This is a genomic window from Paenibacillus sp. L3-i20, from assembly GCF_022180385.2.
Classification (GTDB): domain Bacteria; phylum Bacillota; class Bacilli; order Paenibacillales; family Paenibacillaceae; genus Pristimantibacillus.
The window spans coordinates 1,557,130-1,610,618 of the sequence record NZ_BQME02000002.1 but is presented as its reverse complement, the minus strand read 5'-3'; the positions used below and the strand labels follow the sequence as shown (position 1 = coordinate 1,610,618).

Below are 53,489 nucleotides of genomic sequence, written 5' to 3'. Positions count from 1 at the left end.
CTAGCGCAGTCGTTTGACACCGTGACCGAGGATAATCGATTGATTTATAAACCGTACAGGAAGCAGCTATCCTTTAATGATCGTGACATACATGCTGCCCGAAATAAGATAGGGGATCAGGAAGCGCAAAACTTTATCGCTCTGGCCGGGCGTGAAATGCTCGAGCGATATAACTTTATTGATCGAGTAGAAACACATGAGACAGAAATACCAGATGATCTTAAGCAAGGGGTTATGTGTATAGGGGATAACGTCTATCGGGGTCACTCGCAGCAAGCTTTTTTATCGGATGATCGAGAATACAAAAACCTTACTTTGGTACTTATCGGTCCTACCCGTGCCGGCAAATCTACTTTAATAGGTAATCTGAGCAAAGATGCAATTGAAGCCGGTGAGTGTGTCATTATGTTTGATTTTGTTGGACAGTGTGAGTTAAGCAGAGAGGTGTCTGCAGCAATCCCACATGATAAGACGCTCGTTATTGCCTGCAATGATCTACGTAATTTACAAGGCCTTGGTTATAACGAGGTTGGAGTAAGTGTTGATCCATTTGAAGCATATGACAACGCCAAGAAGCAGACCACACAGCTCATGACACTGGTTAATGCGATCAATGAGGACGAAACAAAGCTATCAGCTAAGATGCAACGTTACCTTATTAGCGCTTCACTGGTGACCTTTATAAGTGGCGGTAGCATTCGTAATGTGTTTGATTGCTTGCAAGACCATGAGGTTCGCGATCGGTTAATCAAGGCAATACCTAAGACTCAATCGGGGAACTTGAAAAAATATGTGGGATGGCTCGGTGAGATTGATGACTATGACAAAAAAGGAGTCTTGATTGGGACAAAAGAAACGTACATTGTGGGTATTATTGATCGTTTGAACCAGCTAGAACAAAACGCATACGTGGAAAGGATGCTTGATAAAGATACCCGCGGGAATGTGGATTTGGTCAAAGAGATGCAAAAGAACCAGCTTATCTGTATACGTATGCCGTCAGACATGTTCGGTACTGATTCGGAGCGTGATGTTTATACAACATACTGGAGCACTAAGATATGGCTTGCTTTGCAGATGCGTTCTAAAGGACTATGTGGGGATCGTAGTAAGATGGTTAAGGTCAACTTGATCGTCGATGAGTTATATCAGGTCCAGCATACCGAGCAATACATGCGTTCTAAACTGAGTCAATATGCCAAGTTTGGACTTAAGCCGATTATCTCCGCTCACTATCTCAATCAAATCAAACATATTCGCGATGAGCTCCGCTCTGCAAATGCAAGTTACATGTTAATAAGTGGTTGTGATAAAAAGAATTTTGAGGAATTGAAGTCTGAATTATATCCATACTCAGAGGAAGATTTATTACGGCTACCACGCTTTAACTCATTAAATCTTATTAAGAATAAGGACGGTTATGCAAGGTTTATCACTAGACTTCCTGCCCCGGTAAGGTAGGAAGTCTTTTATTTAATAGTAATTATTGACAGTTCGAATTACTACATGATATATTGTAAATGTCTCGATTGAGACATTATTTTATCCCCAAAAATGTCTCAATCGAGACATTTTTTAAAAAGTAGTAATGTCTCGATTGAGACAAAAACAATCGGGGAGGAAAACAAGTGGACAACAATCCACTCTTTGAAGTTTATACAACGACAGAGGCGGCGGAGCGACTTGAGACATCAAGTAGACAAGTGGCAAGGTACTGTGACAATGGTCTTCTTGTTTACAGAGAGGCAAAAGGAGGACATCTAATTCTAAAAGAAAGTGTAGAAAATTTAAGGATAAAAAGACTTACAAAAAAAGGCAAAATGTAGAGTGAGGACTGGTGAGCGTGTGGGATTTTATAATGTCAATGTTAATCGGGTCTGTTGAAGGACTTGCTATTTTTGGGCTTACACTTTACATATTCAGATTTGATCTTAAAGAATATCTATTGCCATCCTTATTATTTATTCTTTTGATGGGATTACAGGTGCACTTTATCTATGAGACAGAGTATGGTCTTTTCATACCTTTGCTAATTTTGTTTTTTTTGATGATATTTATGTTTGGTGTGACCAAATTACCGTTTGTCGGAGCGGTGTTTACATCCATCGTGGGTTACGGAATATACATGCTTATTCAATTAATTGTAGTAATGTTTATGTTTGGTGGATTGGAAGCAGCGAGTGAATCAGAAAGTAATAGGGCGCTTGGTCAAGTGGTTTCTGGCATAGTAGGCATTGGACTTGGTAAGTTGCTCTATACATTTGGCTTCGGATTCACAAAGGAATACGATAAGTTTAAATTTAAGTGGGAAAAGTGGATTGTACTTGCAGTTGCAATTGGATTTACCATTTTTTTAATAGAAATTGTTTATTTGCGTAATATTGATCTTGCAGTCATATTCTTAATAATTTCTCTTGCAGTTTTTTTGTACTATGCGATTAAAAAGGAGCAAGAGGATGATCATTAAGAAGCTTTCTGTAGCTATCGCAAATCATGTAGTCAAAGAAGCGCCTGAGCATGAGGACAGAGTAGAAAGTATCAGATACGCAATAGCTTACTATCTTAATGTTGTACCTACTATTGCACTTATAGTAACAATAGGTCTAATTACCGACGAATTACCAAATATGATAATTGCTTTAACTACTTTTGCTATTATGCGTCAATTCACTGGCGGTTATCACCTCAAATCGACAGAAATGTGCATTGTAATAACGGTTATTGTAGTAACAGCAATCAGTTTTTCAGATTATCCGAAATTAATAATCAACATTCTTACACTTGCAAGCGTATTATTAATAATACTATTTGCTCCTTCTAGATTAGAAGGTAAGACGCGGTTCCCAAAAAAATACTTTAATCATCTTAGAATAACTGCGATTCTCCTTGCAGCAACTAACTTCATTATCCTATCACCAATCATTTCAAGCGCATTATTACTCCAGTCTCTTACCTTAATTCGTCGTCTAGAGAAGGGAGGTGAGGCTGGATGATCAGAAGTGCAATTTATTCAAGTATAGGCTATGTATTGGTCTTGCAGGCAGTAGTAGTAGCTAACTGGAATTGTTGGGCTTTTTTATATCAAGAAGACCTTCCAGAAGAGTTAGCATAACAATAAATGGGGGATGGTTTTGTGATCGCATTAACTCACGATGAAAGAGGTACAAAGGGTCTAATTGTTCAGAACATCCAAGATATTGACTACATTAAGGCTTACAAGCTTAAAAAAGGTGTTAAGTTCTATATAAAAGATAGGGTGCTATTTATGCCAGGCACATTAACCTATTGGTGTGATGTTCTCAATAACTCGGGATACAACTTTCGAGAGTGTGATCGAAGTGCGATCGCAAATCTAGACAACATCATCAAGATTGATTTTTTTTATTACAAAGTATATTTCGAAAGTGGAAATACCATTATTTTATCAAGGAAGAAGCGAGAATGGCTTATTGAGGAATACTCAAAAAGAGCACTCTTATTAAATTAGAATAAACAAAAATATACAGATATCCCGCCTTTTTATCGAAGGTGGGATTTTTTAATCGAATTTAGTCGAATTATGGCGACCAATTAGCGCTCCATCTAAGTATTGTAAAATCAAACCATTGGGTGTTTAATGGATATATGGAAGTTTTAGACTATTGACGGGGGGTTTATACAACTGCACTAGTTGTGAATCGAAGTGTGGAGGAGTCTATTAACTCTCTCCTGCCTGCTGTTCAAGATTGGGGGGCCATTCATAGAATGCTTCCATAGGATATCCCAAAACTAGCGAGCAGCCTCGCCAAATCAAACGGGACATTGGTTTGTTCCCTTGCTCGATTTGTGAGACAAGCTGCTGGGAAGCATTGACTCCACGTGATTTAAGTTGCTTAGATAGTTCAATTTGACTTAAACCGCGCTTGGTCCTTAATTCTCGAAGCAGGCACTCTACACGTTCGAGCGCCATTCCACAACCTCCATCTAAAATTTGAAAGGGGAATCAATTATGGATAAAGAACAAGATGATAAAAAAGAAGTTGTAGACCTAAAAGAAATTTTAGCAAAATTAAAGGCTTCGGAGAAGTTAAAAATACTCCGAAACCTTATTCAGAAGATTTTTTCAAGGTGCGCAGGAATGCAACTGCCATCTTGAATTGCTCTTTATCAAGTACTTCGCCATCTAAAATAAGATCGAATTTAGTAAGTAGTTGACTATCAGAAAGGTCAAGTTGATCAACGAATCTATCTTCTGCATCTGCAGGCTGTGAACTTAGTGAAACACCCATAAGGTAATCAGTAGAAGTTTTCAGTATACTAGCCAAGTGCGAAAGAGTTTCACTTGGAGGTACATTATTATCAAGTTCGTATTGTGTGAAGGCTGGCCGAGTCTTACCTAGCATTGCTGCAATTTCTTCTTGCGTTAGTCCAGATTTTTTACGTAAACGTCTTATCCGAGATCCTAATGTATCCGCCATGAAATATCCCATCCTTGAAAAAATGTAATTTAAAATAACAAAATGTATTGACGTAATTTTTGTAAACATGTTATTATCTTCACACAGAACCGAAAGGAGGTATCAAATCCAAGTAATACCAAACAAAACCCCACTACACTCATTAAAAAGACGGAGCGTGAGAAGTATAAGTTCTAAACCAACTATTTCCACTTTTTCGAGAAGCGGAAGTAGTGTAAAAAAATGTATGTCTGACAACCTAATTATAATACGTTACTCTAAATCACACAAGCGACGGTATGTTCGTTTTAGTGACTTTTTTACCACTAAAATGTTATTTTAAATTACATTTTATAATTAAGTTATTCAAAACCCGCAGTAAATATACCTATAACGATTAAAGGGGCTAATTGAAATGAAGGATCAAATGAAATCAACAGGTATTATTCGCAAGACAGATGACCTAGGTAGAGTTGTTATTCCGAAGGAATTGAGAACTAGCTTTGGTATTGGTGAGAATGACGGACTTGAGATTTTTACGCAAGGGAATACCATCGTATTGAAAAAATATGAACCTGGTTGCACATTCTGTGGTGATCTTAATGTATCCCGAATTCTGAAAGGTAAACATGTGTGCATGGCATGTGTAGGTCAACTCAAATGAGTAAGTTAACTCCTGTGGAACATCAAGGTCAGCGAGTGTTGACGACATCGCAGCTTGCAGAATCATTCGGTACGGACGGTCGCAGGGTATCAGAAAACTTTAACGCTAACAAAGATCGTTATGTTCCTGGTAAACATTATTTCGTAATCGAAGGCGATGAATTAAAACAGTTCGGAAACCAATACGCAAATTCCGTATCGGTTAGCAGAGTGAGTAAACTCTACCTCTGGTCCGAAAAAGGAGCATGGATGCATGCTAAGTCACTAAATACCGATCAAGCATGGGAAGCTTATGAAATGTTGATTGATGATTACTATTCGGTTAAACAGAAATCTCTTCCACCTATGACGGGAGCTGAGATGCTTGCGGCAATAGCGACACAGGCACTCGAACAAGATCGTAGGCTTTCGGCAGTAGAGGACAAGCAGGAACATATCACAGAAGTATTGAGCCTTAATCCAACCGAATGGCGCAGTAAGGTGAACGCACTTATTAATAAAATTGCAATACAGCGTGGAGGACACGAAGCATACCAGGATGTTCGCAACGAAAGTTACGACCAACTGGAAGAACGAGCGAAATGTAAACTCTCGATCCGTGTTACCAACATTCAAAAAGGAATGGCATTTGAAGGGGTATCAAAATCGAAAGTGGACAAGGTTACAAAAATGGATGCAATTGCTCAAGATGCTAGGTTAACAGAAATTTATCTAGCAATTGTTAAAGAAATGGCTATCCGTTATAAGATTGATCCCAAATAGAGAGGAGATATTCTACTGACTAAACTCCAACTACTAAACAAATGTATGTACTTTAGCCAACTAGAGGAGAGAGCAAAAGCAGATTGTATGCCAAAGTTAGGTGCTCATGCATATAAACAATACTGCCGTTACAAGATGCGATTAAATGCATGGAGGGTTTTAGATGTCGGATGAACTTTTAAATTATCTTGGCAACTACTTTGTAAACCGAGATATCAGGTTGACACTTGGAATCACATTTGAGCAATTTTTGCAGCACTACAAGGTGGGGACTTGGCGAGATATTATCAAATTAAAATTGAAAGGAGAATAACCCTATGAGGCGTGGTGAGATTTGGTATTCAACGTTCGGAGCTGGAGAAGGAGCAGAACAGTCGGGTAGTAGACCGGTACTGATTATCCAAAATGATGTTGGCAATGAGTTTTCACCTACTGTAATTGTGGCAGCTCTTACAGACTCAATTAAAAAGCATCTTCCAACTCACGTCTATCTTGGTCAGGAGTTTGGATTAAAAAAGTCGTCGGTAGTTATGCTAGAGCAGCTTCGCACACTTGATAAAAAGCGCTTGGAGTCACTTGTTGGTGTAGCTCCTGATTACATCATGAAGCGTATCGATAGAGCTATTAAAGTAAGCCTAGCTTTAGTGCCAGTAGAACGATCGAAGTAGCATTAGCTTATTATTTTTTTGCCAAAATCGGCTATTTGAGCCCAAAAAGGAGATGAAAGCAGTGGAAAAAGAAACGATTATTCATGCAGTTACGATCTTTTTACCAACAACAATGCTTAAGTTCGAGGTAGGAAAAGAAGCTTACGGCCGTGCAATTATTGAAATTGAGCCGGTAGTTAATGAGTCAAAATATGAGTTGCGGATCATCGGCGAGGACGAGGAATTGATTTGTAGCATCGATGGAATTGAAGATACACCAGTAGTCTATCAATACAAAACAATCGTGGTAGATGGTCCCATTGGAGACTAAAAAGACCCATAGCGATGTCGGAGTCGCTTAGGGCCACATAACAAACAAATCACAGCCAGTATACACGGTAACTGGCAAGAAGGGAAGAGTTGAGTTGGAAATTATCAATATTCTGTTTGTCATTGTTTGTTTCAGTTGTAGCTTATATTTCTTCATTCAGTTAATTAGATTTGCCGCAGGATCTTACAACCCAACACGTTCTATGATTGCATCGAATCTTCTTTTGCTTGGTTTGTACTTCATGATTATCGCACTAAGGTATGTGTATTTATGAATTTTGACCGTTTTGCATATGGACTACCCGATTCTCAAGAAAAGCCTGCAGCACTCGTAGGTAAATGCGAGAAGTGTAGAGCTGAAATATTCCTTGGTGATGAAGTTGTTGTTTTAGAAGATGAACTATTTTGCGATACACGCTGCCTAATGCAACGAATAGGTGCAGAAGAAAAAAGCGCAGGGATGGAGGACTGAAATGAACGCCTTAAGACTCGCTGACACAAGGAACATGTCTATGGACGATTGGCTCGACTGGCGGCGAAAAGGGATCGGTGGAAGTGATGTTGCGGCATTATGTCGCCTTAGTCGGTATAAGTCCCCTATGGCTGTTTATTTAGACAAAATCGGTGAGTTACCGCCACTTGAAGATAACCCAAAAATGCTTGCAGGACGCAAGCTAGAGTCTCTGATTGCCGATTGGTTTGTAGAAGATACCGGCATGAAAGCGTGGAAGCAGAACGCAATCTTCCAGCATCGTGAACACTCCTTTATGCTTGCGAACATTGATCGTTGGCTACCTGGTCAAAACGCAGGGCTTGAGTGTAAAAACACAAGCGAATACGCAAAAGGTGACTGGGAAGGAACGCAGGCACCTACAGAATATATCCTCCAATGCAATCATTATATGGCTGTCACTGGTGCGGATCGGTGGTATATCGCCGTTTTGATAGGTGGCTGGGACTTTCAATGGCGAGTGATCGAAAGAGATGAGGAACTAATTAAGAACCTCATTGATGTTGAACATGGTTTTTGGAAAAACAACGTTTTAGCAAAGGAACCTCCAGCTTTTTCACACCAAGATACTGAATACCTCAAAGATATGTACCCACAATCTCAAGACGACAAAAGTGTTGATTTGCCTGTAGAAGCGTTTGAAATTATTAGGAATCTTGACTTAGCTAGGGCAGCTAAGAAGAACGCAGAAATGATTGAAGATACAGCAAAGAATCAAATTAAAGGAATGATGGGCGATGCTGAAAAGGCCTATTGGCAAGGTGATTTAAGGTTCACTTGGAAGACTGGCAAAAAGAGCCGTGCATTTCGAGTTATTGGAGGAGATGAATAAATGGCTGGTGCAGTAGATCAAACAATTATAAAAAACCAACTTGCTCAAGCAACGGGGAATGTACCTGAAAAGAAGGAAAAGACGGTCTTTGATCTTATCAAAACGTTAGAAGGTGAATTTGCACGTGCGCTTCCTGAACAGGTAGGCGTACAGCGATTCGTCCGCATAGCTACAACAATTGTTCGCACTAATCCTAAACTCATGCAATGTGATCAAATGAGCATTATAGCCGCTCTTATGCAATCAGCTCAGTTAGGTCTTGAGCCGAATACACCACTTGGACAAGCCTATCTTATTCCATCAAAAAACAAGCGTGTGATTGATGGAAAAGAGAAATGGATTGACGAAGCGCGGTTCGAAATTGGTTATAAAGGGCTCATAGAACTCGCATTACGAACTGATAAGTACAAGGCTATTTACGCCCATGAGGTTTACATTAATGACAAATTTGATTTTAAGTACGGGTTGTTTAAAGACCTCATACACGTTCCAGCAGATGAACCCGAAGGAGACCCAATTAAATACTATGCTGTCTATCATCTTCATAATGGAGGAAGTGATTTCGTTGTATGGTCAACAGATCGCATAGAAAAACACTCACAGCAGTATTCCCAAGCAGTAAAAAAGGGTCATAGCTCACCGTGGAAAACAGACTTCCCAGGCATGGCAAAAAAGACAGTTTTGAAAGAAGCCTTGAAGTACGCTCCGAAATCAACAGAGTTCGCCCGTCAACTTAGTGCAGATGGCACGATCAAGCGGGAAGTGCCTGAAAACGTCGATATGTCGGAAGTTATTGACGTTACAGATTGGAGCGCTGAGTACGTAGATGTGGCAGAGGATGGTCAGGAATGAGCCTCCCCTTTCGTCCTTACTCTAAAGAGGAACAGGTTCGAAAGGTACGAACAAAGCCAACTCAACGCCAGATGGGCGATATCTCCAACAAAGTAGACAAGCATCTTAAACAACGTTCAGGTGGATTATGTGAGGTCAGACATCTTTGTAAGGGAGCACAAGCAACTGAAAGGGCGCACACCATCGGCAGACGCATAATACCTCATAAAACTACAGTTGATGATTTGTTCCATGCTTGCAATGCATGCCACTTATGGCTTGATAGAGAGCCGGCAGGGATACGCTTCAAACGGTCGGTACTCGAGATTGGAACAACTACTTATCTAAAGGGCTTATCACGATGATAGATAACAATAAGCCATTGGCACAATCAGGTGTGGGGGAGCGCATATGGGCGCTCTACCATACTGATCGGGAAGAGTTTAGGCGTGAGGTTGCTGTTTACTTCCAGCGTGGGAATCCAGGCTTTACACCTGTAAAAGTAAACTATGAGCGGCGCATTATATGGCTGCGGGATGACAGGTAAGAGGGGGAGGGAAGGTTGGCAAAAGAAGCTTATTATTTTTCGCATGATAGCAATGCTAGGCATGATCCAAAAATTACAGCCATGCGTGGTGTCTACGGCTCTGAGGGTTATGGTTGGTATTGGATTTTAGTTGAAATGATGCGTGATGCTGATGAGTATAAATTGGACATGCATAGTAAATACGCATTCAATGCGTATGCAATGCAAATGCATTCGAATTCACATGCAATTGCATCATTTGTGGACGACTGTATTAATGAATTTAATTTATTTTCATCTGATGGCAAATATTTTTGGAGTAATTCATTGCTAATCAGAATGGAATTGAAGAACGAACGTTCTGAAAAAGCTAAAAAAGCAGCCGATGCTAGATGGAATAAAGGACCGAAAAATGCGAATGCATCAAAAAAAGATGCAGACGCTGTGGATAACGATGCCTTAAAGGAAAGGAAAGGAAAAGAAATTAAAGGAAAGGAAAATAAAGAAAGAGAGTATACACCGCCCGTACTTTCGTTTAATGAAATTGAATCTTTTAAAGATAAAATCCACGCTCTCGTTAAGCAATGTGAGATTAAAAAGTACACTTTATACGAACTTGAAGAGATATTCTCTTTTATCGGAGTAGTGGATATTGAAGTAATTGAAGCAGCTATAAAAAAAGGTTCGGATAAATCGATCAAGTACGCCATTAATACTTTAAAGGGATTTATTTCGGAGGGCAAAACCAAGAAAGAACATATCTATGAAAAGCCGGTGCAAGGAACGAGTTATCAAGGACGTTCAGGTAAACAACATATTCCTATTGTCTCTGAAAATTCAACTTCTGAAAAAGTAAGTGACGAAGAGATGGAGGAACTTATCAAGTTGGCTCGTAAGCTTGACGGGAAAAAGTAAATGGAGGAATCGGCATGAGCGAAACAATAACACTTAATCAGATCGATGAAATGAAACATTGCATAGGATACGACAAGAAGCATGTAAAGCGAGGTAAGTACAGAGCATACAGGAATTATTTTAACAATGGTGACGAACAGTGCCCGAGTTGGGAAGAGTTAGTTTCAAAAGGTTACGCAAAACAGTTTAAACAGTTTGATGCGATTATCTATTGTCTTACCGATGCTGGAAAGCTACTTCTTGAGAAAATCTTGGATGTGAAGATAACAGAAATGGATTAGTCGAGGAGGAATCAACGTGAGTCATACAGTTACCGTGAAATATAAAACCGTGAAGAATCTATGTTCTTGTTGTTGGCAAAAGCTACCTATTCCTAAAGAGAGCAAAGAATTGGAATTTGAGATCAGCAAAGAAGTAGCCTCGCATTGGGCGGATTGGGAAGAAATTGTAGAGTATCCCGAAGATATAGAGAAACTAGTCCCTGAGTATGTACATGACACCATAAGTTTTCATGCAACACATTCCGAAGAAAAGATTCTTATACAAGATAGTGAAATTGCAAAGGTTAAAGAGTTTATTTTACGAGAGTTTGGATCCGCATAATCAATTAGGAGGTAACGATATGAACGGGGATATCCAGCAAGTCATGAGCGAAGCAAGATACCGTATTGAGCATCTGAAGGAATATGCAATGGATACTACTGCTAAAGCGTTTGAGTCTCTTATTTCCATTACGGAGGAAGCTCATAAGGAGATAGCAGACAAGGATGGGGAGATAGAGAGACTGCGGAAAGCATTACGCATCTACGCTGACGAAAATCACTATGCATCCTCTATCGGGCCAATGAAAATCACACCTACAATAATGATTGATAAAGGACGAATTGCATGTATGGCGCTATCCCCCAAAGAGGAGGTAAGCCAAGATGAATGACATCAGCAAAGACTGGAAAGGTAGTACGAAAGATGAACGCAAAGCTATAGAGATAATTTTAAAGTATGAAGGTACTCCCACTGCTATTTTTTCATTCGATAAATGCAAAGAAGTATTTAGTAATTACTGGTATTGGTTTGTACTCTCTACACTTTGGGTTAGCTATTCAGGTCATAGTGATTTAAATCAGTGGAAGCGACTGTTTAGCGACGACAAAAGGGAAAGCCGTTTAACCTCGATCATGAAACCATCGGAGTTAACAGCATTTAATTTATTACCTAATCAAATCGTTGCTTATAGGGCACACCGTCAAAATGAAACTGACTGGATAAGCTACACCCTTGATAAAGCACTAGCTGAACGTTGGGTGAGACAGCGTGGCGGCTACTTGAGATCTTATGAGCTATCAAAAGAGGATTGTATAGCCTTATTCCTTCGACGAGGGGAAAGTGAAATCTTAATGCTTGATCCAAAAAAAGCGAGTCAAAATGTGGGGGTTGATGGTGATGGTAATGACCAAGATGAGTCTTGATAACCAAAGGTTGCTTAATGTAATGTCCAGACCGCAGAAGATAGCTGTGATTAATGGTGTGGGTTTCCACAACCAAGAAGAGTTTGAACGTTGGGTTGACGCTGGTCTATATTCTGATGCAGATGTACTTGATATGTTTGAGCAGTTACTGAAACTACAAAACATAAAAGTTCCTCCAAAACCACTTTTAAAGGGGTTAAGGAAACTTAGTAGTAAACAAGCTACTGTACTTGAAGTCATTGACACATGCAATAAACAGAATGGCTACTCACCAACCGTAAGGGAGATAGCCAAATTACTTGAGTTATCCCCCTCGGTTGTACAAGGGCATATTAATCAGCTTTATAAAAAAAGTTACATCGAGCGCATTGGACCTAGAGCGATCAAGGTAATCGGAATGGTGGAGGGAAGCGAATGAGGTTCATTGGATTAGATCCGTCGACTCGAACTGGTTTTGTGGCATTAGACGTAGACGGGAATGTAATTGTAGCAAAGGAAATCGAGGGCGAAGGCAAGACAGATCCTAAACGTATGGCAACACAGATTGATTCAATCATTTCCCATATCAAGCATGATGACATCATTTGCATAGAGGGATTTGGCTTTGCATCTCAGCAAGCCATTCAACTTGGCGGTATCGGTTGGGGAATCAGAATGGCTTTATTTCGTTGCAACATCCCTTTTATTGAGGCATCGCCTTCACAACTCAAGAAATTTGCAACAGGCAAGGGAAACACCCCGAAAGATGGTATGGCAGTACCGATTTACAAACGATGGGGATTTGAAAATAAGAGTAATAACGTAACAGATGCATTTGTTTTAGCGCAGATTGCCTTTACGCTAAAGTCGAATATGGCAATACAAATCAATCAAACGCAACAAGAAGTGGTGCAAGCGATAAAAAATCCACCTGAGAAAAAGAAGAAAGCGAAATAAACACTTAAGCATTAATTTAATGGAACCTTGCTGTCATAAAACCGAACATACGATCTTAAAATGGGGTGTTTGGAATGGATTGGGATAAAGCTACAAACGTCCAACTGGCAATTATTCGATTTGATGATCCAATGGCTACTCAAGCAGATAAGACCAACGCTGAAAACGAAATGATTCGTCGAGATAAAAAGAGATCAGGGAAGCCGCAACGGTACACGAATAGACCAGCGGGATTCAGACGATGAAGGATGCCAAACCACGTAGAAACAGGCCGTTTGCGAGACCAACTTTGGAAGTAGATCGACCAGCTAATAGCGAGGTTACTTTAAGAATGTTGACGGAAGAGGAACGGCAGAGGTTAGGAGAGCCAGAGGAACGAGGAAAGCCGTTGCAGAATTGAAATTGGCCCACACCAAAGCAAAGAAAGGAGAAAGCAGATGTCTCGCAGACAGTGGACAAAAGAAGAAGTTGAATTTTTAGAGAATCGTTGGGGCGTGGTGAGTCTTAAGGCAATCGCCCAAAAACTTGATAGAAATATGAGCTCAGTCAAACAAAAGGCTGAACATATTGGCTTAGGTGATGCTCGAATGAACTTTGATGGAATAACCATTTGCCAATTGGCTAAAGCATTAGGTCGTGAGTACAGCATCTTAAAAGGCTGGATCAATCGCTATAAGATGCCAGCCAAAAAGAAGATTTTTGTGTCAGAAGCAAGAGTTTGGATAATCGGTTACAAGGAATTTTGGAAATGGGCTGAACAACATAAAGAACTCTTGAATCTAGCGAAGATGGAAGAGAACATGTTGGGGCCTGAACCAAATTGGGTGAAAGTAAAACGAAACGCTGACCTACTGAGATCGCAACGTACATGGCAATCAACAGCATGGGAAGCAAAAGAAGATCAAAAGCTGCTTCAACTCGTGAGGCTGCCTAACATAACTTATCCCGAATTAGCTAAACAGTTAAACCGTACAGAGACTTCTATCCGTCGACGGTTGTACGACCTTAATTCTAAATTTCATCCGGTTAGGTTAAATAACCACGTTAAATACACATCAGAGCAAGTTGCTAAGCTTAAGGAAATGGCTCAGGCAGGATACGGATATGAAACAATCGCAACCGCACTAGGACCGGATAAGAGCGCTAGCGGTGTGCGAGGAAAACTTGAACGAATGAATTTTGATTTTAAGAGAAGGTGCTTTAAGGAGGCGGCGCCATCTAATGGTTGATTCTTACTTTAACGACATCCCATGGGACATCATTTATGACGATCAAGGTCGTGTAATCGGTGATGTGTTTTTGAATCTCCATGGACGACCACTAAAGAGTCGTGAGAATAGGAGGGTCCATGAAAACACCACGTATATTACATTATCCTGGCAGTAAGTGGAGTATGGCAGAGTGGATAATAAGCCATATGCCACCACATGAAGTTTATCTTGAGCCGTTTTTCGGGTCGGGTGCAGTTTTATTCAATAAGCAACCAAGTGGGTTAGAGACCATCAATGACATTGATTGTGACGTTATTAATCTTTTTAAAGTGATTCGGGATTCACCAGAACAATTATCCGACTTAGTTCACTGGACTCCGTATTCGCGACAAGAATACTTGGACTCTCATAAGCCATCGGAGAATGAAGTTGAAAAGGCAAGGCGTTTTCTGGTTCGGTGCTGGCAGTCAATTAGAGTGAAGACAGGTTCTATCTCAGGTTGGAAGTGCAGAGGTACGGCAGACGATTCCTACCGAGTGAAGCAGTGGAATGATCTACCGAACAAAATAATAGAAGTTGCAGAAAGATTAAAGGGTGTTCAGATCGAGAATAGGCCAGCGTTACAAGTCATTCAAAGATACAACCGTCCAGATGTTTTTATTTACGCAGATCCGCCTTACCTATTAGATACTCGAAACGGGAAGATTTACGAAAATGAAATGTCCGATAACGACCATTTGGAACTCATTCATGCGTTGCTGCAGCACACAGGCGCAGTCATTTTATCAGGCTACTCGCATCCAATGTATGACTCGCTCCTATCTGGATGGCAACGAGAAGAACAAAAACAGATTATCGAGAATGGTACAGCTCGCACCGAAGTCCTTTGGATCAATCCAGTAGCAGCAGAGTATAGCAAGCAATTAACACTATTTTGAGGAGGTGCGCTAAGAATGGAGGTTCTAAGTATTTTCGCTAAGCTGACTCACGCAACGGCTATCCTTCAATTATTGCTTGCCATCTATAACGGAATCACTGGCGACCTCGCGGGAATGTGGACGAGCATTACATTCGCTTACATGAATAAGGCAATGCTGATCTTCGTTTATGGTGAGATGGAGTAAAAGAATAGGGTGAAAACATGACAAGTAAAGCTTCTGAAAAAAGTTGCAAAGAACGGATGGAATTAAAAATTTATGGTCGTATCTACTTTGTAACAAAATTGAATACGGAAGAACATGGAGGGATAAACGTGCTCGATAAATTAAAACTGCTCCACGAAATCGATCTATTACTCATTGAATGTACAGGGAAACAAGAAAAGCATCATGTCGATTCTTCAAAGTGGCACAGAGCAGGAGGGCAGATAAGTGTACTTAATAACCTCAAGGGTAAGATCGAAAGAGGACGTTTCAATATGAACACCGACTGAATATTATGTTGCATCAATAGCCAAATGACTATTTCAAGGGTCAACTGCTGCCTGAAAATAGAACATATGATCGATTTATTGAGTCAGGAGGGAATAAATGGTCGTTGTTACAGAAAGACAACAGGGTGTTTTAAAGCTTATTGAGGCTAACGAAGGAATCTCAATCAAAGAATTGTTGCAGTTAGTCTACAACAGCCAAAGCAGCTTAAGTGGAATCATGACTAACTTAGTCAACAAGGGGCTTATCCGTAAAGCAGGAAGCAAAAGAGAATGCCGCTATTATCCTACAGGCGTTGATTATTCAGTAAAAAGTGATATTACCCCAAGGGGAGTACTCAATGACGAACTATTAAACAATTTATCAAATATAGAAATGACAGAAGAAAAATTGAAAGACCTACATGCCAATTTACATTTACCACGTCGACAGCTTGCAGCACTTCTTGGCATTAGTAAGTTGGTGCTTAATCAATACATGGACAAGCATGAGATTACAAGTAAGAAAGGATGTGTCTCGATTGAGACGTTGGCTTAAGCAATGGAGATGGGGATTTATCGGTGCATGGATTGTATTAATTGCTTTTTCATTGACCTTTTATTTTGCGATTAGTTGGTTAATCATCATCATTTTTAAGTAGGGGTGAGCGAGGTGGGCAAAGCGTTTAAACCAGAGCTAGATGATCGGGGGTTTATGGTCCACCTAGCGGACCTGAAAAAAGATTATCAGAATACCTTGAAGGTGTGGCAGGAGAAGCGTGACGCACTTAGGGCTGAACTCCAATCGAAAACGAAAATCGTGCTCGAAGATCTCGCCAAAAAAGAACATAAGGCAGAACGGAATCGATTAAAGAGTGAGTTTCCTGCTCTGATTGAGCGAATTAATGAAATATCTGAAATAACCGCGGATTTGAACTTTACGATTAATTTTCTGCATACAGGACGATTACCAGGCTCCAAGAGGGGCATTGATAGGCGGAGCATTTATCAACGGACGGTGTTAGTAGATCCAACGATCATGGGGCGATACATCCAGCCGACAAACAGCCGTAGCGCATCAACGTTGACTGAGGACGAGCAACACAAGCTAAAAGAGGTATTGGACATCTTGAGTCCTAGAGAGCGAGAGGTCTTTATTCTGGCAAAAGGGCAGGGTTTCCCGCATGAGTACATTGCCAACATGCTAAACATGCAAAAGGGTAGTGTTGATGTGATGGTCAAGCGGGCACATAAAAAAATGTCAGCAGGATGGCAGGGGACTTTATTTTGAAAAGAGGCGGATTAGGAAAAGCACTACTGAATATATTGTATGGATCAACTTTCTCAAGCTACTGGGAGGGGATGCGATGAGTATTCCTGAGAGTAATCAAATATCGTTTATAGGTAAAGATGATGGTGAAGAAAAACAGATTGCGTTTGTAATAGAAGGAAAACATGGACAAATCGGTATTATAAGATCCAATAAACCAGCAACAATTAATGATAAGAAAGTTTTTTTGGAAACACTTGCTGAGGTAGCTATAAGAGGGGTAGTTAATGAAAAAAAAGAGGAAGCCATTTGAAAATGAGGCTTCCTTTTTTTATGTTTATTCATTTGGTGGTATCAGTAACTATTTGTCGATACGAGAAGTGCGAGTCCTATCGTGGAATCACTCGCTCCAAGTTGACGCATTGTAACTGCTAGAAAGCTCTCATACATACGATGAGCGATTGAAATGAGCAGAATTAGAAAGAAAAAGAGTAGAACATTTTTTTTGCCTAACAGTTTGAAAAAACCTGAAAACTCCATCTTTCGAGCTTGTCCTTGATAGTCTTTAATAACGAAAGCTAATATAATGGAAGTTAGTATCGTAAATAAAATGACAACTAACGTCCATTCTGATCCTATAACTTTGAGTAAAAGGCCAAATCCATAAGCGCTAAGAGCAAAACCAAGTGAGCCAAATATACGAATGAGTGCATAAGGTGTACCGGTATGCTGGCTTGAGAGTAGAATGAGACTATCGCTTAGCGGATTTATTGGTGTCTGAAAGAAATAAAAGGCTGTCATAACGGCGCATATGATAATAAAATTGTTAGACGGCATGAGCAAGGAAATCATAGCTAGCTGTCCGAATAGCAAGATGATAAGTATTTTGCGAATGGTTCTATATTTATCGCTAGCTAATCCTGTAATTATGTTTGCGAAGATGGAAACAAATAGCCCCGATGAATACAAGATGCCAATTTGGCTCTCAGAGAAACCTTTTGACATAAAAAATAGAGGTAAAAATGATAAAACTAACGCATGAGTAGAAAAAGCAGAGAAACTAAACGAGCGAAGTGCCCATGTTTCTTTTTTGGCGGTAGAAGATAGTATGACTCCTGTGTTGTCTGGTGCATTCATAGCTGAAGGTTCACTCCATCCCACTAATTGTTATCCAATGTTAATTAGTATATCATGGTTGCATTTGTATTTGTGGCTGGATTATTGACCTCTGAAATGGTACATTTAATGTGGAGGTTTACTACGGTGAGTGACCATTTTGTTTGGAGTGAAAGGCTTGGCATATATATTCCTTATTTGACAATGGGATGGGAGCAATATAATTATTGCGATCAGATTGGTATAATCGAGGAATGGGAATTTGTTCGCGGTTCCATTCCAGATCGAATAATGGTATTCGAACATGTCATTAATGAGAAGCAAGCTGAGCTAAATGATGAAGAAAACTTTGAGCGATCATGCCTATTAACCTATGAGATAGCAGAATATGCAAGCCGAATAAATGAACTGCAAATCTGGTATCGGATGAATCAGGAATTGGAATCGCGCCAACATTCATGAATGGATTATTGCACAAGGAGGTGCGAGGGTGAGACTAACAACATTATCGGGTAAAACAATGCCGAAAGGTCCTATTAAACTCATGCATCGCGTATACAAATACGTGCTTCCTGAAGTTGAGAAGGAATTGAGTAAGCTCCGTAAAATAGCAGATCGTATTCCTGATCCTGAACTACGAACACAAGCGCTCAATAGTATGAGTGACAAAAAGTTTCATTGTCAAGGCGGCGGCGTATATGCTGCGGCAAATTTGGAGTATCTTCATGTACTTATCCCACTCATTGTTGCTTTGCAGACGATAAGTGATTATTTGGATAACTTATGTGATAGAAGCACATCACTTGATCCTGAAGATTTCCGGCTCCTGCATCAATCAATGCTTGACGCCGTTAATCCCGATGCAGAGATTAAAGATTATTACAAATATCGTGATGAAAAAAATGATGGGGGTTATCTTCATCATCTAGTAAAAACTTGCCAAATTAATGTCGCACAGCTGCCCTCTTATCGTAATGTCCAAATTCATGTTACAGAACTTGTGGCGCTTTACGGTGACTTGCAGGTGTACAAGCATATTCATAAGGACTTGAGAGAATCTCAGCTGTTATCATGGTGGGAACGTCACCAAAACAACTATCCAGAGCTACAATGGAATGAGTTCGCTGCTGCAACAGGTTCAACATTAGGAATGTTTATGTTGTTTTTGGCAGCTAGTGAAGAGGAATTATCGCTTAAGGATGCAGAGAGTATTCGCCACATTTATTTCCCGCATGTGTGTGGTCTACATATATTGCTTGATTACTTGATCGATCAAGAAGAAGATCAAGTAGGCGGCGATCTTAACTTTTGTAATTACTATGACAACCAAAGTCTGCTTGTTGAACGCATAGGAACGATTGTAAACAGGGCAAGGGAAGACGTTAAGCATTTACCTGGTTCGAAGTTCCATCGATTGATTATTGAAGGACTGTTGGCTCTTTATTTGTCTGATCCAAAAGTTCGTCATCAATCCGATGTACGTAAAGTATCTAAGCAATTGATGAAGAATAGTCCACTTACGAGACTGTTTTTCCTCGTTAATAGCATGTGGATACGAAAACAACAAGCTTAACACTACTCAATGGTATGGAGGAATTAATGATGACTTCAGTTAAATCAATCGCAGTATTGACAAGTGGTGGAGATTCACAAGGTATGAACGCTGCACTAAGGGCAGTTGTTCGTAGTGGATTATTTCATGGATTAGAAGTTTATGGAGTTCAACGCGGTTACCAAGGTTTATTAAATGATGATTTACGTCCTATGGACTTACGAAGTGTTGGCGACATTATTCAGCGTGGAGGAACAATTCTTCAAACGGCTCGATGCAAAGAGTTTATGACTCCTGAAGGTCAACAGCGCGGTGCCGATGTACTTAGAGCAAGAGGTATTGATGGTCTAGTTGTTATTGGTGGAGATGGTTCGTATCAAGGTGCGAATAAGCTTAGTAAGCTAGGAATTAAAACAATGGGATTGCCTGGCACAATCGATAATGATATTCCGTTTACGGATGTAACGATTGGTTTTGATACAGCAGTAAGTATCGTTGTCGATGCAATTAACAAAATTCGTGACACGATGTCATCACACGAACGTTCATCCATTGTAGAAGTAATGGGAAGACATTGTGGTGATATTGCTCTGTATGCGGGTCTTGCAAGTGGAGCTGAAACGATTCTTGTACCTGAAGTGCAGTTTGATTTGAACGAAGTGGCAGAACGTATGAAAACGAACTTCGCAAATGGCAAACGCCATAGTATCATCGTAGTAGCTGAGGGAGCTGCAAAAGGTGATGACGTTTCAAAACAGATAACTGAAATTAGCGGTATCGAGGCTAGAGTTACAGTTCTTGGACATATTCAGCGCGGTGGTACGCCAACAGCAGCTGATCGTATTTTAGCGGGCAGACTAGGAGACTTTGCAGTGAGACAGCTGATTGCAGGTAATTCTGGAAAAGCATGCGGTGTTATAAAGGGAGAACTTACGACAACAGATATAGATGTAGTAACAAATACGAAAAAAGCATTTGATACAGACATGTATGATTTAGCCCTTCGTCTTTCTCAATAATAATAAGTTAAGCACAAAAAAACTGACGGTGAGTAACTAGCCGTCAGTTTTTTTGTGCTTATTTGTAATCAACATCAGGAGTATATTTGTTGCCAGCATTCCATAGAAGATATTCATTAACACCACTATCAAGCAATGCTTGGATCTGAGCTTCAACTTCAACTTTACCGTACTTGACGTAATTACCTTTACCAAGCCAACTTGCAGTGAAGTCCTGAATCCATGGACGAATAATTGGTTTTAATTCACCTGTGTCCTTAAGTTTAATATGTGTATCGTCCATTGCACCTTTTATTGTTTCGTAAGGATTCCGGTCAGGCGTCTTCTGCTTGAACCAGCCTGTGCTGTAATGGCTTGGATAGATCATTGGAGAAATGACATGAACATCATTGGATATTTTCACAAAATCTTGACCAATTCCTTCAGCAGCAGGAACGGAAGCTGCAAATCCAAATATATCGACAGAAACGCGTACGCCCAGCGGTTCAAGCTGCTCACGGGCATATTTAACAAACCCGGCAACGGCATCAACACGGCTTATTTCGGTTTTGTTGAATGTAAGCGAATCAGCCCTATTTTCGAAGCCTTCAGGAAATCTAACATAATCAAATTGTATTTCTTTAAAACCAAGCCGAGCTGCTTCCTTCGCAAGTGCAATATTGTAATCCCATACTTCTTGGCGATAGGGGTTGACGAAGCTTTCCCCACGACCATTTTTCCAGATGGTTCCATCTGCTTGAAGGAATGAAAGTTCTGGCTTTTTCACGGAAAGAACGGTGTCTTTGAAGACAACAATACGTGCAATTGGATAAATGTTATGACGCTTCAACTTTTCCATTAATTCTTCTATGTTGCCAATAAACTTTTTGGCTGTTCCGATTTCAAGAAGTTCCGGAGTTGTCGTTGGATAAGTAATATAACCGTTGTCATCTTTAATGTCGATGACCATACTATTAAGTTCTGTTTCATCAAGTAAGTTAAGTAATGAATCCATACGCTCACCACCGGCACTGTGTGCCGTTACATAAATACCTTTGATTGGCTGGGTCTCCGGCTGCGGATCATTTTTGACTGTGGCTGGAAGACCGCCTGGTTCGTTGGGAGTTAAGTTCTGTGTGTCGGGTTGCACAATGGTTTCGCCTGCGGCAGCGTTAAGGTAAGCGACAGCTAATTGCTTTGCAGTGGCGCTATCCTCGCCATTACCCGTGAGCAGACTATACAATAACATAAAAGTAGAAATGATGATGTCCATTTTGCCCTCTCTCCCGTCAGCTGTTCTATTTGAATTATAAAACATACAAGTTGTTCGGGTCATTCTTTTTTTGTTGTTACATACAAAAAGCCAGCCGATAAGGTATCGACTGGCGCATTGGTAATAGGTATTTCCCGAACTGTCATTGTAATAAAGCCTGTCTTTGCCCATTGCAAATGCTGTGTTGTACAATTTCCATGGCATCGGCAGGTTCGAGCAAAGCTATTCCATCTCGCAGTACAATAGGGATATCGAGTTCACGAGAGGTGAGAAATGAACTGAGCTCTGGGGCAAGTCTTTCTACAATTTGTGACAATTTGACCGTTTCCATATCCATCTTAGCCTCACCCTTTCATACTAATAGTTAGAAACTATAGAGCAATAGGGAAAAACATATGGCATGAAACAATAAGCTATGGGATATACACATTATAACAGGAACATTTTCAAAAACATAGCGATTACTGGCAAAATCCATTCCTGCGTAGTTATGTAGGATCTTGCTTTCTGAAATCACCGACTATGCCGACGGTTTCCACAATGTTGATGAAAGCATGCGGGTCAATTGTTATGATGGCCTTACATAATTCATTAAGTTCATACTTCGTTCTTACGGTCATGAGCATATCTTTTTCACTGGATGAAAATGCTCCGCGCGTCTTTATTATTGTTATGCCGCGAGGGTGTGTAAGAAGTTTTGCAAGCAGCACCTCTGTTTTTGTGGTAATGATAAAAGCTGTAACTTTAATATGCTTCACATGAATGATATCTACCACTTTTCCTGCAGAAAAGATGGCTACAAGTGAATATAGCGCTAAATTCCAATCTTGTGTAAAAAAGATGAGAATGGCAATTACAGATCCGTTCAAAAGGAATATTATCATGCCCACTGGCAGATCACGCCTTCTCGTTACGATGGAAGCTATAATGTCAAAGCCCCCAGAAGAGCCGCCGTATCGAAGCGCTAAGCCGCTTCCAAAACCTATAATTATTCCGCCAAACACTGCCCCGAGCACGATATCATTTGCAATTTTTGCGACAGGAATGATCTGAAGAAATAGCGTTGCACTAAGTACTGAGTACATGCTCCATAGAATGAACCTTCTGCCAAGCGCAAACCAACCCCACAACAAAACAGGTAAGTTGAGGATCATATATAACCATGCAATATTTCCTCCAGTTAAATATCCGATCATCATGGAAATACCTGACAAACCGCCACTTAGAAGTTGATGTGGAATAAGGAAAAGATTAAAACCTACGGCTACAAGCAGCGAACCGAGAGTCATCATCGGTAAAGTTAATAAATATCGGCGTTTATGATGGTTCAAGTCGATCGCTCCAATGCATTATGTCGTCACTAACAATTGTTTTAGTATGGCTTTCTATCGTTAACTGGTATTCACAGTGTTATCTGTGCTATAATGATTTGGATATTCTTAAGTAGGCTGTAGATAGAAGGAGTTTGAGAAAAGTTTGAAAACATTTGCTGAATTTGGCTTGGAACCGAAAGTGTTGCAAGCAATCACGGAACTTGGATTCGAGGAATCAACCCCGATTCAAGACAAATCGATTCCGGTGGCACTGACTGGCAGAGATCTTATCGGCCAAGCCCAAACCGGTACTGGAAAAACAGCGGCATTCGGAATCCCGCTAATTAACAAGATTCCAACTAGCGAGGAACGCATCGTTGCACTAATTATGACGCCAACCCGTGAACTCGCTATTCAAGTGGCTGAAGAGATCGGGAAGCTTACTCGATACAAAGGCCTTCGCTCGTTGCCGATTTATGGAGGTCAAGAAATTGGCCGTCAGATTCGCGCGCTGAAGAAGAAGCCGCAAATCATTATCGGAACACCTGGACGTTTGCTTGACCATATTAACCGTAAGACAATCCGTCTTGAAGATGTACAAACTGTTGTACTTGATGAAGCGGATGAAATGCTTGATATGGGCTTCATGGAAGACATTCAGTCCATTCTGAAGCTTGTACCAGCTGAACGTCAAACGATGTTGTTCTCGGCGACAATGCCAGCGAACATTCAGAAGCTCGCACAACAATTTTTGAAGGACCCAGAACACGTTTCTGTTATCCCTAAACAAATTACTGCGCCTTCGATCGAGCAATCGTATATCGAAGTTAATGAGCGTCAGAAGTTCGAAGCACTTAGCAGATTGCTTGATATGGAATCACCTGATCTTGCAATCATCTTTGGTCGTACGAAACGTCGTGTTGATGAGTTAAGCGAAGGACTACAAAAACGTGGATACTCTGCTGACGGTTTGCATGGCGATTTGTCACAGAATCAACGTGACAGCGTAATGCGCAAGTTCCGCGATGGAAGCATTGATGTTCTAGTTGCAACAGACGTTGCAGCACGTGGTCTTGACGTTTCAGGCGTAACACACGTTATTAACTTTGATTTGCCGCAAGATCCTGAGAGCTACGTTCACCGTATCGGTCGTACAGGCCGTGCAGGTAAAGAAGGTACAGCTTGGTCGTTCGTTACACCTCGTGAAACGGATCACTTGCATTTCATCGAGCGCGTAACGCGTCAACGTATGACTCGCAAACCATTGCCAAGCATTGCTGAAGCAATTGAGGGCAAACAACGTATTACAGCTGAGCGACTGATTGAAGTTGTTCAGAACGAAGAGTTCTCCGAGTACAAAGCGATTGGTATTCAGTTGCTTGAGCAATACGATTCCGTTCATCTTCTTGCAGCAGCGATTAAGCTTCTAACAGGCGAGAAGAAAAACGTTGAAGTTGAATTGACTCCGGAAGAACCGCTACGTGCTAAAAAACGTAGACCGGATATCCGTTCCAATGGTCGTCCATTTAACCGTAGCAGCTCGTCATCTTCCTCCTCTTATGGTGGCGGATCACGTAGTGGCGGAAGCGGTGGCGGAGGTTATCGTGGACGTGATGACAGACGTAGCAGTGGAAGCAGCAACGGTGGCGGTAGCTCCCGTGGCGGTTATGAAGGTCGCGGCGGAAGCGGCGGTTACGGTGGCAAGCGCAGCAGCGAAGGCCGCAGTAGCAGTGAAGGTCGTAGCAGCGAAGCTCGTCGTCCTAAAAGCACATCAGAAGATAACTAATATGTAACAAAAACCGGTGAAGTCCGTGATGCCTTGCGGGCATCCGTATTTCACCGGTTTTCTTTGTTTACTATCATTCCACTGGAGTGGATCAGAATAGAATTGTTTTAGTGATGATGACCAGAAGGATAAATAAAACTAGGATTGCGCCTGTGGAATGGTTTAAGCCGTGACCTATGTTGCTCATAATAGCAACCTCCTTTAATCATCGGTTTGGGTGAATACAATACATCCTATGCGAAATGTTCCAATAGGATTAGACAGTGGCCTATAGGGTGAAATTTGGGCGGACGAATGTCAAGCTGTAATTTAGTCTAGAAGCGAGAAAATTGCTTTATTCTGGAGGCAGAGCTAATGGAAGTAAGAGGACTAATGGGGGGATTTTACCGAATCTCCGAATGGATTATGAGGTTGTCGGTAATTAATTTATTGTGGATCGTTTGTTCGTTACCTTTTGTCCTGTTTATGATATCGACAGGATTATATCTGTTTAACTTAACGCAAGTGGAAATTGAACAATACGGACTAATGAGTTTTTTATTTTATCCTCTTTTAGTTACTTGTGTTTTGGCTCCATTAACATTATTCCCTGCAACGGCAGCGATGTTTACAGTAGCCCGTAAGTGGGTTATGGGTGAGACAGACGCCCCGTTATTTAAAACATTTTTCCGTGGTTATAAGGATAACTACAAGCAAAGTATGATTGGCGGTTTCTTGTATACGTTATTATTCATCATTTTAATTGTTGATTTTATTGTATATAAAAATCAATTAGCAATCATCTCGTATGCTTTTATGGCATTGTTCGTATTACTTGCAGTTTCTATCTTTAATTTTTTCTCAATGATGGTTCATTATCATATGAAGATGTTCCAATTGCTGAAAAATGCGATGTTAATTACGATAGGGAAGCCTTTCCGTTCCTTTTCCACAGCAATTATGTGTGGTTTCGTAATTTATATCAGTTTCTTTCATGTAGGCTTTCTTGTTCCTTTCTTCATGGGAAGCATCGTCGCGTTTCTTGCTTTTTGGAACTTTAATATTATTTATATGAAGTTACAGCAACAAGCCGAAAAGATGAAAAAGGATGAAGAGGAAGCGGTTGAAGAGGTAGCGGAAATGAATCGTGAAGATTTAGTGAAGGGCGATTCGAAGGAATCCAACAAATAACAATGTCTTAACATTTACTTTTGCTTCTGTTCGGTCTATAATAACTATACCCTGCGATGTTCGTTGCGGCTTTTCGTTGTTTTGAACCAATGGCTGTTTCACGGGAGACCTAAATTGCCATACGGCTGACATGCCCCCTAAAGGGGATCTCAAATGTATTGCTGCGGACACCCACCTGCGAGAGCAGGGTTCAGAAACATGTAAGTCGGACGGCATAGGCGGGTTTATAATTACAATTAAGAGTGATTGCCAGGAGAAATCCGGTAATTGCTCTTTTTTCATATATAAAAACATGTTATGATTAAAAGTAATGTATATAGATGCTAGAGGGGGAGGTCGTTGTTGTTGAAGCGGACCTTAATCGGGCTACTGCGTAGTTATGAACAAACAGGTGACAAGGCTAAAGATCCAGTGTTGAAATCACGCTTTTACAAGCTTTCAAAGGACAAGGCTTGGGAAGAAGTAGTGTCGACACTAAAGAAGATACAAGGCTACAAAATTCTTCACGAGGTACAGTCTGTGGGGGAGATTGTGATGGAGAGACGTACATCTTTTGGCAGAACGATGGACATTACGGTTTCAGTTATAAGTGTAGGACCACTAACTTCGGCTGTTGATATTTATTCTGCATCCAGAGGTTCCTTGGGTGATTTGGGATCCAATTATCGTGTAATCATTGATCTATACCGCGCATTAGATAAGAAGCTTTCGGCTTTTAAAGTTAATAGTTAATACATAACAAAGCGAGGAAGGATATCCTTCACTCGCTTTGTTTGCAGTATAATATGTTTATGTTACTGGGAACAAAATTATACGAGTGCTTTCGCAGCTTCGATTGCTTGCTCGTAATTTGGATGTTCAGTCATCTCTGACAAATATTCAACATATTGAATGGTATTGTTGTTATCAATAATGAAAATAGAACGCATGTCTAGGGCAAGCTCTTTAATAAGTACGCCATATGACTTTCCGAAACTATTTTCTTTGTAGTCAGACAGCATAACAACTTTATCGATGCCTGCTGCTGCACACCAGCGAGATTGTGCGAACGGCGTGTCAACGCTAACTGTAAGTACGACAACATTGTCACCAAGTGATGCTGCTGCTTCGTTGAAACGACGCGTTTGTGCGTCACATACGCCTGTATCGATGGATGGTACAACACTAACAAGTTTAACTTTACCAGCATAATCTTGCAAAGAAACCGTCTCAACTAATGATTTGTTAAGCTCAAAATCAGGAGCTGCCTCCCCAATTTTTAGTTCAGGGCCGACTAATGTGATTGGGTTGCCCTTAAGAGTAGCAACGCCAGCGCGTTCTTGTGTCATAATTATTATTCCTCCTTGGGATGGTTTAAGTGATACGTGATTTATTATAAGCGTTATAAAACATCGTTGTCCAATTAATGGTGTTTGGAATGGAGGAAACAAAATGATTTTTTTACGTTACGAGAGCTTTCGATCATATTTAAAGTTTTATCCGGGTACTTCAATTATTATTTGTCTAAATATTATTAGTTTTATTATTGTTTTATTAGCTGGCACGCCGATTAATGGTGAGACTTTATTTCGGTATGGAGCATTTTTCACTTCACCAGAAGATCCTTATGGGTTGTTAGAGCCATGGCGATATTTAACGGCTATTTTTTTGCATGCAAACTTCAGCCATTTGTTTTTTAACTTATTTGCAATAGTGGTATTTGCGCCACCGCTTGAGCGTCTGTTGAAGACGGTGCGATATATCCCGTTTTTTATTTTGGCGGGAATAGGAGGATATTTCATATCTGCGCTCATGACAGTGGCGCTAAATAAGGAGTACCTTTTGGCAGTTGGTGCATCAGGCGCAATTTATGGCATCTATGGTGCGTTTCTATTCATTGCCATCTTTCGCAAGGCGATGCTTGATATAGCATCTCGCAAAACCGTATATATGATATTAGGCTTTGGAGTTGTATTTTCTGTGTTTGCGAGCCGAGTAGATCTATGGGGACATATAGGCGGCGCTATTTCAGGATTTTTGCTTTACGGACTTTTCGATCGGTCGAAAGTGTGGAAACAATATAAAAGCACTGAAAATTAGGGTTTACTACGGGAGAGAGATCGGACAGTATGGAACTTCGTCAACTTCATTATTTTGTGAAAGTAGCAAGGAAAGAGCATGTTACACAGGCGGCAGAGGAACTTCATGTTGCTCAATCGGCGGTAAGTCGTCAGATCCATCAGCTGGAAGAAGAGCTAGGGGTAAAGCTTTTTGTCCAGAAGGGAAGAAATCTACAACTTACACCTGTTGGAGCGTTGTTTCTAAAGCGTGCAGAAGTCATATTGGCGGACTTGGAACGATCGGTTATCGAAATTCATGAATTTCTTGATCCTGAAAAAGGAGAAATTCGTTTAGGTTTTCCTCATAGCTTAGGGATTTCTTTGATCCCGCAAGTTGTTGCTGCATTTCGGAAGTTGCATCCGAACGTCAAGTTCAGATTTAAGCAGGGAATGTATCCTTCGTTAATTAGAGATTTGGTGAAGGGGGATATCGATTTGGCGTTTATTTCGCCTTTTCCGAAGGAGCATGATCAAGTATGTGGTGAGGTGCTTCTAACAGAAGAGCTTTACGCTATATTGCCGCCCGGACATCCATTATCTGATGAAAAAACGATAGAACTTCGCCAATTGGAAGATGAAGATTTTGTATTATTTAGCGAAGGCTACTCGCTTCGTCCAATTGTTTGGGACGCATGTCAATCCGCTGGATTCGAACCTAAAATTGGATTTGAGGGCGAGGAGACGGATACGATTAGAGGGTTAGTTGCAGCTGGGATGGGAGTAAGTTTGCTTCCAGAATTAGCGCTTCATCATACAGGGCCTTTACAGCCTGCTAAGGTAAGGATTAGCGAGCCATCTGTTACGCGTACAATTGGTATTGTTCATCGTAGCAATGATAAGTTGCCTCTAGTTGCTAAAGTGTTTCACAGCTTCCTGCTTAGGTATTTCCAAGACCGAGATTTATAATCGAGTTGTTTGTATGAATAGAGCCCTCCAGCGGTCTAGACGACCATTGGAGGGCTCTTGTTGTTTTGAGAGAAGTATTGTTAATCCCTGTTCTGTGTGAAAATCATTATATAGCGGAAAAGCTCAAGCAATGAGAGGAGTGCCGCGGCGACATAAGTTAATGCTGCTGCATTAAGTACTTTCGCTACGCCACGTTCTTCATCATTTGTTATAAAACCTTCAGCAATCATAAGATCACGTGCTCGATTGCTAGCGTTAAATTCAACAGGCAATGTGATAAGCTGGAATGCTACGGCAATGGAGAAAAATACAATTCCAATACCGATAAGTCCAAATGCCTGGAACAAGATGCCCCCAATTAACAAGAAAGGGGCAATACCTGATGCAAAGTTAACGACAGGGAATATGCGATGACGCGCCACCAGAAACGGATACGATACTGAATGCTGTATGGCGTGACCTACTTCATGACAAGCGACAGAAACAGCGGAGATAGAGTTTTCATAATAAACTGGCTCGGATAAACGAACAACACGGTGGATAGGATCATAATGGTCAGTCAATGCACCAGGGACTGGTTCAATCGGGACATCATGCAGACCATTATTATCAAGCATCCGTCTTGCAGCTTGGTAGCCTGTAAGTCCACTCCCAACTGGTACTTGAGCCCATTTTTTGAATGTTCCTTTCACACGGAACTGCGCCCATATCGTTAATGCAAAAGCGGCAATTATTAGTACATACATCGTATCATCCTCCATCTAGTTGTAAGTTTCCGTTACATGAGGGAGCTTTTATTCATTAACAGCATGAGAGCTTCGATACACGCCGCAGTATGAGGAGTCAAACGTGTATATAAACGGTCAGCTTGTCTTGGCTTAAGCTGCTTAATGACGGGTTCAAGTTCTTTTACCTCGCGTTCTAGTTGTGACAAATGCTGCTGAATCTCCGTTAGTTTAAGAGATATTTGCTCCTCGGGTGTGATCTTACTCCAGCTGTCTAGATTGGCTTTAATCTCATCTAACGTATATTTGTCTTTTTTCAACTCCTCAATACGTTCAAGTCGCTGCAAAGTTTCATCAGAATAAAGCCGGTAGTTTTTATCGGATCGCTTTGCAGGTTCGATTAAACCGATTGTTGTATAGTAATCAATTGTCCTAGCGCTTACTGCCGCTAACTTGGACAGTTCGCCGATCCGGTATAATGTGATCGCGCCCATCGCTTCACCGCCTCTACTTATCTTTCTATATAAAGTAATGATAATAGTAACAATCCATCCAGTCAAACGAAGGATCAGAGTATTTTGTGACTATTGTACTTATCTCGTTTTCGCATCTAAGAGCATGATGTCATGTTTTGTATCATTATCAGATATTTTTGTAAGAAATTGAAATAAATTATTGTCAAAACTGACACACCGAACTATAATGGCAATAAGTCTTTCACATTATGTAAGGAAATATGACATTAAAGGGAGTGTCCGTATCCATGAAGAAAACAATTTTTGTTTTAGGTGTAATGTCTATCTTATTTCCAGTAGTTGCTTTTGCAGAAAGTCCATCCAGTGATACGCTGAATATGGGGCTGAACTCTCTTTGGATTATGTTGTCATTCATTCTCGTTCTTCTTATGCAAGGTGGATTTATTCTGCTAGAAGCAGGCTCTACAAGAATGAAAAATGCTGGCCATGTAGCTGGAAAAACAATTTTCACTGTCGGATTAGCTGGTTTAATCTACTGGGCAATCGGTTATGGAATTACGTTCGGCGGTGATAATGCAGGAAGCGTGCTTGCTAAGTTTATCGGTTGGGGTGAGTTTTTCTTTAATCCTGGTACGTCAGCAGCAGATGGTGCATCATATCCTTCAGCAGTATTTTTCCTCTTTCAATTAGCATTTGCAGCGATTTCTTTGTCCATCGCGTGGGGTGGATTTGCAGAACGCGCAAAGCTGTCCTCTTATATCGTGTTTACAATATTTTTTACTGCAATAATATACCCGGTTGTAGCTCATTGGATCTGGGGCGGAGGTTGGCTTGCAAAACATGGTGCACAAGACTTTGCCGGATCAACAGTTGTTCATTTAACTGGAGCGGTAGCTGCGTTTGTCGCAACTGTATTGCTTAAGCCGCGTATTGGCAAATTCAACAAAGATGGTTCACCTAATGAAATATTAGGTCACAATCAAGTGTTTACCGCGTTGTCTGTACTACTGTTATGGGTAGGTTGGTTCGGATTTAATGCAGGTTCCACGGTTGCAATTGGCGACGGATTTTTTGCTTATGTTGCATTTACAACGATGCTTGGAGCTGGAGCAGGCGGCGTAGCTGCGCTTGTAATATCATGGGCTGTTACAGGTAAGGCAGATATTACTACAATGTTGAATGGTACGCTTGCTGGGTTAGTAGCTATTACTGCATCATGTGCATTTGTTGATCCATGGGCAGCAGTTGTAATTGGTTTAGTTGCGGGTGTACTCGTATTTTATAGTGTAAAAATGTTCGAAAAATTTAAAGTCGATGATCCAATCTATGCACTTTCTGTTCATGGTATGGCAGGAATATGGGGAACGCTTGCGAATGGTATATTTGCTACGCAAGCATTGGCTGAAAAAGTGAATGTTGGTCAAGGCGGTTTGATTGATACTGGAAGCTGGAAGCAACTGCTTGTTCAATTGGAATCCGTCGTGTTTGCAGGTGGCTTCGTATTAATTGCATCCTTTATTGTTCTAGGAGGAATGAAATTAATTATGGGTTTTAGAGTAACAGAGGAGCAAGAAATTGTAGGACTTGACCTCAGTGAGCATGGAGCATATGGTTATCCTGAACAGTTGAAGAAACCAGGTCAAGACATTAAAGGTTAATTGAAATAATGGACTGACCGAAGGGGAGAGCGGCGTATGGGAGATTCGTTGCGATCACAGCATTTCAAAGGCATTAGCTCTGCTAATCATGTAGAAGCGCTGCGTTCATTGAGGGATCAAGTAAACGATCATATGAAGGTCCTCCTCCCTACACGGCCGATCGAACAAGTGAATGAAGGAATTAATGAGATACATGATGCTATCATATCGAAGGCGATTATGATCTCTGAGGCGGAAATGGCACAGCTGGGGAGGGGTTCTCCACCCGTGCCATACGCTTACCTACTGTTCGGCAGCGGTGGACGGATGGAGCAAACGTTGTCTAGTGATCAGGACAGCGGTGTTGTTTATCAGGATTGTGAAGACAACAAGGAACAGGTAAGGGAATACTTTCAGCTACTATGTAAAATTATTGTAAAAAATTTGATTGATATCGGATATCCCCCCTGTGAAGGAAAGGTGCTTAGTGACAATGCGGATTGGTGTCGCTCACTAAATGAGTGGGGAAAAGTACTTGAAAACTGGTTCAAAGAGCCCGAATGGGAAGCAGTTCGCTATTTATTAATTATCGCAGATGCACGATGCGTATACGGTAGTATGGAGCTTCTCGATTGTTTGAAAGATATGTTTTATACGGATACACTCGAACATCCCTTTATATTGAGGCGAATGACCGAAAATACGATGCGTCATAAGGTGCTAGTTGGTGTGTTTGGTCAGCTTTTGAAAGAACGATATGGGGAAGATGCAGGCAGTGTTGATATCAAATATGGTGCATACATTCCGATGGTTAATTCCATCCGTTTGATGGCCATACAATCTAATATACGCGCAACATCAACGCTGGAAAGAATAAATAAATTAATTGAGGCAGGAAAAATATCGTCAAATGATGGGATGTTGTTTACACAGTCATTCAAATTTATTTTGGCACTAAGGTTGATGACCACAGAATTGCAAAACGAAGGCCTTTATACGAATAACGGAAAGCTGCATAGCAGCAAATTGTCGAAGGAAATGACTGATGAGCTCAAAAGTAGTCTGAAGCAAGGAAAACGATTACAGCGGGCTGCATATAAGCAAGCAATGGGCAGCTTTATGTAAGAGTGGGGCGGTGGAGTCGATTGAAGGAGCAAAAAGGCGTCGGTCGTATGTGGAGCTTATACAAAATGGGCGGTGTCACACCTGCCATTGCTTCCATGCTTGGCTCACAGAACGCGCAACAGATGGCATATATTCGTAATGCAAATCGGGAGCAGCGTAAGCAATCTTTGCTTGAAACTCCTCTTACAGAGCTGGAAATTGTCGTTTTCGATTTGGAGACGACTGGATTTAATCCAAATAACGGTGATGAAATTATTTCTTTTGGCGCAGTAGTTGTTAGAGGCGGGCAAGTTTTGGAGGAAGAAAGCTTCTATCATTTAGTTAACCCGAAACGAAATATTCCAGAAAATATCGTCGAATTAACAGGGATAACAAATGAAATGGTCAAAAATGCTCCTGATCTTATCACGGTACTTCATGATTTTTTGGCTTTTATTGGCCGGCGTTTACTGGTAGCTCATGCTTCGGGACATGACAAACAATTTCTTAATGCCGCCTTATGGCGAACTTCTAAGGTGCATATGAATCATCGCGTCTTGGATACGATGATGATTGCGAAGTGGCTTGAGCCTAATCGTGAGAGTTACGACTTAGATGAATTGCTTACGAGCAGCAACATTCCGATTATTGATCGTCATCATGCACTGCACGACTCTATTATGACCGCTAAGCTCTGGCAAAATTATTTGAATCGAATTGTTGAGCGCAACATTTTTACACTAGGTGATTTGTATGCTTATTTAAGTAAGCACTAATGGTATCGGCTTGAATGAGTCGGTAGTCTTCATATAGGTTTTTACGAGGGGGTGGAGTTCAGAATTTAATGAAACGATCCAGTAGGACAGATCTGATGCTGGTACAAATCCTGAGTAGTCTCGTAGTGATGGATCGGGTGCTGATTGTGGATGAGAGTGATAGATGCCGACAAGTGTTTGTCGGTTTCTTTGTATTGCAAAAAATACGTTCGTCCATTCTTCAGGATCAAATTTAAAAGAATTGGAAGGACTGCTGTGTACGTTTCTGATCGGTAAAATAATATCTGCTGCGTCCCCATGCTCGCTCCGTGCAACAACGCCACATGCTTCGAATGGCAATGCCAAGCTGCTTATGCGAATAAGATCGTCAAATGCGCTTTTAGTCAATTTGATAGTAGGTTCATTCCAGCGCATTAAGTTACTCCACCTCTTTGAAAGTTCTATCATTTCAACAGTATACCATGAGTATAACGATATTAAGCCATTGTTTCTATTTTCGTGGGATAAAGGAATGAAGTTACACCCCATAACACAAATAAAGCAATAATGGTTAGAATGTTAAAAAGCAATGTATCCGAACGAGTGGCTACAAAGCTGAATAAAGGAGGTCCAGCGGCAACACCAAGAAATCGTAAACTATATAAAGATCTCCTGCAAGTGCCATTGCGATAGGTACGGTACCTGCAACAGCAGCGCCTTGAATGATTCTGCCTACCATAAGTATGCTGTACGACTCCCAAATTGCCCCCATCCCTGTCAAAATACCTGTAATACCTTAAACAGCAAGTGCTGGTATTATAACGGACGTTCTCTTCATGTGATCGGACAAATATCCGATAATAGGTATGAATAATGCTGTGGTAAGTGAAAATATAGATATGACTAGACTTGATTGCAGCTTGGTCAGTTTCATTTGCTTCGCCATTTCGGGGGTAATAGGTACGAGCATGGAGTTGCCGAGTACAAGTACGAAAGGTACACTAGCGAAGGCTGTATAGTTGCGCCAATTGGACTCTGTCATTTACGTATCATCATCTTTCATAACCGTGAAATTGAGTAGTGACGGTTTTATGGCTAACCTGCCCTCTGGCTTGAGCTTCCATTCTACCCGTGTTACGATGGATGAAATATGAATTTTTCTATGAAGGAAGGAACAGCATGAAAAATGTAATAACTCTTTTTATCGTTGCATTTTTATTCGCAGGCTTAGCCGTTTATCAATATGCTCAAGATGATTCTACATCGGCTTCGGAGTCGTCAGCAGGTGATAATTTCAAGCCCAAAGCAGGTTTTCAAGCAGCGAGCTTCGAGCTCCCTGCACTAGACGATAAGCCACATGAAGTCGGTGCAAAGGGAACAAAACTGACATTTCTTAATTTCTGGGCTTCATGGTGCGGACCTTGTGAACTAGAAGCACCAGACTTGCAAAAGCTGCATGAAAATTATGGTGACACAATAGCTATGTATGGCGTGAATTCTACGAAATACGATAAGGAAAGAGCTGCTAGAAAGTTTGTGGACGATCATGGGTTTACATTCCCGATTTTGATGGATCGCACAGGAGAAATAACGGATCAATATAAGGTCAATTTGTACCCAACTACTTTCCTGATTGACAACGAAGGTATTATTAGAGAACGAATTAATGGCGTAATTACGTATGAAGAATGGGAACGATTAATTAAGAAGTGGTCATAAGTACGAAAGTGTTAAAAGTAGGATAGTGCAGATGAACATGCTGCCCTGTCCTTTTTTTTGTGCTTTGAGCTCAAAAAAAAAGAAACTGCCGTAGATGATTTCTCTATGACAGGCAGTTTCAGAATGAATAATTACAATTAGTGGTTGATTAGGCCAAGTCGTTCTGTAGAATCGGTCACGTTACTTTCGACTTTGTCCATGTTTAACAACGCATAGCGTACACTGTCGAGCAATGCTTCCCAGCTGGCTTCAATGACATTGCTGGAAACACCAACAGTAGACCAAGTATTGTTTAGATCAGTTGATTCGACGAGAACACGTACTTTCGCCGCAGTCGTATCTTTCTCATCGATAACACGTACTTTATAATCAGTAAGGTGGAACTCTTCAATTTTCGGATAAAACTGTACTAAAGCTTTTCGAAGAGCATTATCAAGTGCATTGACTGGTCCATTACCTTCAGCAGCTGTATAAACTTGCTGTCCGCCAACGTTTATTTTAACAATTGCTTCGGAAACCATTTCACCATTCGTTTTTTCTACATGCATTTTGAAGGATTCTACTTTAAAAATTTCTTTCGTTTCAGTAAAGGCGTCACGAAGAAGAAGCTCAAGTGAAGCATCGGCACCTTCGAATTGGTAGCCTTGATGTTCTAGATCTTTGATCTGCTCCATGATTTGTTTTGTTTTATCGTTATTTGCATTGATATCTAATCCAAGCTCATGTGCCTTAGAGATAATATTACTTTGTCCGGCAAGCTCGGAAACGAGAATACGCTGCTTATTACCAACCAGCTCAGGATTAATATGCTCGTACGTCTTGGAATCTTTCATTATTGCGGATACGTGAATACCACCCTTATGGGCAAATGCTGCGTTGCCGACATAAGCTTGACCTACAGGCATATTCACATTAGCAATTTCACTAATGTAACGTGCTGTATTTGTTAGCATTCTCAGCTTCTCGTCTGGCAGGCAATTATATTTCATCTTTATTTGAAGATTTGGAATGATTGAGCATAGATTCGCATTGCCGCAACGTTCACCATAGCCGTTGATCGTTCCTTGCACTTGGCGAGCACCAGCTTGTACAGCTGCTAATGAATTTGCGACAGCGAGCTCACAATCGTTATGTGTATGAATGCCTATCGGAGTAGTCAATTGTTCTCTCACTCTTGTAACGATTTCATGGATTTCACTTGGTAAAGTACCTCCATTAGTGTCACATAGAACTAGCCAATCTGCTCCTGCTTCTTGAGCCTTGCGCAGTGCAGCAATCGCATACTCAGCATTATGTTTGTAACCATCAAAGAAGTGTTCAGCGTCATACATGGCTTCCATGCCATTACGTTTTAGAAAAGCAAAGGAATCGTAGATCATTGCAAGATTTTCTTCCAATGTCGTTTGAAGAGCGGTGTGAACATGGAAATCCCACGCCTTGCCTACAAGAGTTGCAGCGGGAACGCCAGATTCAACGATTCGTAGAAGGCTTGCGTCTTGCTCCGCAATACTGTTCTTGCGGCGAGTACTTCCGAATGCCGTTATCCGAGCGGTCAAATTTAATGTTTTGACACGTTGGAAAAATTCAATATCTTTACTGTTGCTGCCAGGATTTCCACCTTCAATATAGTGTACTCCAAGCGCGTCCAGCTTTTGGGCAATTTTTAGCTTATCGTCTGCGGACAGGCTGATCCCTTCGCCTTGAGTTCCATCACGCAGCGTCGTGTCAAAGATTGAGATATTATCGGACATTTGTTGTGACGCCTCCTTCACTGATAACCTTTTCAAATCATAATTTAAGATTATAACACTTTATCTATTTAAAGTAGAGAGGGAATTGTCTGTTTTTTCACAATTATGCCAGCATTGACTTGCTTCCTGCCTAATTATATGCTGAATGCAATAGAAATTGAACAAGCAATTATTCCGACTAAGGGCGGTGAAACGAGCAGTTATGAGCAATGTTAATGATCATTATCCTGTTAAAGGCAGAGTGATTATCCATCTAGATATGAATGCGTTCTACTGCTCGGTGCATGAAGCTGAAGAGCCGGAATATTATAAAAATAAGCCGACAGCAGTATCTGGAAGTGTGGAGCAGCGCAAAGGAATCGTAGTGACGTGCTCATATGTCGCTAGGTCGAGAGGCGTAAAGACAGGAATGACCGTAAGACAAGCGACAAGGTTATGTCCAGAGCTAATTTTGATTAAGCCAGACTTTAACCTGTACCGCAAATATTCCAATGGATTTATGTCTATTGCCAGATCATTTACACCACTAATTGAAGCTGTATCGATCGATGAATGCTACATGGACATTACGGGCTCCAAACTTTTTGGAACACCGTTAGAAATTGCAGATGCTCTGCAAAAGAAAGTAATGTCAGAGTGGCAACTTCCATGCTCGATCGGTCTTGCGCCTAACAAGCTGTTGGCGAAGATGGCTTCCGATATGAAGAAGCCAAATGGGCTAACGGTGTTACGTCTGCGTGATGTGCCGCATCTATTGTGGAATAAGCCGTGTGGGGCGCTTTTTGGGATAGGTGGTAAGACGGCCGAGAAACTGGCGAAACTAAACATTATGACAATAGGTGCCTTAGCAGCAGCAGACGAAAATATGTTAATTAAGCAGTTCGGCGTTACTGGAGCCTGGATGAAGTCGGCTGCGCATGGTATTGATCATTCGCTAGTTAATCCGGATCGGGAACGAAACAAGTCTATTGGTCATACGACTACGTTGCCAAGCGATATTAGCAATCAAGATGATGTGTTTCGTGTACTGCTTAATCTAGCGGACCAGACTGGCAGAAGACTTCGGAGGCAGAAGCTCGTTGCTTCTACGATCCAGATTACGATACGAAGGCCGGATATGGTAACGATTACCCGTTCGCAAACACTTCAAGCTCCAACACAATCGGCTGAAGAAATAAATATGGAAGCTCGCAAGTTATTTGTTCGACATTGGAAACAAGGAGATCCTATACGTTTATTAGGAGTAACCTTGCAAAACCTATCACCACTCAATGAAACAGCCCTTCAATTAGACTTGTTCAACTATGAAGAGCAACCGCGGAAAGAAGCACTTATTCAGGCGATGGATGCACTTCGAGATAAATTTGGAGAGGATGCAGTTCTGACAGCAGGTATGCTAGGTGATGATCCTTCAACCTTAATAAGGAACAAACGAATTCGTGGAACATCCTTGCAAAAGGACGATAGTTTGTTATATATTGATGAGTGAGGAACCAAGCTATTCTGGTCTTTTAATGATGAATCGGAATAATTCCGTATTTAATAAAGGAGGGAAAAACCATGGCAAAATACACATGGGTTGAGAAAGACACTTGCATTGCTTGTGGCGCTTGCGGAGCTACTGCTCCTGACATTTATGATTATGATGACGAGGGCTTAGCAGAAGTTATTTTCCAAAACGACTGCAACCGCGGTAATGTAGAAATTCCTGATGATATGTTTGATGACTTGCAGGATGCTTGTGACGGCTGTCCTACTGATTCCATCAAAATTGCAGATGAGCCGTTTAATGCACCGGGCTAACTAGCAATTATTTCTCATACATTTTTCAAACTCCCCCACAACCGTTTTGACGGAGTGGGGGAGTTTTTTTTATATGCCGTATACTCTGGATGAAAGCCCCTCCTTTGCCGATATAAAGTATAAAAGATCGTAAGTAGGAGGGGTTAGGATGGATCAGCCGGAGGATATCCTTTATTTGAAACAATTCGTGAAGCAGCATCCTAACAATAAAATGGGTTGGTATTTACTAGGAAAACATTATTTGCAAGCGGGTAAAGAGGCGAAAGCTAATTATTGTTTTATTCAGGCCGGAGATATATACGAGGCCTTTGAACAAGAAAGCCATCCTCTTGGTGAAGCGCAGCTAGAAGAATTGAAGGAATGGGACAAAAAACAGAAGAAAAAACAGCTGCTGCGTAAAACATTGTTTATAGCAATACCTTTGCTGCTTCTTGCACTTCTTATCCCAGCTAAAGAATTTATATTTAAGGACTCTCCGAAAGAAATTGTTACAGACAATTCTGCCCTCATTCCGGCTGTTGGTGTTGTTATGGTACCGCAACAACAATTGCAGCCCATTGGTTATGCGATGAATACTATAATAGCAGCTGGTAAGGAAGCGCCCGATCTTACGCTTGCTATTCGGCTAGAGGAGAAGGGAGGCTGGAGACAGTGGAATGGCAATGTCCGGTTTCTAATGAGCCTTAACCGCAATGTGACAGGCAGTAAGGCTCAGGTAACTATGTTTGATCGAGATAGCTGTGTTTGTGAGCCGGGTGATACGAATAATGCCAGTAAACCATTTAAGGAATGGAAAAAAAATCAGGAGATGCATTGGACATTATCTAGTGCAATTCATCATTTTAAAGAACGGAATGGAAAGTGGCCTGAACGATTGAAGGATCTAATACGTCCATATCCAAACAACATTCTGTCTGGAGAAGGCAAAGGAATGGTAGCAATGTTTCCAGATGTATTGTCAAAACTTAAGACGTCCTCAAATGATGGTTCACAATCAACAGCTTCTGGAGGGAATCAAAATCATCCACTAAAGACGTCAGATGACGAGTCCAACAAATCCAGTATTGGTACAAATGGACTGTTTCAACAAAAATGGAATAAGCCGCTTGAAATTGTTATCGACACCTCACAACATCGACTAGCTGTTGTGCAAAATGATGTGGTCATTAGAAGTTATAAAGTTGGGTTAGGCGGAGATCGAACACCAGAGGGGAGCTTCTATATTAGTGAGAAGGTTCGTAATCCTAACGGTCGTGATGATGGTATCTTTGGCAGCAGAGGTATGGCGCTATCCAATACGTTGTACGCCATTCACGGTACGGGAGATATTGATAGTATTGAAAAAGATGAGTCATTAGGCTGTATTCGATTACGTAAGGCGGATGTGGAGGAATTATACGATTTAGTACCACTAGGAACAGTGGTGAAAATAAAAAACGGGACGCTTCCGCCCAATTCCAAGGAAGCGGCTGAACGATTCCAGCTGGAGCCTCAGGAGAACGAAACCAATCCCGCAAAAGTATATCAATGGTTAAAATAAGTTTACATACTAAGAGAAAATGAGTAGTGCTGCAACTACGATGAATAGAATAGATACGATGGAACCAATCCATATTAGTGCTTTCTTATTGACTTCTTCTTTAGGCTTTACTTTCATTGTTGCTGGTTTTCTTTTGGCTGCGCCCATACTAGAATCAACCTCTCTTTTTATGAATAGAAGTGGGACATATGCCTATATTGTAATCGTTTTCGCCTAGTGTCGCAACATGGTATGTACATTCTGAGTAAGCAATACGTTACTGTAAGCTCTTTTCTTTTTGTCGCAAAAGCGATAAACTGTAGGATAGAGCATACAACGTGGAACGGAGTGAATTTTTTGCTGTATACATATTTACTTAAACCGATGTTTTTCAAAATGGATCCCGAAAAAGCTCATCATGTCGTCATAGATGGATTGGCCACTGGCAGCAAAATACCTGGAATGACTGGACTGATGAACGCTATGTATGGCGTGTCGGAATCACCAGAACTACGAACGGAACTGCTCGGCTTGAAATTCCCACATCCCATTGGTCTCGCTGCAGGCTTGGATAAAAACGGGAAAGCACCGGATGGATTCTCGAGTATTGGCTTCGGATTTGCAGAGGTGGGTACAGTAACTCCCAAAGGTCAAGCAGGTAACGATCTTCCACGATTGTTTAGACTTCCAGCTGACGAAGCACTTATAAATCGGATGGGCTTTAATAATGAAGGTGCAGATGCGATGGCAGCATCATTATCCAAACGAAAAATTAATCGTATTCCGATAGCTGTCAACATTGGAAAAAATAAAAATACACCAAATGAGTTAGCACATGAAGATTACCAATCCTGCATTCGATCCCTTTATGATCATGGCGACTTCTTCGTCGTTAATATTAGTTCCCCGAATACACAAGGGTTACGTGATCTTCAACATGGGGACGAGCTGCGCAAGTTGTTAGTTACTGTCATGGATGAGATGAAAGCGCAAGCAGTTGCAAGGAAAGCGATTCCGAAGCAAGTTATGGTGAAAATTGCACCAGACATGTCTGAGGAGCAACTTGAGCACACGGTAAATACGATTGTGGAATGTGGTGTAGCAGGTATCATCGCCACAAATACAACGTTATCACGTGAAGGACTAACACATGCTAATGCTTCACAAGCAGGTGGGATGAGTGGTAAACCACTGCGGGATCGTTCAACGGAAGTGATCGCTTCTGTGTACAGATATACCGGTGGACGTATGCCAATCATCGGTTCTGGCGGCATTTTTACTGCACAAGATGCATACGATAAAATTCGCGCTGGGGCTTCAATGGTAGAGGTGTATACAGCTCTTATTTATAAAGGACCTGGATTACTGCGAGAGCTTACAAACGGACTTAAAGAATGTTTACGCAAGGATGGTTACCGTAATATTGCCGAAGCAGTGGGCGCAGATCATCGTTAGAAACAGGAGGCGGCCGGATGGACGGTAGAGACTGGGGTCTTTTTTTACAGCCTTATGAGCAAGCGGTCGAAGAATTAAAGGTAAAGTTCAAAACGATGCGAATGGAACTTAAACTTAGAGAAGCTTATGCTCCTATCGAATTCGTAACAGGTAGAACAAAGCGGATATCTAGTGTTTTGGAAAAAGCGAAACGACTTGGGGTTGCTCCTGATCAGCTAGATACAGGAATAGAGGATATAGCTGGCATAAGAATTATGTGCCAATTTGTAGATGATATTCATCGAGTTGCGGCTCTTATCCGAACACGCAGAGATTTGCAGCTTGTTTACGAGAAGGACTACATTACGAATTACAAGGATAGCGGTTATAGAAGCTACCATATTATCGTAAAATACCCGGTTCAAACGGCGCTTGGCTATAAGGAAGTGCTTGCAGAAATCCAGATTCGCACACTTGCGATGAACTTCTGGGCAACAATCGAGCATTCTCTCAACTATAAATTTAAAGAAAGCTTACCAGATGATGTGCGCATTCGACTAAAAAAAGCAGCCGAAGCTGCATTCCATCTGGATACAGAAATGACTAGCATTAGACAAGAAATATTGGATGCTCAAACGGAATTTGAAGAGCAATCCAATGTTGTCTCACGCGCTTTAAATGGCATTCAAGATTTGTACTTTTATAATAGAGTCCGTGAGGCTGCACAATTCCAGATGAAATTTAATGAACTGTTCGAGCTCGAGGATTATCCCCGATTAAACGGTTTAGCAACTGACATTGGAATATCGATTAGTAAGGCGAAGAGGAGTGGACAAACCTAATTTGAGGTGTCCCAAGTAAAAATAAAACCTCCGGTTCTACTTTACCAGTAGATCGGAGGTTTTGTTGTGTCGTGGAGTGGCTAAAGCCTAATCAGCTCTTTACGTTTTTGGGCTTAAAGGCTTCATCTATGGCTTCACGAATTTCATCGTCCGTTTTTCCTTGCTTGCTTAAGTTGACGATCATTTCCATTTCTTTTTTGCAAATACCGCAACTGGTACTATGATCTGTCCATGTGACCGTACCGTCATCAGCAGGATGTTCGGTAATGTAGCATCGGAGCAAGGAATCATGAGGTTCATCAATTTCCGTTCCCGCCATACAGCCGCAGTAGCAGTTAATGCCGCCCATTAGATCAGTATGGTTGTGTACTTCAGCGTATAGATCTTGAGTAAGTTTTGTGTGGTCCTTGAGAAATCCGGGTTGTTCTTTCAGTGATGCTGTTTTTTCCCAAGTTTCTGAGCCGTGCAGCTCAGTATGACCACTCTCTTTGTCATTACCCATGCTACAAGCAGTGAGTAGTGTAATAAGAGCAAATCCGAGCAGCATGGCATACATTATGCCTCTAGATGTGGAGCCGGTGTTTTGTTGGTTCACCCCATTAGGCTCGGCACTAGCTGATCGGTTAGGTTTCATCATTTCACCTCAGGTACTGAATTTTTGATAAAGAATGCTTTAAAGTCTTCAAGAGTACTGCCCGAGGTCATTCCTTCTTGTTTGAGTCCTCCTTCAAGACGATCGACTTCAACACCATCCTTGAAGTAAAGAAGTGTTGGTGTATACTCAACACCATATTTAGTTCCATAGTCTCTGAATTCAAGCAAGTTGAACATCGGCAAATCAATACCTATTCCATCAGCAATTGGTTTGATTTGTGGCGTTGTGAATTTGCAATACTCGCAGTTTGATGCAAACATATACACGAAGAAGTCTTCTTTATCGGCAACCTTCTTGTCCAATTCTTTCGGCAATATGATATTCTGATAGTTGGGATCATCCAGTTGCGCACGTGTTGCAGGATTTAAATCGGATACGGACTTAGCATAAAGTTCATTCTTTTTACCTGAATTGTTTAATACGAAGATAGATCCGAACAAAAAGATAATAATACCGATATACACATAAATCATTTTAAACTTTGTTTTTTTCTTTTTCATTACTAATTAACCTCCATTTTAGTTGTAATGGACAAGCCTAAGGATGGCTTATTGCCTCACTTACTTTTTATTATATACCAAAGCGGATTGTGTTTGTAGATGAGAAGAAGTAATCGATATTTGGCAGGAGGACCAGCATGAACAGCATATTACCAGCAAAATTTCTATTGAAGATGGAAGAGCTACTTCAAGATGAGTTTGAGAGATTTATGAATTCCTACGATGATCCACGGGTGTATGGTCTTCGAATCAACCCTTTGAAGGTTAGCGTAGATGAGTGGATGAAGCTTTCACCGATGAAGGACAGGGTGCGGCCAATTCCTTGGGTGAAGGATGGGCTTTATTATACGGAAGAGGACCGACCAGGCAAACATCCTCATTATCATGCGGGGCTCTATTACATTCAAGAGCCAAGTGCCATGTTGCCTGTTGAGCTGCTTAATGTTCAACCTGGCCATCGAGTACTCGATCTATGTGCTGCTCCCGGAGGTAAATCAACGCAAATTGCAGGGAAGTTAATGGGACAAGGAGTTCTTGTAACGAATGACAATGCATTCGAAAGAACGAAAGCATTAGCCAAAAACATTGAGCTTGCTGGCATAAGAAACGCTGTTATTCTAAATGAAGAGCCATCTAATTTAGCACCAGTATTCGGAGGATGGTTCGATCGAATATTAGTAGATGCTCCTTGTTCTGGGGAAGGTATGTTCCGCAAAGATGAATCGATGGCAGCAGATTGGGAGAGACATTCAATTGAGAAATGTTCGATCATGCAGCGGGACATACTAGTTTATGCTGCTGAGATGCTTGCACCAGGCGGTATGCTTGTTTATTCTACATGTACTTTTTCTCCTGAAGAGAACGAAGATCAAATTGCCTCGTTTCTGGTCACGCACCCAGAGTTTTCTGTGGTACCTGTTCATCATTATGGTGGGCTAAGTCCGGGCAGGTTAGACTGGGTTGCTGAAGACATTGCTAGCAAACTAGGCACAGAAAACACGCGGAGCTTAGACGGTACAGTAAGATTATGGCCTCATAAAGTTGAAGGCGAAGGTCATTATGTTGCTGTATTGAAGCGTAGTGGAGAACGGAATCATGACGGAGAAATAACTAATATTGAAGAGAAAAGATCTCAGATGTCCTATTCAATGAAGTCTAAAAGTAAAAAGCAGCGGAATGAAAAAATGACGCGTGGGAGCAAACCACCCGTAGTTGAGCTCAGCCCTGAAGAAGCATGGAAAGCATTCAGCGATCAGCATTTAAATTTGGTGCTAGATGAGAATGAAAAGCTCGTCATTTTTGGAGCTAAAGTATATATTGGTCAGCGAGGTGTTCCTTCGCTTGATGGGTTAAAGGTTGTACGAGCAGGATGGCTTGCTGGAGAAGCGATAAGAGGAAGATTCCACCCTTCACAGGCGTTAGCGCTTGGCCTTATTCGGACGGATGCTGCTAGGTCGATTAGCTTTAGCTCAAATGAAGATGACGTTATAAGATATTTAAAAGGGGAAACCTTGTTTGTCGACAGAGAGCAGTTGCACCTCCAGAATGGAGCAGAACCTAAAGGATTTGCATTAATTTGTGTCGATGGTTTTCCGATTGGTTGGGGTAAATATGCCGATGGGATGTTGAAAAATGAATTGTCGGCAGGATGGAGGCTAGTTTAAAGTGGCAGAGAAACTTCGATTAGATAAGTTGCTTTCAAATATGGGGCATGGGACAAGAAGTGAAATAAAGCGAGCCGTGAAACAAGGTAAAGTAACAGTAAACGGACTCGTTGTGAAGGATAGCGGCCTCATTGTTGATCCAATCGTGCAGGAGGTTGCATTTGAAGGTGAGCGTGTTGTGTATCGTAATGTCATCTATTTGATGCTTAATAAACCGCAAGGAGTTATATCAGCTACAGAGGATAACAAGGAGCGAACAGTTATCGACTTGCTAGAAGATCATGATAAGCTGCTTAGTCCTTTCCCAGTTGGACGTCTGGACAAAGATACTGTAGGTTTATTATTACTTACGAACGATGGACAATTGGCGCATGAGCTATTGTCACCGCGTAAGCATGTAGACAAAACGTATGAAGCGTTAGTTTGGGGAGATGTTGGGGAAGCGGATCAACAAGCATTTACCGCAGGGGTAGAGTTAGATGATAGTTATCTGACTATGCCGGCTGACTTAATCATATTGGACAAAATAGAAGAGCCTATAGGAATTTGTTCACTCATTAGGATTACAATTAGAGAAGGAAAGTTCCATCAAGTAAAACGTATGTTTGATGCAGTAGGTAAAAAGGTGCTAACCTTAAAGAGAATAGCGATGGGTCCGCTAAGCTTAGATGAATCACTTTCCGAAGGTTCATATCGAGAATTAACTGACGAGGAAGTGGAACTGCTTCGTGCTCATCGTGGGATAGAGAGATAGAGATGTAAATAAAAGATAGGAGTGCAGTCACTATGGGAATAAACTATGAGTTGATCGCGCTTGATGTAGATGGTACGCTGCTGACAGATGATCATGAACTGCTAGGAGATGTTAAGGAAGCTGTGCGTGAAGCATCACAAAGGGGTGCGGAAATTGTGTTATGCACAGGCCGTGGTCCGATGGGAGCATTGCCAGTTTTAGAGGAGTTAGGGCTAAGCGGCACGTTAATTACTCATAATGGGGCTGCTACTATTCAGTCGTTTGATCGTGCGGTATTGTTTCAATATGATATTGATCAAACTTATATTGGTGAGTTTATTAACTACTGTCGAGAGAATAATATCCATTATGATCTAAATACTGCTTTTGAGATGTATGTGGAAATGTTAACGCCAGAGACTAAAGCTATGTATGAGTTCCATAATGTACAACCAACATTGATGAGTATCGACCAGCGGTTGCCTGATAAACTAGTGAAGCTAACTTTGTTTGGGACAAAAGAATCGATGGATGAGGTCCAAAGCTATTGGGAGAAACGTTCTCCAAATCTGCAAATCATTCGAAGCGGGGATCTCTTCATAGATGTTCAGCATCCAGGTGCAAGTAAAGGTGAGGCTCTACGTCAATTGGCCGAAGGTCGTAGTATTGCTAGAGAGAAAATATTGGCTATTGGCAATTATTATAATGATATTTCTATGTTGCAATTCGCAGGAATTGGCATCGCGATGAGTAATTCACCGGATATGGTGAAAGAAGCAGCGGACGCGGTTGTAGGAAGTAATAACGAAAGTGGAGTAGCTGCTGCAATACGTCATTATGCCCTTAAGTAAATTAATAAACACGTGAAAAACCGCCAGAGCTAATCTCTGGCGGTTTTTCGATATAGGCGTAAGTTGATTGTTTATTACAGAAAAGTCCTCGTAATGATGACTAGAAGAATAAACAGAACCAGGATTACCCCTGCCGATGTAAAGCCTCCATGTAGTGCAGACATGCCAATTCCTCCTAGAATAAAATTTCCTAAGCTAGTGTATAGCTACTAAAGTTAAGTTACTTTGCTTTCGGAATACGATAGTGTATGTTATTTGCCCCGAATGGATTGGACATATGTCTTAATTCATGTACATTTGGGCTTAAAGGCGGTAATGAATGCACTTACATAAACGTTGTTAATTATCTATTTTTTTATTGATCCATCTATGCTACAATATTTGGAAATTATAGATAAAGGGGTTCGAGAATTTGAGTACTTATGAATCTGACTTGGATGAATTGTTGGACGTAGAGACAAAGCTGATTACTAATGGAACTAGCAGAGTTGTTTTTAAGAATAACCTGAATTGGGTCAACGAAGGTGTGCCAAAATGAAGTGTATTCTATTTGACTTAGATGGCACACTGATTGACAGCGAAAAGCTTGCGGCAGCAGCAATGAGGGAAGGGTTCCGCTCTATTCTTAATAGGGAAGCATCAGAAGAAGAGTTAGCTATTCTCAAAGGAAAACCGTTAGCAAAAGTGATGTTACTGTTATATCCTGAAGATGGGGCTAACATTTTAAAAGCAGCCACCTTATATTATAATGCAAATTCCAGTTCTATTGTTCTATTTGATGGCGTGATCGACATGCTCGAGGATCTGGCGAGAAATGGATATGAGCTTGGGGTCGTATCTGCCAAAACACGAGTTAATGTCCTTAAGGAGCTAGAGAATAGTAAAATAAAGCATTTTTTCTCATGTATTATAGGGCAAGAAGATACGAAATTTCATAAACCAAGTCCTGTCCCGCTGCAATTGGCTGCTGCAATGATTGGGTATCGAGCGGAAGAATGTGCTTATATTGGTGATCAGCCTACGGATATGATTGCAGCTAGCGCAGCTGGGATGGTCAGCGGAGCTGCATTATGGGGCGATGGAAGACGAGATATTTTGTCTACCGCATCTCCTGACGAATACTTTGAAACGCCACATGAAGTTGTGCAATATTTTTGCAATGAACTAATTATGCGTCATCCGGGATAAACGAAATCGCTGAATATAGGATGAAAAAAAGTCTGTCACGTAAAACGTGAACAGACTTTTTTGTTTCAAATTATGATCTTCCTCGTCCTCTAGGAGCGCTCGAATTACGGTTACCGCCAAAGTTTCCTTTGCCTGCTGGGCGTCCGCCACCACCAGATGGCCTGCTGCCAGCGCGGTTAGGCTTGCCTGTACCGCCTGATCCTCCAGCATTTCTGTCGCGAGGTGATTCGCTAACGTTTGATTCTGCTCCGCCACGACTTCTTGATGATGGTCCGCCACTTCTTTTAGGTCCACGTGAAGCGCCACGGCCATAGCTCTGTTCGCCGGAACGTCCACGTTCTTTTGCTTCTGCAGTTCCCCACGGATTTGCAACTGGTGAATCTGGACCTAACGAGGAGCGACCACCATTTCTGCCGCTGGATGATCTTGAAGGACGTTGTTGCTCTTGGATTCCTCCATCAGCGTCGTTGCTGCGACGGCGACCTGCGCCACCCGCATTACGAGCGAAAGCATTTTCAGAAGAAGTGTTTTCACTACGGCTAAATCTACCTTCAGCTGTATTTCTTGATCCACGACCGCTGCGTCCACCTTCCGAAGCTCCGCGTTCACTTCGACCATTGCTGCGACCGCCTTCAGACGAGTTGCGTTCTCCACGACCGCTGCGTCCACCAGCCGATGAACTACGACCGCGTCCACCTTCACTGCGACCACCGCGTCCGGATTCTTTATCTCCACTGCGTCCACGTTCTTTACCGCCGAATGATGCTGGGCTCTTAGAAGCTGTTGAAAGTTCGCCTTCACTATCTATTGTGCGATGCTCAAGACGAGCATTTATTCCTTTTTCTATAACTGCAAGTTTATTTACGTCATAATGAGTGGCAAGTGTTACTGCCATTCCATTATGGCCTGCGCGTCCAGTTCTGCCGATACGGTGGATGTAACTTTCTCCATCCATCGGAACATCGTAATTGTACACGTGAGTTACACCTTCAACGTCTAGACCACGTGCTGCAACATCCGTTGCAACGAGAACTTGAAGACGAGCATCACGGAATCGTTTCATTACTTGCTCCCGTTTCGCTTGTGTAAGATCGCCATGAAGTTCATCGGAAGCAAATCCGTGATCTTTTAGTGCTTCATTAAGCTTCTTAGCACGAACTTTCGTTCGACAGAAAATAACTGCCAAGTACGGTTGATGTCTTTCAAGCAAATGGATTAACGCTTTTTCTCTGCCGCGGTCTGTCGTATTTACGACAAGCTGTTTGATGCTGTCGAGTGTGACATTCGTGCTGCGTATTTGTATATCTGAAGGGGAATTCATATATTCAACTGCCAAGCGGCGTATCGCATCCGGCATTGTTGCAGAGAACAACATCGTTTGACGAGCTCTAGGCGTTTGAGAAATAATGCCTTCCACATCAGGCAAGAAGCCCATATGAAGCATTTGGTCAGCTTCATCCAATACGAGCATGGATAACTTACCTAAGTTAATCGTTTGACGATTCATATGATCAATTAATCTGCCCGGTGTCGCTACGACAATATGCGGCGCACGTTGCAGCTTGCGTATTTGTGCATCAACGTCCTGACCGCCATAAGCAGCAAGTACGTTAGCTCCGAATGCGGGCGCTAATTTTTTCAGTTCAGCGGTGATTTGAATAGCTAGCTCTCTCGTAGGTGTAAGAATAAGTGCTTGAACTTGCGCTTTTTCTACATTTATCTTCTCTAATATCGGTAGAGCGAAAGCTAATGTTTTTCCAGTACCAGTCTGCGCCTGAGCGATTACGTCTTGTCCGCTTAGTAGAAGTGGAATGGCTTGACGTTGAACTGGAGTTGGATCTGTAATTCCGGCTTGCTTCAATAAGTCGTTGAGCTCTTGAGAAACTCCGAGAGCGTGAAATGTGTTAGACATACTTGAATTTTCCTCTTTTCATCTTTCGTATGAAGCTAAGTATAACAGGTGTCCACGACAAGTGCATCTTCATATTGCATATGATATGCTTATAGCCAACATCTAAGAGGAAGAGGAATGAGAGTATATGACCGGATCAATTCGTTCAGATATAAAGATAGGGCAACAAGTTTATATTGTGCTCAAAGCAGATCAGCGCACAGGAAAGCTAACTAAAGGTATTGTCAAAGACATTTTGACCAATTCACCGAGACATCCGCATGGCATTAAAGTGAGGCTGCAGGACGGGCAAGTGGGTAGAGTGAAGAGTATCGATTTCACCAATGTTAAGTAGTAGTCTCAATTTAGAATATATTGGGAAATGAGTCAGTGGCTTAGTTGTGCTTCCATTTAAACCATCGACCATGTCCATCCGTTTCTGCAAGTGTTTCTTTATATTCTTTACCATAACGTTATTCTGAATGATAGCAATACTTATCCCATTTGACCTGTAAGATTGAGCTAATGTCATCTTTGTATAATTAACAAAAAATGCCAACATTAAATAATGAATTGTACCTAGGAAGAGAATTGGGACTGGTTGTCCATTCCGGGTATGAGATGTTGGATGTAGCGATTCGATATCATCGGCAATGCAAAGCTTTTAAATTGATTAAAAAGCTCATTCATCTTTTGTTCTCTCCTATTATCACAATATATTGGAATTGTATCAACCAAATGTGATAAGCATTACTTTAGCTTTTTTGACCACTATAAAAATATTATTTATCAGTTGGCGATATAAAATGAAAAGGCCTAAGGAGCAGGTGAGAAATGGCGTTCGGTATATCCAGAGATGAAATGATTAGATGGAAATCTACAGTAGCTGGAGGAGAGATCGCTTTTCTTACCCATTACTGGCTTGATCCAAGATTTCCAGGTATGAAAACTGTAACAAAGGTTGGGTGCTCAAATTTGGATAAGCTATCAGAGTGGTGTAGGAGTAATGGATTGAATCCGCATTATATCCACGCTCGTGATCAATATCCGCATTTTGATTTGTTAGGGAAGAAGCAAGTTGAAGTGCTCCTGCAAGAGAAACTATTCGATCATTTAGAACGATTCAACATAAAGGCAGCATCGGAGTATGAAGGCAATTAAAATATTGAAGTGAGTGGAGGTCGTTTATGGATATTAGAAAAAATATTGAGGAAATGAGTTTGAATGGCTGGCCCGCGTTGCAAACCGTTTTATATGACGGCTGGTTGCTTCGATTCGCAGATGGTTATACAAAAAGATCGAATTCAATAAATGCAATCTATGGCCACACCTTAGCTTTGGATGACAAAATAAAACGATGCGAAGAGATGTACAGGGAGCGTGATCTTGCGACTGTATTCAAAATAACTCCCTTTTCGAAACCAAAAGAATTAGATAATCGATTAGATGAACAAGGGTACATTATGTTCGATCACACGACCGTAAAAACAGCATCGTTACGTGATCTTGTAGAGCCAATGAATAGTGAGGCGGGCAGCGTTTCCAAAGTTGGCGAAGCAATAAATCCGAAAATTAAAATCGTTATTACGACGGAGCCGACCTCGTTTTGGCTTGATGCTGTTGCGGTTATGCAAGGATTAAATGAGCATCAAAGAGAAACGACTAGGCGAATGATGAGTGATCAGCCCTTACGCAAAGCTTTTGCTGTTTTGTTAGAAGATAGGAAACCAGTTGCATGCGGAGCTGTTGTTATTGAACAAGGATGGGCAGGACTATACGATATTGTAACTGAACCTGCTTCTAGAGGACTTGGATATGGAGAACAATTGACGAGACAGTTGTTGATGTGGGCTAAAGAAAACGGAGCTGATAATGCTTATTTGCTAGTCGTGACAGGAAATGTTGCTGCCAGCCGTTTATACGATAAGTTTGGGTTTAAATATAGCTATGACTATTGGTACCGTGTTAAAAAAACGACAGAATAACAAGTAATGTTTAGGTAATGGTTTGGAAAGGTGGACTACAAAAGTAATGGGCAGTGAATATCAGTCAGCAGAGAAGCAACAGGGTTATCAGCCATTACTAGCATCGGGAAAAAGCAACAATCGCTCTTGGCTGCTCGTACTCAGTATTTTGCTAGTTGCAATTATTATGAGAGCACCGATTACAGCAGTTGGACCGATTGTAGATCAAATCAGCTCTTCGATGGGTTTATCAGGTGGCATGACAGGGCTTCTTACAACATTACCATTATTGGCGTTTGCTTTTGTTTCTCCGTTTGCACCCAAAATTGCGGCTCGACTCGGCATGGAGTTTTCTCTATTTGCAGCATCAATATTATTGACTGCAGCAATCATTGTACGATCACTCCCATCCGTTTACGCATTATTTTTGGGAACTGCTTTGCTTGGTACTGCGATTGCAGTCGCTAACGTACTGCTTCCAAGTCTTGTTAAACGGGACTATCCGAATAAAGTCGGATTAATGACAGGCGTATATACCGTTTCGATGAACTTAGGTGCAGCAATTGGCTCGGGGATTAGTGTTCCATTGACTGAAGGGTTTGGCTTCAGTTGGCAAGTTACACTTGCAGCAACTTCGCTTGTCGCTCTAATTGCAGCTATCGTATGGTTGTCGCAAATTAGCTGGAATGGCCTGAGAGGGACTTCAGGCATACTGCAAACGAGTTCTGTCCAAAAGGATGAAAAAACAAAGGTCAGTATATGGCGCTCACCACTTGCATGGTCGGTGTCTTTATTTCTTGGTTTACAATCATTTTGTTTTTATGTAAACGTGACTTGGATACCATTAATATTAGTCGATAAAGGATTAAATACTGCTCATGCAGGTTGGATGTTAGCACTTATGCAACTTGTTAGCATGTTGTCAACTTTTATCGTTCCAATTATGGCAGGAAGGCGTTCTAGTCAACGAAGTATTGCATTATCTATATCATCTATTTTTGTTGTTGGCTATTTATTGTTGCTTCTAGGGGGATCGGCAGCAGTACCTGTCAGCATGATCATATTAGGTCTAGGAGTGGGAGGCGGCTTCGGACTTGCAGTTATGTTCTTTGCACTTAGAACACGTACTAGCGGGGAGTCGGCCCAGTTGTCGGGCATGGCACAGTCCATCGGCTACTTGCTGGCAGCCAGCGGGCCATTGTTGTTTGGAGTATTGCATGATTGGTCGGATAATTGGAGTATCCCATTGTTATTAATTATTGCAGTGTCTATTGCGTATGGAGCTGTTGGCTTGTATGCAGGTGCGGATCGTAAAGTTTGA

General features: G+C 41.4%; 77 protein-coding genes and 1 other RNA gene (1 of these 78 running past the window's edge). 59 read left to right on the top strand and 19 right to left on the bottom strand.

Annotated features, from left to right (window positions below; translation table 11 throughout):
* The 6 genes from MFF31_RS21270 to MFF31_RS21245 form a co-directional block, all read left to right on the top strand.
* Positions 1–1,461, top strand: the 3' portion of a protein-coding gene (locus MFF31_RS21270) for a type IV secretory system conjugative DNA transfer family protein (RefSeq protein ID WP_238190826.1). 879 nt of this gene lie to the left of the window's left edge; the window shows 1,461 of its 2,340 coding nt (coding positions 880–2,340); its start codon lies off the left edge, out of view; it ends in the stop codon at positions 1,459–1,461.
* A gap of 167 nt (positions 1,462–1,628) precedes the next feature.
* Positions 1,629–1,826, top strand: coding sequence for a helix-turn-helix domain-containing protein (locus tag MFF31_RS21265; protein WP_238190824.1), 198 nt, complete (start codon positions 1,629–1,631; stop codon positions 1,824–1,826).
* A 32-nt stretch (positions 1,827–1,858) separates the two neighbouring features.
* The gene (locus MFF31_RS21260; RefSeq protein ID WP_238190823.1) at positions 1,859–2,467 is read left to right on the top strand and encodes a hypothetical protein; all 609 of its coding nucleotides are present in this window, start codon (positions 1,859–1,861) and stop codon (positions 2,465–2,467) included.
* A complete protein-coding gene (locus tag MFF31_RS21255) occupies positions 2,457–2,993 on the top strand; it encodes an accessory gene regulator ArgB-like protein (protein ID WP_238190821.1) in 537 nt (178 codons plus the stop codon). Before MFF31_RS21260 ends, MFF31_RS21255 begins: the two co-directional genes overlap by 11 nt.
* On the top strand, positions 2,990–3,112 hold the full coding sequence (locus tag MFF31_RS21250) for an AgrD family cyclic lactone autoinducer peptide (protein WP_238190820.1): 123 nt from the start codon (positions 2,990–2,992) through the stop codon (positions 3,110–3,112). The genes MFF31_RS21255 and MFF31_RS21250 overlap by 4 nt, the downstream gene beginning before the upstream one ends.
* A 21-nt stretch (positions 3,113–3,133) precedes the next feature.
* On the top strand, positions 3,134–3,487 hold the full coding sequence (locus tag MFF31_RS21245) for a LytTR family DNA-binding domain-containing protein (protein WP_238190819.1): 354 nt from the start codon (positions 3,134–3,136) through the stop codon (positions 3,485–3,487).
* Between the two features lie 210 nt (positions 3,488–3,697).
* On the opposite strand, the gene MFF31_RS21240 is transcribed toward MFF31_RS21245, so the two are convergent.
* Both MFF31_RS21240 and MFF31_RS21235 read right to left on the bottom strand, forming a co-directional pair.
* Positions 3,698–3,949 (bottom strand): helix-turn-helix domain-containing protein, encoded by a 252-nt coding sequence (locus tag MFF31_RS21240; protein WP_238190818.1) that lies wholly within the window; start codon positions 3,947–3,949, stop codon positions 3,698–3,700.
* Positions 3,950–4,085: 136 nt separating this feature from the next.
* Positions 4,086–4,457 (bottom strand): helix-turn-helix domain-containing protein, encoded by a 372-nt coding sequence (locus tag MFF31_RS21235; RefSeq protein WP_238190817.1) that lies wholly within the window; start codon positions 4,455–4,457, stop codon positions 4,086–4,088.
* A 394-nt stretch (positions 4,458–4,851) separates the two neighbouring features.
* Here MFF31_RS21235 and MFF31_RS21230 point away from each other — a divergent pair, with 394 nt between their 5' ends.
* The 26 genes from MFF31_RS21230 to MFF31_RS21105 all read left to right on the top strand — a co-directional run bounded on the left by MFF31_RS21230 (position 4,852) and on the right by MFF31_RS21105 (position 17,057).
* Positions 4,852–5,100 (top strand): AbrB/MazE/SpoVT family DNA-binding domain-containing protein, encoded by a 249-nt coding sequence (locus MFF31_RS21230; protein WP_375541341.1) that lies wholly within the window; start codon positions 4,852–4,854, stop codon positions 5,098–5,100.
* Positions 5,097–5,861: an ORF6N domain-containing protein gene (locus tag MFF31_RS21225; RefSeq protein WP_238190816.1), complete on the top strand. Its 765-nt coding sequence runs from the start codon at positions 5,097–5,099 to the stop codon at positions 5,859–5,861. The genes MFF31_RS21230 and MFF31_RS21225 overlap by 4 nt, the downstream gene beginning before the upstream one ends.
* 163 nt (positions 5,862–6,024) lie before the next feature.
* Complete coding sequence (locus MFF31_RS21220; protein WP_248565548.1) at positions 6,025–6,174, top strand: hypothetical protein; 150 nt, start codon at positions 6,025–6,027, stop codon at positions 6,172–6,174.
* 4 nt (positions 6,175–6,178) lie between these two features.
* Positions 6,179–6,529 carry a type II toxin-antitoxin system PemK/MazF family toxin gene (locus tag MFF31_RS21215; RefSeq protein ID WP_238190815.1) on the top strand — a complete coding sequence of 117 codons (351 nt, stop codon included), beginning with the start codon at positions 6,179–6,181 and terminating at the stop codon, positions 6,527–6,529.
* 61 nt (positions 6,530–6,590) lie between these two features.
* Positions 6,591–6,839: a hypothetical protein gene (locus tag MFF31_RS21210; RefSeq protein ID WP_238190814.1), complete on the top strand. Its 249-nt coding sequence runs from the start codon at positions 6,591–6,593 to the stop codon at positions 6,837–6,839.
* 270 nt (positions 6,840–7,109) lie between these two features.
* The gene (locus tag MFF31_RS21205; protein WP_238190812.1) at positions 7,110–7,310 is read left to right on the top strand and encodes a hypothetical protein; all 201 of its coding nucleotides are present in this window, start codon (positions 7,110–7,112) and stop codon (positions 7,308–7,310) included.
* A 1-nt stretch (position 7,311) separates the two neighbouring features.
* A complete protein-coding gene (locus MFF31_RS21200; RefSeq protein ID WP_238190809.1) occupies positions 7,312–8,181 on the top strand; it encodes a YqaJ viral recombinase family nuclease in 870 nt (289 codons plus the stop codon).
* On the top strand, positions 8,182–9,033 hold the full coding sequence (locus tag MFF31_RS21195; protein WP_238190807.1) for a recombinase RecT: 852 nt from the start codon (positions 8,182–8,184) through the stop codon (positions 9,031–9,033).
* A complete protein-coding gene (locus MFF31_RS21190; RefSeq protein WP_238190805.1) occupies positions 9,030–9,377 on the top strand; it encodes a hypothetical protein in 348 nt (115 codons plus the stop codon). Before MFF31_RS21195 ends, MFF31_RS21190 begins: the two co-directional genes overlap by 4 nt.
* Positions 9,374–9,559: a hypothetical protein gene (locus tag MFF31_RS21185; protein ID WP_238190803.1), complete on the top strand. Its 186-nt coding sequence runs from the start codon at positions 9,374–9,376 to the stop codon at positions 9,557–9,559. The genes MFF31_RS21190 and MFF31_RS21185 overlap by 4 nt, the downstream gene beginning before the upstream one ends.
* Positions 9,560–9,574: 15 nt before the next feature.
* On the top strand, positions 9,575–10,453 hold the full coding sequence (locus tag MFF31_RS21180; RefSeq protein ID WP_238190802.1) for a DUF4373 domain-containing protein: 879 nt from the start codon (positions 9,575–9,577) through the stop codon (positions 10,451–10,453).
* A gap of 14 nt (positions 10,454–10,467) precedes the next feature.
* Positions 10,468–10,734, top strand: a complete 267-nt coding sequence (locus MFF31_RS21175) for a hypothetical protein (RefSeq protein WP_238190801.1) — start codon at positions 10,468–10,470, stop codon at positions 10,732–10,734.
* Positions 10,735–10,750: 16 nt separating this feature from the next.
* Complete coding sequence (locus MFF31_RS21170; RefSeq protein WP_238190800.1) at positions 10,751–11,056, top strand: hypothetical protein; 306 nt, start codon at positions 10,751–10,753, stop codon at positions 11,054–11,056.
* A gap of 19 nt (positions 11,057–11,075) precedes the next feature.
* On the top strand, positions 11,076–11,387 hold the full coding sequence (locus MFF31_RS21165) for a hypothetical protein (protein WP_238190799.1): 312 nt from the start codon (positions 11,076–11,078) through the stop codon (positions 11,385–11,387).
* Positions 11,380–11,919 carry a hypothetical protein gene (locus MFF31_RS21160; RefSeq protein WP_238190768.1) on the top strand — a complete coding sequence of 180 codons (540 nt, stop codon included), beginning with the start codon at positions 11,380–11,382 and terminating at the stop codon, positions 11,917–11,919. The genes MFF31_RS21165 and MFF31_RS21160 overlap by 8 nt, the downstream gene beginning before the upstream one ends.
* Positions 11,900–12,337, top strand: coding sequence for a LexA family protein (locus MFF31_RS21155; RefSeq protein WP_248565547.1), 438 nt, complete (start codon positions 11,900–11,902; stop codon positions 12,335–12,337). Before MFF31_RS21160 ends, MFF31_RS21155 begins: the two co-directional genes overlap by 20 nt.
* Positions 12,334–12,855, top strand: coding sequence for a RuvC family protein (locus MFF31_RS21150; protein ID WP_238190764.1), 522 nt, complete (start codon positions 12,334–12,336; stop codon positions 12,853–12,855). Before MFF31_RS21155 ends, MFF31_RS21150 begins: the two co-directional genes overlap by 4 nt.
* Positions 12,856–12,929: 74 nt before the next feature.
* A complete protein-coding gene (locus MFF31_RS21145; protein ID WP_238190762.1) occupies positions 12,930–13,100 on the top strand; it encodes a hypothetical protein in 171 nt (56 codons plus the stop codon).
* Positions 13,097–13,255 carry a hypothetical protein gene (locus MFF31_RS21140; RefSeq protein ID WP_238190761.1) on the top strand — a complete coding sequence of 53 codons (159 nt, stop codon included), beginning with the start codon at positions 13,097–13,099 and terminating at the stop codon, positions 13,253–13,255. Before MFF31_RS21145 ends, MFF31_RS21140 begins: the two co-directional genes overlap by 4 nt.
* 37 nt (positions 13,256–13,292) lie before the next feature.
* Entirely contained in the window at positions 13,293–14,084 is a 792-nt protein-coding gene (locus MFF31_RS21135; protein ID WP_238190759.1) for an HTH domain-containing protein, read from the top strand.
* A 119-nt stretch (positions 14,085–14,203) separates the two neighbouring features.
* Positions 14,204–15,004, top strand: a complete 801-nt coding sequence (locus MFF31_RS21130; RefSeq protein WP_238190736.1) for a DNA adenine methylase — start codon at positions 14,204–14,206, stop codon at positions 15,002–15,004.
* 15 nt (positions 15,005–15,019) lie between these two features.
* Complete coding sequence (locus MFF31_RS21125; protein WP_238190734.1) at positions 15,020–15,190, top strand: hypothetical protein; 171 nt, start codon at positions 15,020–15,022, stop codon at positions 15,188–15,190.
* Between the two features lie 17 nt (positions 15,191–15,207).
* Complete coding sequence (locus tag MFF31_RS21120) at positions 15,208–15,498, top strand: hypothetical protein (RefSeq protein WP_238190732.1); 291 nt, start codon at positions 15,208–15,210, stop codon at positions 15,496–15,498.
* A gap of 97 nt (positions 15,499–15,595) precedes the next feature.
* Positions 15,596–16,033 carry a MarR family transcriptional regulator gene (locus MFF31_RS21115; RefSeq protein ID WP_238190730.1) on the top strand — a complete coding sequence of 146 codons (438 nt, stop codon included), beginning with the start codon at positions 15,596–15,598 and terminating at the stop codon, positions 16,031–16,033.
* A gap of 114 nt (positions 16,034–16,147) precedes the next feature.
* Positions 16,148–16,765 (top strand): sigma factor-like helix-turn-helix DNA-binding protein, encoded by a 618-nt coding sequence (locus MFF31_RS21110; RefSeq protein WP_238190728.1) that lies wholly within the window; start codon positions 16,148–16,150, stop codon positions 16,763–16,765.
* Positions 16,766–16,841: 76 nt separating this feature from the next.
* Entirely contained in the window at positions 16,842–17,057 is a 216-nt protein-coding gene (locus MFF31_RS21105) for a hypothetical protein (protein WP_238190726.1), read from the top strand.
* A gap of 41 nt (positions 17,058–17,098) precedes the next feature.
* On the opposite strand, the gene MFF31_RS21100 is transcribed toward MFF31_RS21105, so the two are convergent.
* A complete protein-coding gene (locus MFF31_RS21100) occupies positions 17,099–17,905 on the bottom strand; it encodes an MFS transporter (protein WP_238190724.1) in 807 nt (268 codons plus the stop codon).
* Positions 17,906–18,007: 102 nt separating this feature from the next.
* Between MFF31_RS21100 and MFF31_RS21095 the strand changes: the two genes are divergently transcribed.
* Genes MFF31_RS21095 through pfkA form a run of 3 tightly spaced genes read left to right on the top strand, consistent with a single transcriptional unit; the run spans position 18,008 to position 20,431 of the window.
* Complete coding sequence (locus MFF31_RS21095; protein ID WP_238190723.1) at positions 18,008–18,322, top strand: hypothetical protein; 315 nt, start codon at positions 18,008–18,010, stop codon at positions 18,320–18,322.
* Between the two features lie 58 nt (positions 18,323–18,380).
* Positions 18,381–19,433 carry a tetraprenyl-beta-curcumene synthase family protein gene (locus MFF31_RS21090; RefSeq protein WP_238192178.1) on the top strand — a complete coding sequence of 351 codons (1,053 nt, stop codon included), beginning with the start codon at positions 18,381–18,383 and terminating at the stop codon, positions 19,431–19,433.
* A 29-nt stretch (positions 19,434–19,462) separates the two neighbouring features.
* A complete protein-coding gene (gene pfkA, locus MFF31_RS21085) occupies positions 19,463–20,431 on the top strand; it encodes a 6-phosphofructokinase (protein WP_238192177.1) in 969 nt (322 codons plus the stop codon).
* Between the two features lie 58 nt (positions 20,432–20,489).
* On the opposite strand, the gene MFF31_RS21080 is transcribed toward pfkA, so the two are convergent.
* From MFF31_RS21080 to MFF31_RS21070, 3 genes are all read right to left on the bottom strand, one after another.
* Positions 20,490–21,683 (bottom strand): putative glycoside hydrolase, encoded by a 1,194-nt coding sequence (locus tag MFF31_RS21080; RefSeq protein ID WP_238190721.1) that lies wholly within the window; start codon positions 21,681–21,683, stop codon positions 20,490–20,492.
* A 142-nt stretch (positions 21,684–21,825) separates the two neighbouring features.
* Positions 21,826–22,020: a hypothetical protein gene (locus tag MFF31_RS21075; RefSeq protein WP_238190719.1), complete on the bottom strand. Its 195-nt coding sequence runs from the start codon at positions 22,018–22,020 to the stop codon at positions 21,826–21,828.
* 151 nt (positions 22,021–22,171) lie between these two features.
* A complete protein-coding gene (locus MFF31_RS21070) occupies positions 22,172–22,975 on the bottom strand; it encodes a YitT family protein (protein ID WP_238192176.1) in 804 nt (267 codons plus the stop codon).
* A 184-nt stretch (positions 22,976–23,159) separates the two neighbouring features.
* Between MFF31_RS21070 and cshA the strand changes: the two genes are divergently transcribed.
* Positions 23,160–24,782 (top strand): degradosome RNA helicase CshA, encoded by a 1,623-nt coding sequence (cshA, locus tag MFF31_RS21065; protein WP_238190717.1) that lies wholly within the window; start codon positions 23,160–23,162, stop codon positions 24,780–24,782.
* Positions 24,783–24,873: 91 nt separating this feature from the next.
* Here the strand turns inward: cshA and MFF31_RS21060 are convergent, their stop codons facing one another.
* Positions 24,874–24,969: a YjcZ family sporulation protein gene (locus MFF31_RS21060; RefSeq protein WP_238190715.1), complete on the bottom strand. Its 96-nt coding sequence runs from the start codon at positions 24,967–24,969 to the stop codon at positions 24,874–24,876.
* 167 nt (positions 24,970–25,136) lie between these two features.
* Between MFF31_RS21060 and MFF31_RS21055 the strand changes: the two genes are divergently transcribed.
* The 3 genes from MFF31_RS21055 (at position 25,137) to MFF31_RS21045 (ending at position 26,684) form a co-directional block, all read left to right on the top strand.
* Positions 25,137–25,952 carry a YesL family protein gene (locus MFF31_RS21055; protein WP_238190713.1) on the top strand — a complete coding sequence of 272 codons (816 nt, stop codon included), beginning with the start codon at positions 25,137–25,139 and terminating at the stop codon, positions 25,950–25,952.
* 45 nt (positions 25,953–25,997) lie between these two features.
* Positions 25,998–26,181, top strand: a non-coding RNA gene (gene ssrS, locus MFF31_RS21050) — 6S RNA.
* Between the two features lie 110 nt (positions 26,182–26,291).
* Positions 26,292–26,684, top strand: a complete 393-nt coding sequence (locus MFF31_RS21045) for a DUF1499 domain-containing protein (RefSeq protein WP_238190711.1) — start codon at positions 26,292–26,294, stop codon at positions 26,682–26,684.
* Positions 26,685–26,761: 77 nt separating this feature from the next.
* Here the strand turns inward: MFF31_RS21045 and tpx are convergent, their stop codons facing one another.
* Positions 26,762–27,280 (bottom strand): thiol peroxidase, encoded by a 519-nt coding sequence (tpx, locus tag MFF31_RS21040; RefSeq protein WP_238190710.1) that lies wholly within the window; start codon positions 27,278–27,280, stop codon positions 26,762–26,764.
* Positions 27,281–27,383: 103 nt separating this feature from the next.
* Between tpx and MFF31_RS21035 the strand changes: the two genes are divergently transcribed.
* Positions 27,384–28,031 carry a rhomboid family intramembrane serine protease gene (locus tag MFF31_RS21035; RefSeq protein WP_238190708.1) on the top strand — a complete coding sequence of 216 codons (648 nt, stop codon included), beginning with the start codon at positions 27,384–27,386 and terminating at the stop codon, positions 28,029–28,031.
* A 29-nt stretch (positions 28,032–28,060) separates the two neighbouring features.
* Complete coding sequence (gene gltC / locus MFF31_RS21030) at positions 28,061–28,957, top strand: glutamate biosynthesis transcriptional regulator GltC (protein WP_238190706.1); 897 nt, start codon at positions 28,061–28,063, stop codon at positions 28,955–28,957.
* A gap of 80 nt (positions 28,958–29,037) precedes the next feature.
* Here the strand turns inward: gltC and MFF31_RS21025 are convergent, their stop codons facing one another.
* A complete protein-coding gene (locus MFF31_RS21025) occupies positions 29,038–29,703 on the bottom strand; it encodes a zinc metallopeptidase (protein ID WP_375541340.1) in 666 nt (221 codons plus the stop codon).
* A gap of 32 nt (positions 29,704–29,735) precedes the next feature.
* The gene (locus MFF31_RS21020; RefSeq protein ID WP_238190703.1) at positions 29,736–30,176 is read right to left on the bottom strand and encodes a MerR family transcriptional regulator; all 441 of its coding nucleotides are present in this window, start codon (positions 30,174–30,176) and stop codon (positions 29,736–29,738) included.
* Between the two features lie 269 nt (positions 30,177–30,445).
* Between MFF31_RS21020 and MFF31_RS21015 the strand changes: the two genes are divergently transcribed.
* From MFF31_RS21015 to MFF31_RS21005, 3 genes are read left to right on the top strand one after another with little or no spacing between them, the layout of a single operon-like run.
* Positions 30,446–31,816: an ammonium transporter gene (locus tag MFF31_RS21015; RefSeq protein ID WP_238190702.1), complete on the top strand. Its 1,371-nt coding sequence runs from the start codon at positions 30,446–30,448 to the stop codon at positions 31,814–31,816.
* A gap of 36 nt (positions 31,817–31,852) precedes the next feature.
* Entirely contained in the window at positions 31,853–32,920 is a 1,068-nt protein-coding gene (locus MFF31_RS21010; protein ID WP_238190701.1) for a DUF294 nucleotidyltransferase-like domain-containing protein, read from the top strand.
* Between the two features lie 20 nt (positions 32,921–32,940).
* Positions 32,941–33,675, top strand: a complete 735-nt coding sequence (locus tag MFF31_RS21005; RefSeq protein WP_238190700.1) for a 3'-5' exonuclease — start codon at positions 32,941–32,943, stop codon at positions 33,673–33,675.
* Here MFF31_RS21005 and MFF31_RS21000 read toward each other — a convergent pair.
* The 3 genes from MFF31_RS21000 to MFF31_RS20990 form a co-directional block, all read right to left on the bottom strand.
* Positions 33,661–34,089: a M67 family metallopeptidase gene (locus MFF31_RS21000; RefSeq protein WP_238190699.1), complete on the bottom strand. Its 429-nt coding sequence runs from the start codon at positions 34,087–34,089 to the stop codon at positions 33,661–33,663. The genes MFF31_RS21005 and MFF31_RS21000 overlap by 15 nt on opposite strands.
* A 172-nt stretch (positions 34,090–34,261) precedes the next feature.
* Entirely contained in the window at positions 34,262–34,426 is a 165-nt protein-coding gene (locus MFF31_RS20995) for a hypothetical protein (RefSeq protein WP_238190698.1), read from the bottom strand.
* A gap of 24 nt (positions 34,427–34,450) precedes the next feature.
* Positions 34,451–34,696, bottom strand: coding sequence for an MFS transporter (locus MFF31_RS20990; RefSeq protein ID WP_238190696.1), 246 nt, complete (start codon positions 34,694–34,696; stop codon positions 34,451–34,453).
* A 137-nt stretch (positions 34,697–34,833) separates the two neighbouring features.
* Between MFF31_RS20990 and MFF31_RS20985 the strand changes: the two genes are divergently transcribed.
* Positions 34,834–35,373, top strand: a complete 540-nt coding sequence (locus MFF31_RS20985) for a TlpA family protein disulfide reductase (protein ID WP_238190694.1) — start codon at positions 34,834–34,836, stop codon at positions 35,371–35,373.
* Between the two features lie 137 nt (positions 35,374–35,510).
* Here the strand turns inward: MFF31_RS20985 and cimA are convergent, their stop codons facing one another.
* Complete coding sequence (cimA, locus tag MFF31_RS20980; protein WP_238190693.1) at positions 35,511–37,124, bottom strand: citramalate synthase; 1,614 nt, start codon at positions 37,122–37,124, stop codon at positions 35,511–35,513.
* A 202-nt stretch (positions 37,125–37,326) separates the two neighbouring features.
* On the opposite strand from cimA, the gene MFF31_RS20975 reads away from it, so the two are divergent.
* The 3 genes from MFF31_RS20975 to MFF31_RS20965 all read left to right on the top strand — a co-directional run bounded on the left by MFF31_RS20975 (position 37,327) and on the right by MFF31_RS20965 (position 40,467).
* Complete coding sequence (locus tag MFF31_RS20975; protein ID WP_238192175.1) at positions 37,327–38,613, top strand: DNA polymerase IV; 1,287 nt, start codon at positions 37,327–37,329, stop codon at positions 38,611–38,613.
* Positions 38,614–38,684: 71 nt separating this feature from the next.
* Positions 38,685–38,927 carry a ferredoxin gene (locus tag MFF31_RS20970; RefSeq protein ID WP_238190692.1) on the top strand — a complete coding sequence of 81 codons (243 nt, stop codon included), beginning with the start codon at positions 38,685–38,687 and terminating at the stop codon, positions 38,925–38,927.
* 148 nt (positions 38,928–39,075) lie between these two features.
* The gene (locus MFF31_RS20965; RefSeq protein WP_238190691.1) at positions 39,076–40,467 is read left to right on the top strand and encodes a L,D-transpeptidase family protein; all 1,392 of its coding nucleotides are present in this window, start codon (positions 39,076–39,078) and stop codon (positions 40,465–40,467) included.
* A gap of 9 nt (positions 40,468–40,476) precedes the next feature.
* On the opposite strand, the gene MFF31_RS20960 is transcribed toward MFF31_RS20965, so the two are convergent.
* Positions 40,477–40,614, bottom strand: coding sequence for a hypothetical protein (locus MFF31_RS20960; RefSeq protein ID WP_238190690.1), 138 nt, complete (start codon positions 40,612–40,614; stop codon positions 40,477–40,479).
* A gap of 189 nt (positions 40,615–40,803) precedes the next feature.
* Here MFF31_RS20960 and MFF31_RS20955 point away from each other — a divergent pair, with 189 nt between their 5' ends.
* Positions 40,804–41,901 (top strand): quinone-dependent dihydroorotate dehydrogenase, encoded by a 1,098-nt coding sequence (locus MFF31_RS20955; RefSeq protein ID WP_238190689.1) that lies wholly within the window; start codon positions 40,804–40,806, stop codon positions 41,899–41,901.
* A gap of 17 nt (positions 41,902–41,918) precedes the next feature.
* Entirely contained in the window at positions 41,919–42,722 is an 804-nt protein-coding gene (gene yjbM, locus MFF31_RS20950) for a GTP diphosphokinase (RefSeq protein WP_238190688.1), read from the top strand.
* A gap of 91 nt (positions 42,723–42,813) precedes the next feature.
* On the opposite strand, the gene MFF31_RS20945 is transcribed toward yjbM, so the two are convergent.
* Together MFF31_RS20945 and MFF31_RS20940 are read right to left on the bottom strand one after the other, a co-directional pair.
* Positions 42,814–43,359, bottom strand: a complete 546-nt coding sequence (locus MFF31_RS20945) for a PCYCGC motif-containing (lipo)protein (protein WP_238190687.1) — start codon at positions 43,357–43,359, stop codon at positions 42,814–42,816.
* Positions 43,356–43,877 (bottom strand): thioredoxin family protein, encoded by a 522-nt coding sequence (locus MFF31_RS20940; protein ID WP_238190686.1) that lies wholly within the window; start codon positions 43,875–43,877, stop codon positions 43,356–43,358. The genes MFF31_RS20945 and MFF31_RS20940 overlap by 4 nt, the downstream gene beginning before the upstream one ends.
* Before the next feature lie 137 nt (positions 43,878–44,014).
* Here MFF31_RS20940 and MFF31_RS20935 point away from each other — a divergent pair, with 137 nt between their 5' ends.
* Genes MFF31_RS20935 through MFF31_RS20925 form a run of 3 tightly spaced genes read left to right on the top strand, consistent with a single transcriptional unit; the run spans position 44,015 to position 47,125 of the window.
* The gene (locus MFF31_RS20935) at positions 44,015–45,541 is read left to right on the top strand and encodes an RsmB/NOP family class I SAM-dependent RNA methyltransferase (protein ID WP_238190684.1); all 1,527 of its coding nucleotides are present in this window, start codon (positions 44,015–44,017) and stop codon (positions 45,539–45,541) included.
* A 1-nt stretch (position 45,542) separates the two neighbouring features.
* A complete protein-coding gene (locus MFF31_RS20930) occupies positions 45,543–46,295 on the top strand; it encodes a pseudouridine synthase (protein ID WP_238190683.1) in 753 nt (250 codons plus the stop codon).
* A gap of 32 nt (positions 46,296–46,327) precedes the next feature.
* Entirely contained in the window at positions 46,328–47,125 is a 798-nt protein-coding gene (locus tag MFF31_RS20925) for a Cof-type HAD-IIB family hydrolase (protein WP_238190681.1), read from the top strand.
* A 74-nt stretch (positions 47,126–47,199) separates the two neighbouring features.
* On the opposite strand, the gene MFF31_RS20920 is transcribed toward MFF31_RS20925, so the two are convergent.
* Positions 47,200–47,289 (bottom strand): YjcZ family sporulation protein, encoded by a 90-nt coding sequence (locus MFF31_RS20920; protein WP_238190679.1) that lies wholly within the window; start codon positions 47,287–47,289, stop codon positions 47,200–47,202.
* Positions 47,290–47,537: 248 nt separating this feature from the next.
* Here MFF31_RS20920 and MFF31_RS25265 point away from each other — a divergent pair, with 248 nt between their 5' ends.
* Together MFF31_RS25265 and MFF31_RS20915 are read left to right on the top strand one after the other, a co-directional pair.
* On the top strand, positions 47,538–47,663 hold the full coding sequence (locus MFF31_RS25265; RefSeq protein WP_282570554.1) for a hypothetical protein: 126 nt from the start codon (positions 47,538–47,540) through the stop codon (positions 47,661–47,663).
* Entirely contained in the window at positions 47,660–48,313 is a 654-nt protein-coding gene (locus MFF31_RS20915) for an HAD family hydrolase (RefSeq protein ID WP_238190677.1), read from the top strand. The genes MFF31_RS25265 and MFF31_RS20915 overlap by 4 nt, the downstream gene beginning before the upstream one ends.
* Before the next feature lie 70 nt (positions 48,314–48,383).
* On the opposite strand, the gene MFF31_RS20910 is transcribed toward MFF31_RS20915, so the two are convergent.
* Complete coding sequence (locus tag MFF31_RS20910) at positions 48,384–50,225, bottom strand: DEAD/DEAH box helicase (protein WP_238190674.1); 1,842 nt, start codon at positions 50,223–50,225, stop codon at positions 48,384–48,386.
* Positions 50,226–50,352: 127 nt separating this feature from the next.
* On the opposite strand from MFF31_RS20910, the gene MFF31_RS20905 reads away from it, so the two are divergent.
* The 4 genes from MFF31_RS20905 to MFF31_RS20890 all read left to right on the top strand — a co-directional run bounded on the left by MFF31_RS20905 (position 50,353) and on the right by MFF31_RS20890 (position 53,489).
* Entirely contained in the window at positions 50,353–50,559 is a 207-nt protein-coding gene (locus MFF31_RS20905; RefSeq protein ID WP_238190673.1) for a YwbE family protein, read from the top strand.
* A gap of 479 nt (positions 50,560–51,038) precedes the next feature.
* On the top strand, positions 51,039–51,365 hold the full coding sequence (locus tag MFF31_RS20900) for a hypothetical protein (protein ID WP_238190672.1): 327 nt from the start codon (positions 51,039–51,041) through the stop codon (positions 51,363–51,365).
* A gap of 26 nt (positions 51,366–51,391) precedes the next feature.
* Positions 51,392–52,189 (top strand): GNAT family N-acetyltransferase, encoded by a 798-nt coding sequence (locus MFF31_RS20895; protein WP_238190671.1) that lies wholly within the window; start codon positions 51,392–51,394, stop codon positions 52,187–52,189.
* A 46-nt stretch (positions 52,190–52,235) separates the two neighbouring features.
* A complete protein-coding gene (locus tag MFF31_RS20890; RefSeq protein ID WP_238190670.1) occupies positions 52,236–53,489 on the top strand; it encodes a CynX/NimT family MFS transporter in 1,254 nt (417 codons plus the stop codon).

Bases quoted from the DNA above. Each gene is read 5' to 3' on its own strand.
- MFF31_RS20975 (WP_238192175.1), top strand. From the start codon at position 37,327: ATGAGCAATGTTAATGATCATTATCCTGTTAAAGGCAGAGTGATTATC.
- MFF31_RS20985 (WP_238190694.1), top strand. From the start codon at position 34,834: ATGAAAAATGTAATAACTCTTTTTATCGTTGCATTTTTATTCGCAGGC.
- MFF31_RS21025 (WP_375541340.1), bottom strand. From the start codon at position 29,703: ATGTATGTACTAATAATTGCCGCTTTTGCATTAACGATATGGGCGCAG.
- MFF31_RS20945 (WP_238190687.1), bottom strand. From the start codon at position 43,359: ATGATGAAACCTAACCGATCAGCTAGTGCCGAGCCTAATGGGGTGAAC.
- MFF31_RS20990 (WP_238190696.1), bottom strand. From the start codon at position 34,696: ATGACAGAGTCCAATTGGCGCAACTATACAGCCTTCGCTAGTGTACCT.
- MFF31_RS21240 (WP_238190818.1), bottom strand. From the start codon at position 3,949: ATGGCGCTCGAACGTGTAGAGTGCCTGCTTCGAGAATTAAGGACCAAG.
- MFF31_RS21200 (WP_238190809.1), top strand. From the start codon at position 7,312: ATGAACGCCTTAAGACTCGCTGACACAAGGAACATGTCTATGGACGAT.
- MFF31_RS21035 (WP_238190708.1), top strand. From the start codon at position 27,384: ATGATTTTTTTACGTTACGAGAGCTTTCGATCATATTTAAAGTTTTAT.
- MFF31_RS21140 (WP_238190761.1), top strand. From the start codon at position 13,097: ATGAAGGATGCCAAACCACGTAGAAACAGGCCGTTTGCGAGACCAACT.
- MFF31_RS21165 (WP_238190799.1), top strand. From the start codon at position 11,076: ATGAACGGGGATATCCAGCAAGTCATGAGCGAAGCAAGATACCGTATT.
- MFF31_RS21115 (WP_238190730.1), top strand. From the start codon at position 15,596: ATGGTCGTTGTTACAGAAAGACAACAGGGTGTTTTAAAGCTTATTGAG.
- MFF31_RS20935 (WP_238190684.1), top strand. From the start codon at position 44,015: ATGAACAGCATATTACCAGCAAAATTTCTATTGAAGATGGAAGAGCTA.
- MFF31_RS20905 (WP_238190673.1), top strand. From the start codon at position 50,353: ATGACCGGATCAATTCGTTCAGATATAAAGATAGGGCAACAAGTTTAT.
- MFF31_RS21070 (WP_238192176.1), bottom strand. From the start codon at position 22,975: ATGATGACTCTCGGTTCGCTGCTTGTAGCCGTAGGTTTTAATCTTTTC.
- MFF31_RS20890 (WP_238190670.1), top strand. From the start codon at position 52,236: ATGGGCAGTGAATATCAGTCAGCAGAGAAGCAACAGGGTTATCAGCCA.
- MFF31_RS21015 (WP_238190702.1), top strand. From the start codon at position 30,446: ATGAAGAAAACAATTTTTGTTTTAGGTGTAATGTCTATCTTATTTCCA.
- tpx (WP_238190710.1), bottom strand. From the start codon at position 27,280: ATGACACAAGAACGCGCTGGCGTTGCTACTCTTAAGGGCAACCCAATC.
- MFF31_RS20960 (WP_238190690.1), bottom strand. From the start codon at position 40,614: ATGGGCGCAGCCAAAAGAAAACCAGCAACAATGAAAGTAAAGCCTAAA.
- MFF31_RS21205 (WP_238190812.1), top strand. From the start codon at position 7,110: ATGAATTTTGACCGTTTTGCATATGGACTACCCGATTCTCAAGAAAAG.
- MFF31_RS21185 (WP_238190803.1), top strand. From the start codon at position 9,374: ATGATAGATAACAATAAGCCATTGGCACAATCAGGTGTGGGGGAGCGC.
- MFF31_RS21190 (WP_238190805.1), top strand. From the start codon at position 9,030: ATGAGCCTCCCCTTTCGTCCTTACTCTAAAGAGGAACAGGTTCGAAAG.
- MFF31_RS21120 (WP_238190732.1), top strand. From the start codon at position 15,208: ATGACAAGTAAAGCTTCTGAAAAAAGTTGCAAAGAACGGATGGAATTA.
- MFF31_RS21125 (WP_238190734.1), top strand. From the start codon at position 15,020: ATGGAGGTTCTAAGTATTTTCGCTAAGCTGACTCACGCAACGGCTATC.
- MFF31_RS21175 (WP_238190801.1), top strand. From the start codon at position 10,468: ATGAGCGAAACAATAACACTTAATCAGATCGATGAAATGAAACATTGC.
- MFF31_RS20970 (WP_238190692.1), top strand. From the start codon at position 38,685: ATGGCAAAATACACATGGGTTGAGAAAGACACTTGCATTGCTTGTGGC.
- MFF31_RS21195 (WP_238190807.1), top strand. From the start codon at position 8,182: ATGGCTGGTGCAGTAGATCAAACAATTATAAAAAACCAACTTGCTCAA.
- MFF31_RS21075 (WP_238190719.1), bottom strand. From the start codon at position 22,020: ATGGATATGGAAACGGTCAAATTGTCACAAATTGTAGAAAGACTTGCC.
- MFF31_RS21160 (WP_238190768.1), top strand. From the start codon at position 11,380: ATGAATGACATCAGCAAAGACTGGAAAGGTAGTACGAAAGATGAACGC.
- MFF31_RS21230 (WP_375541341.1), top strand. From the start codon at position 4,852: ATGAAGGATCAAATGAAATCAACAGGTATTATTCGCAAGACAGATGAC.
- MFF31_RS21130 (WP_238190736.1), top strand. From the start codon at position 14,204: ATGAAAACACCACGTATATTACATTATCCTGGCAGTAAGTGGAGTATG.
- MFF31_RS20900 (WP_238190672.1), top strand. From the start codon at position 51,039: ATGGCGTTCGGTATATCCAGAGATGAAATGATTAGATGGAAATCTACA.
- MFF31_RS21055 (WP_238190713.1), top strand. From the start codon at position 25,137: ATGGAAGTAAGAGGACTAATGGGGGGATTTTACCGAATCTCCGAATGG.
- MFF31_RS21220 (WP_248565548.1), top strand. From the start codon at position 6,025: ATGTCGGATGAACTTTTAAATTATCTTGGCAACTACTTTGTAAACCGA.
- MFF31_RS21020 (WP_238190703.1), bottom strand. From the start codon at position 30,176: ATGGGCGCGATCACATTATACCGGATCGGCGAACTGTCCAAGTTAGCG.
- MFF31_RS21000 (WP_238190699.1), bottom strand. From the start codon at position 34,089: ATGCGCTGGAATGAACCTACTATCAAATTGACTAAAAGCGCATTTGAC.
- pfkA (WP_238192177.1), top strand. From the start codon at position 19,463: ATGACTTCAGTTAAATCAATCGCAGTATTGACAAGTGGTGGAGATTCA.
- MFF31_RS21150 (WP_238190764.1), top strand. From the start codon at position 12,334: ATGAGGTTCATTGGATTAGATCCGTCGACTCGAACTGGTTTTGTGGCA.
- MFF31_RS20925 (WP_238190681.1), top strand. From the start codon at position 46,328: ATGGGAATAAACTATGAGTTGATCGCGCTTGATGTAGATGGTACGCTG.
- MFF31_RS20915 (WP_238190677.1), top strand. From the start codon at position 47,660: ATGAAGTGTATTCTATTTGACTTAGATGGCACACTGATTGACAGCGAA.
- gltC (WP_238190706.1), top strand. From the start codon at position 28,061: ATGGAACTTCGTCAACTTCATTATTTTGTGAAAGTAGCAAGGAAAGAG.
- MFF31_RS21010 (WP_238190701.1), top strand. From the start codon at position 31,853: ATGGGAGATTCGTTGCGATCACAGCATTTCAAAGGCATTAGCTCTGCT.
- cimA (WP_238190693.1), bottom strand. From the start codon at position 37,124: ATGTCCGATAATATCTCAATCTTTGACACGACGCTGCGTGATGGAACT.
- MFF31_RS21145 (WP_238190762.1), top strand. From the start codon at position 12,930: ATGGATTGGGATAAAGCTACAAACGTCCAACTGGCAATTATTCGATTT.
- MFF31_RS20920 (WP_238190679.1), bottom strand. From the start codon at position 47,289: ATGTCTGCACTACATGGAGGCTTTACATCGGCAGGGGTAATCCTGGTT.
- MFF31_RS21135 (WP_238190759.1), top strand. From the start codon at position 13,293: ATGTCTCGCAGACAGTGGACAAAAGAAGAAGTTGAATTTTTAGAGAAT.
- MFF31_RS20995 (WP_238190698.1), bottom strand. From the start codon at position 34,426: ATGGGGGCAATTTGGGAGTCGTACAGCATACTTATGGTAGGCAGAATC.
- MFF31_RS20940 (WP_238190686.1), bottom strand. From the start codon at position 43,877: ATGAAAAAGAAAAAAACAAAGTTTAAAATGATTTATGTGTATATCGGT.
- MFF31_RS21105 (WP_238190726.1), top strand. From the start codon at position 16,842: ATGAGTATTCCTGAGAGTAATCAAATATCGTTTATAGGTAAAGATGAT.
- MFF31_RS21080 (WP_238190721.1), bottom strand. From the start codon at position 21,683: ATGGACATCATCATTTCTACTTTTATGTTATTGTATAGTCTGCTCACG.
- MFF31_RS21260 (WP_238190823.1), top strand. From the start codon at position 1,859: ATGTCAATGTTAATCGGGTCTGTTGAAGGACTTGCTATTTTTGGGCTT.
- MFF31_RS21255 (WP_238190821.1), top strand. From the start codon at position 2,457: ATGATCATTAAGAAGCTTTCTGTAGCTATCGCAAATCATGTAGTCAAA.
- MFF31_RS21090 (WP_238192178.1), top strand. From the start codon at position 18,381: ATGCCGAAAGGTCCTATTAAACTCATGCATCGCGTATACAAATACGTG.
- yjbM (WP_238190688.1), top strand. From the start codon at position 41,919: ATGGACGGTAGAGACTGGGGTCTTTTTTTACAGCCTTATGAGCAAGCG.
- MFF31_RS21215 (WP_238190815.1), top strand. From the start codon at position 6,179: ATGAGGCGTGGTGAGATTTGGTATTCAACGTTCGGAGCTGGAGAAGGA.
- MFF31_RS21155 (WP_248565547.1), top strand. From the start codon at position 11,900: ATGACCAAGATGAGTCTTGATAACCAAAGGTTGCTTAATGTAATGTCC.
- MFF31_RS21235 (WP_238190817.1), bottom strand. From the start codon at position 4,457: ATGGCGGATACATTAGGATCTCGGATAAGACGTTTACGTAAAAAATCT.
- MFF31_RS20910 (WP_238190674.1), bottom strand. From the start codon at position 50,225: ATGTCTAACACATTTCACGCTCTCGGAGTTTCTCAAGAGCTCAACGAC.
- MFF31_RS21225 (WP_238190816.1), top strand. From the start codon at position 5,097: ATGAGTAAGTTAACTCCTGTGGAACATCAAGGTCAGCGAGTGTTGACG.
- MFF31_RS20895 (WP_238190671.1), top strand. From the start codon at position 51,392: ATGGATATTAGAAAAAATATTGAGGAAATGAGTTTGAATGGCTGGCCC.
- MFF31_RS21250 (WP_238190820.1), top strand. From the start codon at position 2,990: ATGATCAGAAGTGCAATTTATTCAAGTATAGGCTATGTATTGGTCTTG.
- MFF31_RS21060 (WP_238190715.1), bottom strand. From the start codon at position 24,969: ATGAGCAACATAGGTCACGGCTTAAACCATTCCACAGGCGCAATCCTA.
- MFF31_RS20965 (WP_238190691.1), top strand. From the start codon at position 39,076: ATGGATCAGCCGGAGGATATCCTTTATTTGAAACAATTCGTGAAGCAG.